56 protein-coding genes and 2 pseudogenes (2 of these 58 only partly in view) are annotated in these 55,107 nt (G+C 62.3%); 27 read left to right on the forward strand and 31 right to left on the reverse strand.

Annotated features, from left to right (window positions below; translation table 11 throughout):
* The 3 genes in view from ACYQ47_RS12220 to ACYQ47_RS12230 are tightly spaced (at most 18 nt apart) and all read left to right on the forward strand, a layout consistent with a single transcriptional unit that may run on beyond the window.
* Nucleotides 1-390, forward strand: partial view of a maleylacetate reductase gene (locus ACYQ47_RS12220; RefSeq protein ID WP_310390815.1) — the 3' portion only. It extends 690 nt beyond the left edge of the window; the window shows 390 of its 1,080 coding nt (coding positions 691-1,080); the start codon falls outside the window, past its left edge; its stop codon occupies nucleotides 388-390.
* 9 nt (nucleotides 391-399) lie between these two features.
* The gene (locus ACYQ47_RS12225; RefSeq protein ID WP_459905522.1) at nucleotides 400-1,266 is read left to right on the forward strand and encodes an intradiol ring-cleavage dioxygenase; all 867 of its coding nucleotides are present in this window, start codon (nucleotides 400-402) and stop codon (nucleotides 1,264-1,266) included.
* A gap of 18 nt (nucleotides 1,267-1,284) precedes the next feature.
* Entirely contained in the window at nucleotides 1,285-2,091 is an 807-nt protein-coding gene (locus tag ACYQ47_RS12230; protein WP_310390817.1) for a sugar phosphate isomerase/epimerase family protein, read from the forward strand.
* A gap of 2 nt (nucleotides 2,092-2,093) precedes the next feature.
* Here the strand turns inward: ACYQ47_RS12230 and ACYQ47_RS12235 are convergent, their stop codons facing one another.
* Nucleotides 2,094-2,873: an IclR family transcriptional regulator gene (locus ACYQ47_RS12235; RefSeq protein ID WP_250511321.1), complete on the reverse strand. Its 780-nt coding sequence runs from the start codon at nucleotides 2,871-2,873 to the stop codon at nucleotides 2,094-2,096.
* Between the two features lie 103 nt (nucleotides 2,874-2,976).
* On the reverse strand, nucleotides 2,977-3,885 hold the full coding sequence (locus ACYQ47_RS12240; RefSeq protein ID WP_459905523.1) for an alpha/beta fold hydrolase: 909 nt from the start codon (nucleotides 3,883-3,885) through the stop codon (nucleotides 2,977-2,979).
* An 87-nt stretch (nucleotides 3,886-3,972) separates the two neighbouring features.
* Between ACYQ47_RS12240 and ACYQ47_RS12245 the strand changes: the two genes are divergently transcribed.
* From ACYQ47_RS12245 to ACYQ47_RS12255, 3 genes are all read left to right on the forward strand, one after another.
* Complete coding sequence (locus tag ACYQ47_RS12245) at nucleotides 3,973-4,359, forward strand: MerR family transcriptional regulator (RefSeq protein ID WP_244831630.1); 387 nt, start codon at nucleotides 3,973-3,975, stop codon at nucleotides 4,357-4,359.
* A 65-nt stretch (nucleotides 4,360-4,424) separates the two neighbouring features.
* Entirely contained in the window at nucleotides 4,425-4,892 is a 468-nt protein-coding gene (gene cynS, locus ACYQ47_RS12250) for a cyanase (RefSeq protein ID WP_250511323.1), read from the forward strand.
* Nucleotides 4,893-5,129: 237 nt separating this feature from the next.
* Nucleotides 5,130-6,065 (forward strand): LysR family transcriptional regulator, encoded by a 936-nt coding sequence (locus ACYQ47_RS12255; protein ID WP_244831633.1) that lies wholly within the window; start codon nucleotides 5,130-5,132, stop codon nucleotides 6,063-6,065.
* 128 nt (nucleotides 6,066-6,193) lie between these two features.
* On the opposite strand, the gene ACYQ47_RS12260 is transcribed toward ACYQ47_RS12255, so the two are convergent.
* The 7 genes from ACYQ47_RS12260 to ACYQ47_RS12290 all read right to left on the reverse strand — a co-directional run bounded on the left by ACYQ47_RS12260 (nucleotide 6,194) and on the right by ACYQ47_RS12290 (nucleotide 12,855).
* Nucleotides 6,194-7,384: an NAD(P)/FAD-dependent oxidoreductase gene (locus tag ACYQ47_RS12260; protein WP_459905524.1), complete on the reverse strand. Its 1,191-nt coding sequence runs from the start codon at nucleotides 7,382-7,384 to the stop codon at nucleotides 6,194-6,196.
* Complete coding sequence (locus ACYQ47_RS12265) at nucleotides 7,381-7,551, reverse strand: rubredoxin (RefSeq protein WP_250494852.1); 171 nt, start codon at nucleotides 7,549-7,551, stop codon at nucleotides 7,381-7,383. The genes ACYQ47_RS12260 and ACYQ47_RS12265 overlap by 4 nt, the downstream gene beginning before the upstream one ends.
* Nucleotides 7,552-7,577: 26 nt before the next feature.
* Nucleotides 7,578-8,633 (reverse strand): Rieske 2Fe-2S domain-containing protein, encoded by a 1,056-nt coding sequence (locus ACYQ47_RS12270; protein WP_459905525.1) that lies wholly within the window; start codon nucleotides 8,631-8,633, stop codon nucleotides 7,578-7,580.
* A 153-nt stretch (nucleotides 8,634-8,786) separates the two neighbouring features.
* Nucleotides 8,787-9,806, reverse strand: coding sequence for an alcohol dehydrogenase (locus ACYQ47_RS12275; RefSeq protein WP_459905526.1), 1,020 nt, complete (start codon nucleotides 9,804-9,806; stop codon nucleotides 8,787-8,789).
* Nucleotides 9,807-9,942: 136 nt separating this feature from the next.
* Nucleotides 9,943-10,557: a 3-isopropylmalate dehydratase small subunit gene (gene leuD / locus ACYQ47_RS12280; RefSeq protein ID WP_459905527.1), complete on the reverse strand. Its 615-nt coding sequence runs from the start codon at nucleotides 10,555-10,557 to the stop codon at nucleotides 9,943-9,945.
* Entirely contained in the window at nucleotides 10,554-11,972 is a 1,419-nt protein-coding gene (leuC, locus tag ACYQ47_RS12285; protein WP_459905528.1) for a 3-isopropylmalate dehydratase large subunit, read from the reverse strand. The genes leuD and leuC overlap by 4 nt, the downstream gene beginning before the upstream one ends.
* A gap of 4 nt (nucleotides 11,973-11,976) precedes the next feature.
* Nucleotides 11,977-12,855, reverse strand: a complete 879-nt coding sequence (locus ACYQ47_RS12290) for an alpha/beta fold hydrolase (protein ID WP_250511331.1) — start codon at nucleotides 12,853-12,855, stop codon at nucleotides 11,977-11,979.
* Nucleotides 12,856-12,971: 116 nt separating this feature from the next.
* Here ACYQ47_RS12290 and ACYQ47_RS12295 point away from each other — a divergent pair, with 116 nt between their 5' ends.
* From ACYQ47_RS12295 to ACYQ47_RS12305, 3 genes are all read left to right on the forward strand, one after another.
* Nucleotides 12,972-13,862 (forward strand): LysR family transcriptional regulator, encoded by an 891-nt coding sequence (locus ACYQ47_RS12295; RefSeq protein ID WP_459905529.1) that lies wholly within the window; start codon nucleotides 12,972-12,974, stop codon nucleotides 13,860-13,862.
* 262 nt (nucleotides 13,863-14,124) lie between these two features.
* Nucleotides 14,125-14,496 (forward strand): YciI family protein, encoded by a 372-nt coding sequence (locus ACYQ47_RS12300; protein WP_244831651.1) that lies wholly within the window; start codon nucleotides 14,125-14,127, stop codon nucleotides 14,494-14,496.
* Between the two features lie 317 nt (nucleotides 14,497-14,813).
* Entirely contained in the window at nucleotides 14,814-16,295 is a 1,482-nt protein-coding gene (locus ACYQ47_RS12305; protein ID WP_459905530.1) for an FAD-dependent monooxygenase, read from the forward strand.
* Between the two features lie 231 nt (nucleotides 16,296-16,526).
* Here the strand turns inward: ACYQ47_RS12305 and ACYQ47_RS12310 are convergent, their stop codons facing one another.
* From ACYQ47_RS12310 to ACYQ47_RS12320, 3 genes are all read right to left on the reverse strand, one after another.
* The gene (locus tag ACYQ47_RS12310; protein WP_244831655.1) at nucleotides 16,527-16,856 is read right to left on the reverse strand and encodes a YciI family protein; all 330 of its coding nucleotides are present in this window, start codon (nucleotides 16,854-16,856) and stop codon (nucleotides 16,527-16,529) included.
* Nucleotides 16,857-17,117: 261 nt separating this feature from the next.
* On the reverse strand, nucleotides 17,118-18,005 hold the full coding sequence (locus tag ACYQ47_RS12315; RefSeq protein ID WP_459905531.1) for a LysR family transcriptional regulator: 888 nt from the start codon (nucleotides 18,003-18,005) through the stop codon (nucleotides 17,118-17,120).
* Nucleotides 18,006-18,102: 97 nt separating this feature from the next.
* Nucleotides 18,103-18,852 (reverse strand): SDR family NAD(P)-dependent oxidoreductase, encoded by a 750-nt coding sequence (locus tag ACYQ47_RS12320; protein ID WP_459905532.1) that lies wholly within the window; start codon nucleotides 18,850-18,852, stop codon nucleotides 18,103-18,105.
* Nucleotides 18,853-19,086: 234 nt separating this feature from the next.
* Here ACYQ47_RS12320 and ACYQ47_RS12325 point away from each other — a divergent pair, with 234 nt between their 5' ends.
* The 10 genes and pseudogenes from ACYQ47_RS12325 to ACYQ47_RS12370 all read left to right on the forward strand — a co-directional run bounded on the left by ACYQ47_RS12325 (nucleotide 19,087) and on the right by ACYQ47_RS12370 (nucleotide 28,464).
* A complete protein-coding gene (locus ACYQ47_RS12325) occupies nucleotides 19,087-19,407 on the forward strand; it encodes a hypothetical protein (RefSeq protein WP_459905935.1) in 321 nt (106 codons plus the stop codon).
* Between the two features lie 38 nt (nucleotides 19,408-19,445).
* Nucleotides 19,446-19,976, forward strand: coding sequence for a DUF1003 domain-containing protein (locus ACYQ47_RS12330; protein ID WP_244831662.1), 531 nt, complete (start codon nucleotides 19,446-19,448; stop codon nucleotides 19,974-19,976).
* A gap of 133 nt (nucleotides 19,977-20,109) precedes the next feature.
* Nucleotides 20,110-20,964: an ABC transporter ATP-binding protein gene (locus tag ACYQ47_RS12335; RefSeq protein WP_459905533.1), complete on the forward strand. Its 855-nt coding sequence runs from the start codon at nucleotides 20,110-20,112 to the stop codon at nucleotides 20,962-20,964.
* Nucleotides 20,957-21,769: an ABC transporter permease gene (locus ACYQ47_RS12340; protein ID WP_244831665.1), complete on the forward strand. Its 813-nt coding sequence runs from the start codon at nucleotides 20,957-20,959 to the stop codon at nucleotides 21,767-21,769. Before ACYQ47_RS12335 ends, ACYQ47_RS12340 begins: the two co-directional genes overlap by 8 nt.
* Nucleotides 21,766-22,746, forward strand: coding sequence for an ABC transporter substrate-binding protein (locus tag ACYQ47_RS12345; protein ID WP_250511337.1), 981 nt, complete (start codon nucleotides 21,766-21,768; stop codon nucleotides 22,744-22,746). The genes ACYQ47_RS12340 and ACYQ47_RS12345 overlap by 4 nt, the downstream gene beginning before the upstream one ends.
* A gap of 3 nt (nucleotides 22,747-22,749) precedes the next feature.
* Nucleotides 22,750-24,060 (forward strand): amidase, encoded by a 1,311-nt coding sequence (locus ACYQ47_RS12350; RefSeq protein WP_459905534.1) that lies wholly within the window; start codon nucleotides 22,750-22,752, stop codon nucleotides 24,058-24,060.
* 23 nt (nucleotides 24,061-24,083) lie between these two features.
* On the forward strand, nucleotides 24,084-24,746 hold the full coding sequence (locus tag ACYQ47_RS12355) for a GntR family transcriptional regulator (RefSeq protein WP_250469624.1): 663 nt from the start codon (nucleotides 24,084-24,086) through the stop codon (nucleotides 24,744-24,746).
* Between the two features lie 6 nt (nucleotides 24,747-24,752).
* Nucleotides 24,753-26,237 (forward strand): annotated as a pseudogene (locus tag ACYQ47_RS12360) (amidase).
* 71 nt (nucleotides 26,238-26,308) lie between these two features.
* A complete protein-coding gene (locus ACYQ47_RS12365; protein ID WP_250469626.1) occupies nucleotides 26,309-27,610 on the forward strand; it encodes an aspartate aminotransferase family protein in 1,302 nt (433 codons plus the stop codon).
* Nucleotides 27,611-27,639: 29 nt separating this feature from the next.
* A complete protein-coding gene (locus tag ACYQ47_RS12370) occupies nucleotides 27,640-28,464 on the forward strand; it encodes an amidohydrolase family protein (protein ID WP_250494868.1) in 825 nt (274 codons plus the stop codon).
* A 29-nt stretch (nucleotides 28,465-28,493) separates the two neighbouring features.
* On the opposite strand, the gene ACYQ47_RS12375 is transcribed toward ACYQ47_RS12370, so the two are convergent.
* Nucleotides 28,494-30,056 (reverse strand): FGGY-family carbohydrate kinase, encoded by a 1,563-nt coding sequence (locus tag ACYQ47_RS12375; protein WP_459905535.1) that lies wholly within the window; start codon nucleotides 30,054-30,056, stop codon nucleotides 28,494-28,496.
* A gap of 123 nt (nucleotides 30,057-30,179) precedes the next feature.
* Between ACYQ47_RS12375 and ACYQ47_RS12380 the strand changes: the two genes are divergently transcribed.
* Nucleotides 30,180-30,950 carry an SDR family NAD(P)-dependent oxidoreductase gene (locus ACYQ47_RS12380; protein ID WP_250494870.1) on the forward strand — a complete coding sequence of 257 codons (771 nt, stop codon included), beginning with the start codon at nucleotides 30,180-30,182 and terminating at the stop codon, nucleotides 30,948-30,950.
* 4 nt (nucleotides 30,951-30,954) lie between these two features.
* Here the strand turns inward: ACYQ47_RS12380 and ACYQ47_RS12385 are convergent, their stop codons facing one another.
* Complete coding sequence (locus ACYQ47_RS12385; RefSeq protein ID WP_310390835.1) at nucleotides 30,955-32,121, reverse strand: mandelate racemase/muconate lactonizing enzyme family protein; 1,167 nt, start codon at nucleotides 32,119-32,121, stop codon at nucleotides 30,955-30,957.
* Nucleotides 32,122-32,218: 97 nt separating this feature from the next.
* Between ACYQ47_RS12385 and ACYQ47_RS12390 the strand changes: the two genes are divergently transcribed.
* Together ACYQ47_RS12390 and ACYQ47_RS12395 are read left to right on the forward strand one after the other, a co-directional pair.
* Complete coding sequence (locus ACYQ47_RS12390) at nucleotides 32,219-33,175, forward strand: LysR substrate-binding domain-containing protein (protein WP_459905536.1); 957 nt, start codon at nucleotides 32,219-32,221, stop codon at nucleotides 33,173-33,175.
* Between the two features lie 113 nt (nucleotides 33,176-33,288).
* Nucleotides 33,289-34,812 (forward strand): glycosyltransferase family 39 protein, encoded by a 1,524-nt coding sequence (locus ACYQ47_RS12395; RefSeq protein WP_459905537.1) that lies wholly within the window; start codon nucleotides 33,289-33,291, stop codon nucleotides 34,810-34,812.
* Between the two features lie 9 nt (nucleotides 34,813-34,821).
* Here the strand turns inward: ACYQ47_RS12395 and ACYQ47_RS12400 are convergent, their stop codons facing one another.
* The 6 genes from ACYQ47_RS12400 to ACYQ47_RS12425 form a co-directional block, all read right to left on the reverse strand.
* Nucleotides 34,822-35,769, reverse strand: a complete 948-nt coding sequence (locus tag ACYQ47_RS12400; RefSeq protein WP_244831684.1) for an amino acid ABC transporter substrate-binding protein — start codon at nucleotides 35,767-35,769, stop codon at nucleotides 34,822-34,824.
* Between the two features lie 13 nt (nucleotides 35,770-35,782).
* Complete coding sequence (locus tag ACYQ47_RS12405) at nucleotides 35,783-37,090, reverse strand: dicarboxylate/amino acid:cation symporter (protein ID WP_244831685.1); 1,308 nt, start codon at nucleotides 37,088-37,090, stop codon at nucleotides 35,783-35,785.
* Nucleotides 37,091-37,368: 278 nt separating this feature from the next.
* The gene (locus tag ACYQ47_RS12410; protein ID WP_459905538.1) at nucleotides 37,369-38,439 is read right to left on the reverse strand and encodes an ABC transporter ATP-binding protein; all 1,071 of its coding nucleotides are present in this window, start codon (nucleotides 38,437-38,439) and stop codon (nucleotides 37,369-37,371) included.
* An 18-nt stretch (nucleotides 38,440-38,457) separates the two neighbouring features.
* Complete coding sequence (locus tag ACYQ47_RS12415) at nucleotides 38,458-39,249, reverse strand: ABC transporter permease (protein ID WP_244831687.1); 792 nt, start codon at nucleotides 39,247-39,249, stop codon at nucleotides 38,458-38,460.
* The gene (locus ACYQ47_RS12420) at nucleotides 39,246-40,181 is read right to left on the reverse strand and encodes an ABC transporter permease (protein ID WP_244831688.1); all 936 of its coding nucleotides are present in this window, start codon (nucleotides 40,179-40,181) and stop codon (nucleotides 39,246-39,248) included. Before ACYQ47_RS12420 ends, ACYQ47_RS12415 begins: the two co-directional genes overlap by 4 nt.
* 22 nt (nucleotides 40,182-40,203) lie before the next feature.
* Nucleotides 40,204-41,322, reverse strand: coding sequence for an ABC transporter substrate-binding protein (locus tag ACYQ47_RS12425; protein ID WP_250469634.1), 1,119 nt, complete (start codon nucleotides 41,320-41,322; stop codon nucleotides 40,204-40,206).
* A gap of 241 nt (nucleotides 41,323-41,563) precedes the next feature.
* Between ACYQ47_RS12425 and ACYQ47_RS12430 the strand changes: the two genes are divergently transcribed.
* The gene (locus ACYQ47_RS12430) at nucleotides 41,564-41,764 is read left to right on the forward strand and encodes a hypothetical protein (RefSeq protein WP_459905539.1); all 201 of its coding nucleotides are present in this window, start codon (nucleotides 41,564-41,566) and stop codon (nucleotides 41,762-41,764) included.
* Between the two features lie 150 nt (nucleotides 41,765-41,914).
* Nucleotides 41,915-43,378: a glucose-6-phosphate dehydrogenase gene (gene zwf, locus ACYQ47_RS12435; RefSeq protein WP_459905540.1), complete on the forward strand. Its 1,464-nt coding sequence runs from the start codon at nucleotides 41,915-41,917 to the stop codon at nucleotides 43,376-43,378.
* Nucleotides 43,379-43,381: 3 nt separating this feature from the next.
* On the opposite strand, the gene ACYQ47_RS12440 is transcribed toward zwf, so the two are convergent.
* From ACYQ47_RS12440 to ACYQ47_RS12490, 11 genes and pseudogenes are all read right to left on the reverse strand, one after another.
* Nucleotides 43,382-44,380, reverse strand: coding sequence for a GlxA family transcriptional regulator (locus tag ACYQ47_RS12440; protein ID WP_244831692.1), 999 nt, complete (start codon nucleotides 44,378-44,380; stop codon nucleotides 43,382-43,384).
* Nucleotides 44,381-44,474: 94 nt separating this feature from the next.
* Nucleotides 44,475-45,236, reverse strand: a complete 762-nt coding sequence (locus ACYQ47_RS12445; RefSeq protein ID WP_459905541.1) for a CbtA family protein — start codon at nucleotides 45,234-45,236, stop codon at nucleotides 44,475-44,477.
* A 13-nt stretch (nucleotides 45,237-45,249) separates the two neighbouring features.
* Nucleotides 45,250-45,459 carry a CbtB domain-containing protein gene (locus ACYQ47_RS12450; protein WP_244831694.1) on the reverse strand — a complete coding sequence of 70 codons (210 nt, stop codon included), beginning with the start codon at nucleotides 45,457-45,459 and terminating at the stop codon, nucleotides 45,250-45,252.
* A gap of 49 nt (nucleotides 45,460-45,508) precedes the next feature.
* Nucleotides 45,509-45,856 (reverse strand): nitrile hydratase accessory protein, encoded by a 348-nt coding sequence (locus tag ACYQ47_RS12455; RefSeq protein WP_244831695.1) that lies wholly within the window; start codon nucleotides 45,854-45,856, stop codon nucleotides 45,509-45,511.
* Nucleotides 45,857-45,864: 8 nt separating this feature from the next.
* Nucleotides 45,865-46,488, reverse strand: coding sequence for a nitrile hydratase subunit alpha (gene nthA, locus ACYQ47_RS12460; protein ID WP_244831696.1), 624 nt, complete (start codon nucleotides 46,486-46,488; stop codon nucleotides 45,865-45,867).
* Between the two features lie 17 nt (nucleotides 46,489-46,505).
* Nucleotides 46,506-47,249: a nitrile hydratase subunit beta gene (gene nthB / locus ACYQ47_RS12465; protein ID WP_250511346.1), complete on the reverse strand. Its 744-nt coding sequence runs from the start codon at nucleotides 47,247-47,249 to the stop codon at nucleotides 46,506-46,508.
* 28 nt (nucleotides 47,250-47,277) lie between these two features.
* Nucleotides 47,278-47,781, reverse strand: coding sequence for a DUF1097 domain-containing protein (locus ACYQ47_RS12470; RefSeq protein ID WP_244831698.1), 504 nt, complete (start codon nucleotides 47,779-47,781; stop codon nucleotides 47,278-47,280).
* Between the two features lie 34 nt (nucleotides 47,782-47,815).
* On the reverse strand, nucleotides 47,816-48,784 hold the full coding sequence (locus tag ACYQ47_RS12475; protein ID WP_459905542.1) for a CobW family GTP-binding protein: 969 nt from the start codon (nucleotides 48,782-48,784) through the stop codon (nucleotides 47,816-47,818).
* 290 nt (nucleotides 48,785-49,074) lie between these two features.
* On the reverse strand, nucleotides 49,075-49,719 hold the full coding sequence (locus ACYQ47_RS12480; RefSeq protein WP_250469642.1) for a hypothetical protein: 645 nt from the start codon (nucleotides 49,717-49,719) through the stop codon (nucleotides 49,075-49,077).
* Between the two features lie 127 nt (nucleotides 49,720-49,846).
* Nucleotides 49,847-50,515 (reverse strand): annotated as a pseudogene (locus tag ACYQ47_RS12485) (methyl-accepting chemotaxis protein); the annotation flags it as partial.
* 288 nt (nucleotides 50,516-50,803) lie between these two features.
* Nucleotides 50,804-51,601, reverse strand: coding sequence for an AraC family transcriptional regulator (locus ACYQ47_RS12490; protein ID WP_244831704.1), 798 nt, complete (start codon nucleotides 51,599-51,601; stop codon nucleotides 50,804-50,806).
* A gap of 237 nt (nucleotides 51,602-51,838) precedes the next feature.
* Here ACYQ47_RS12490 and ACYQ47_RS12495 point away from each other — a divergent pair, with 237 nt between their 5' ends.
* The 3 genes in view from ACYQ47_RS12495 to ACYQ47_RS12505 are tightly spaced (each overlapping or abutting the next) and all read left to right on the forward strand, a layout consistent with a single transcriptional unit that may run on beyond the window.
* Entirely contained in the window at nucleotides 51,839-53,455 is a 1,617-nt protein-coding gene (locus ACYQ47_RS12495) for a cyclic peptide export ABC transporter (RefSeq protein ID WP_459905543.1), read from the forward strand.
* Nucleotides 53,452-54,267, forward strand: a complete 816-nt coding sequence (locus ACYQ47_RS12500; protein ID WP_250469644.1) for an ABC transporter ATP-binding protein — start codon at nucleotides 53,452-53,454, stop codon at nucleotides 54,265-54,267. Before ACYQ47_RS12495 ends, ACYQ47_RS12500 begins: the two co-directional genes overlap by 4 nt.
* A protein-coding gene (locus ACYQ47_RS12505) for an ABC transporter substrate-binding protein (RefSeq protein ID WP_459905544.1) crosses the window boundary here: on the forward strand, nucleotides 54,264-55,107 show its 5' portion. The gene runs 65 nt beyond the window's last position; 844 of the gene's 909 nt are visible here — the first part of the coding sequence; its start codon is at nucleotides 54,264-54,266; its stop codon lies beyond the right edge, outside the window. The genes ACYQ47_RS12500 and ACYQ47_RS12505 overlap by 4 nt, the downstream gene beginning before the upstream one ends.

Consider the following 55,107-nt stretch of genomic DNA (forward strand, 5'->3'; position numbering starts at 1 on the left):
GGCACGTGTCTGGCTTCGGTCGGCATGGGTCTGCATCACAAGATCTGCCATGTGCTTGGCGGCGCATTCGATCTGCCGCACGCGCAGACCCATGCCATCATGATCGCGCATGTCGCCGCTTTCAACGCCGATGCCGCCGCGCCCGCAATGAAGCGCATTGCCCGCGCATTGAACGCGGAGCATGCGTGGACCGGTCTCCACGATCTCGCGGCATCGCTTGGCGTGCCGCGTTCGCTCGAAGCGATCGGCATGCCTGAAGCGGGCATCGATCACGCAATCGACCTCGTCACGCGCAACGCCTATGCAAATCCGCGCGCGCCCGAAAGCCGACCGCTTCGCGCCATGCTCGAACGCGCATGGAAAGGCCTACCGCCCGCGCTGGTCGAATAAGGACACTCGATGCGAAATTTCAACGAAGACAACATCACGCAAGCCGTGCTCGAACGCTTGAGCGGTTGCGAGAACGAACGGACACGGCAAATCAGCGAGGCACTCGTCCGGCATCTGCATGCGTTCGTGAAAGAGATCGAACCGACCGAAGCGGAATGGGCCGGCGCTATCGACTTTCTCACGCGCACGGGCCAAATGTGTTCGGAGACGCGCCAGGAATTCATCCTCCTCTCCGATACGCTTGGCGTGTCCATGCTCGTCGATGCGCTCAATCATCGCTTCACGGGCAACGCCACCGAGACCACCGTGCTCGGGCCGTTCTATGTCGAAGAGGCGCGCGATCTTCCGTTGGGCGCGAGCATTTCGCATGCATTGAAGGGGCCGGCGATGATCGTGGAAGGCAGTGTGTCGGATCAACATGGCGAGCCGATTGCGGGCGCGCTGATCGAGACATGGCACGCGGACGATCACGGCTTCTACGACGTACAACGCGAGGCGGGCCTGACCGCGCTCGACATGCGCGCCCGTTTTCACGCCGATGAAAATGGACGTTTCTGGTTCCGTTCGATCGTGCCCGCCTTCTATCCGATTCCGAACGATGGCCCTGTAGGCAAGATGCTCGATGCGCAAGGGCGGCATCCTTACCGGCCGGCACATGTGCATTTCAAGGTCAGCGCGCCGGGCTTCGAAACCATCGTCACGCACGTGTTTCTTGAAGGCGACCGCTATCTGGATTCGGATGTCGTGTTCGGCGTGAAGGATGGCCTGATCGCGCGACTCGACACGATAGAAGGCAGCATGAGCCCGGCCGGACATGAAGTCACGCCGGGCACGGCCCTCCTTGCTTACCCCTTTGTTCTGCCCGCAAAGCGCTAAAGACTCACGAATACGACAATGCATAAACTGTCCTTGCATCACCTCACCATGCTGGATGCGCATCCGCTGCAACTCGTCGATGCCGCGCACGCCGGTGGCTTCGACTATTACGGCTTGCGCGTCGTGGCGCCCACGGCTGCGGATAGCATCGTCGATGTCGCGGGCAATCCGGCGCTCATCCGCGAGCTCGCCGCGCGCATGGAGGCGACGGGTGTTCGCCTGCTCGATATCGAAGCCATTTGGCTGCAAGAGAGCACGAACATAGACCTTCTCTTGCCCGCGCTCGAAGCGGGGCATCGGCTTGGCGCGAAGCATGTGCTTACCGTTGGCTTCGATCAGGACCGCGAGCGTCTCATGCGCAACTTTCGGGCGCTGTGCGAAGCGGCAGCACGCTTCGAAATGACGGTTGGCCTGGAGCTGATCACGTATTGCGCCATCGGCACGCTGGACGATGCGCTCGCCACCATCCAGGCAAGCGGTCAGCCGAACGCGCGGCTTTTGATCGATGCCTTGCAGTACTTCCGCTCGGGCGCGAAGGTTGAGGACATCGATAGTATCGACCCCGCGCTTATCGAATACATGCAGATTTGCGATGGACCGCGTGCCTCGCCGGTTGCAGTGGCCGACCGGCGAACCGAAGCACGCACCGCGCGTTTGCTTCCCGGCGATGGCGAACTTCCGTTGCACGATGTGCTGGTTAAGCTGCCCGCCGACCTGACGCTCGCCGTCGAAGCGCCCACGCTCGCATTGCGCGGACAACCATTCGATGAGCAAGCACGCACGATCATGTCGAGAATGAAGCGCTTTCTTGCAAAAGCGCAGTAACTCTATTCCGCGAGATATTGACGCTGGATGCGCACTGCGGATGCCTTCAGTATTGCAATCGACCGCTCGCCTATTTCCGGCGAGTAACGCACGGCTGGTATCGCGAGATTGAGCGAACCGAGCGGGAACCCGGTGGACGACAAAATGGGCACGCCAAGACCCACGATGCCCGGCGTGAATTCTTCGAGCGAATGAGCGAAGCCGTTTGCACGCACGGATTCCAACTCGTTCAGCAAGGCTTTCTTGGTGCCGATGGTGTTCTTCGTGAAGCGCTCGAACGACACCGAGCGCATATATTCGGCGCGCATGACATCGGGCAGGAAGGCGAGTATTGCCTTGCCGCCCGATACCGCATACAAGGGGGCGAGATCGCCGAGCCGCATATGCGATTGCAGGCGCTGCTGACTCACGACCGTTGCAACGACTTCGACCTGCTCGCCCTTGAGCTGATTGAGCGCGCACGATTCCGCCGTTTGCTGCGTGATATCGCCGAGGACCGGCTCGGCGCATGCAATCAAACTGCGCAACTGATTTGACTGCTGCGCGAGTTTCAAAATGGCATCGCCCAGCCGATACCCCTTCGTTTCAGGCACGAAACGCAGATAGCCGCGATCCGTCAGATTGCGGATGAGCTTGGTGAGACTGCTCTTGGGAATGTCGAGCGCCTCGGCAATCTCTGCATGCGACATCTCGCGGCCCCAGCGCGCGAGCAACTCGAAGAGATCGAGTGTGCGGTCCGCCGATTTGACCGTGCTGCTGGCTTCGATTTCCTCACGACGCATGCGCTGCTCCTCGTTCATATATAGGAACAGTTTAACTGCGCCGTGCTTCGTGTCAAGAATCCGCACCGTAAAGTGCAGATTTTTATTCACGAGTGGGAACTTTTCATTTATTCGATACGGAATCGACGAACGCACCAAGATCGTTATCGAATCGCTTCGGCTCTTCGATGAAAGGTGCATGGCCCGACTTCGCATACAGCACGCTCCGGAGGTTCGGGTTGATCTGACGCGCCCGCGCGATAGCCGGTTGCGCCTTGACGAGCGCATCGCGCGCGCCGTAGATCAGCAGCACCGGAACATGCGCCTGACCGAGACCATCGGCGGCGGCTACGCTCATCGACTGAACGGCAGCCTGCATGTCCCACGAAGCCATCGCGGCATTGGCGAGCAGGCGCTCGAACGTGACCTTGTCCGGCTGCGTGTCGAAGCAAAGGCTCAGGAAGGTGCGCTCGCCGTCGAGATGCGTCTTGAGATCGGCCGATGTCATGTCGCGATAGACATCGGGATGCGCCACGATCTGCTCGGGCGTAAGCTCGATCACACCATCCACATACACGGCGCCCGCGATCTTGCCGTCACCATAGGCCGCCAGATAGTTCGAGATGACCGCGCCGCCGAGCGACCAGCCAACGAGCACCGGCTTCCTTGCATGCGACGTTTCGATGACTGTTGCAAGATCGTCGGCCCAGCGGCGGCCGTCGGTATAGGCATCGGCATTCGTGGGCTTGCCTGAGCGACCGTGGCCGCGCATGTCGTAAGTGATGAGACGGTAGCCCTTCAGTCGCGCGCTTTTCACCTGCGCATCCCAGTTCAGGCGGCTGCCCAGCAGTCCATGAATGAGCACGACGGCGGGGCCGTCCGGGTTGCCGGATTCCTGCACGGCGAGCGCGACGCCATCCGGTGCATTGACGGTATAACTTTTTTCTTCCGCGAACGCAGCGGACGATACGGCGCTCAACGCGCCCGTCGCGATCAACGTGGAAACAAGGTAACGAACCATGCGAAAAGACACGATGACACTCCTCATTCATTCGAAAGTCTTGAGTGTCGCGCCTCACACTAATGTCAGGGTCAAGCGAAAAAGTGCTAGTCTTTTTGCATGACACGATCCGCTGAACACACGCTACTGACTATAGGCGAGCTATCTCGCGAAACCGGCGCGAGCGTTCGTTCGATTCGCCACTACGACGAGCATGGGCTGCTTACTTCGGTTCGCGCAAGCAACGGCTATCGCGTGTTCCCGCACGCGGCCATCTCTCAGGTGAAGCAGATACAGCGCATGATCGCGACCGGCTTCAGCCTCGCCGATATCCTCGCGTTTCCCGACTGCATGCGCCTGATCGAAGGCGCGGTGACGTGTCCGGAGACCACCGCATTACAACGCGAACGCCTGGTGTCGATAGAGCGTCAGATCGCCGATCTGGAACGGCGCCGCGCGCGTCTGCTCAAAACCTTGAACGAAGGCGTCGTGCCGCCGCTGGATTGAGCTTTTTTGCCGTGGTCAACTGTCGGCTTGTTCAACCGACCGGCCATCCGGGCAAAGGAGTCGTCATGCAATCGCAGATTTCGCAGTTGTCGCGTTCCACGCTGACCGAACATATCGTCGATGCCAAGGCGCGCAAGGGACTCACGTACGCCGAACTCGCGGAAGGAACGAGCCTCAGCGTGCCCTACGTGACAGCCGCGCTTCTCGGCCAGCACCCGTTGCCGGAGCAAGCCGCAAAGAGCGTCGCGGACAAACTCGAACTCGGCGACGATGCCGCCGCGCTGCTCCAGACCATTCCCCTGCGCGGCAGCATTCCGGGCAACGTGCCGACGGACCCGACCATCTACCGCTTTTATGAAATGGTGCAGGTGTATGGCACGACGTTGAAGGCGCTCGTCCACGAGCAATTCGGCGACGGAATTATCAGTGCGATCAACTTTCGTATCGACATCAAGAAGGTGGAAGATCCCGAAGGCGGATCACGCGCCGTGATCACGCTCGACGGCAAGTTCCTGCCGTACAAGCCGTTCTGATCCTTCACGTCATGGCGCTGGCGCGTTGTGCACACAGCGGCGCGCCTTGCATAACCCTGCGACCATTCTCACCATAAACGCGGTGCCATGAGTCAGACGGCACAAGGCTTTCGCGGCGACATACGCGTTTGCCCCAGCGTTGACCTGCGCTATATCCGTCCGTATATTTTGCGCAGCCGGGCGCCATAACGAATCACAAGATCGCCCGCGCATCCCCCATGTCAAAGGTGACGCCGCATGATGTCCAGGGAAAGCATCGACTCCCATATGATCCGCGTTCTGCATACGCTCCTCACGGAGTCGAGCGTCTCGGGCGCCGCCAAGCTGCTCGGGCAATCGCAGCCGACTGTGAGCATTGCGCTGCGCAGGCTGCGTGAAATGACGGGTGATCCGCTTCTGGTGCGCAGCGGCAGCCGCATGGTGCCGACGAGTCATGCGCTCACGCTGATCGAGCCTGCCGCGCAGGCGCTCAGTCATATCGACGCGATCCTTCATCCCAACACCGAATTCGATCCGGCGTCGAGCAACTGCACGTTTCGAATCGGCTCGCCGGATTATCTCGATGTGTTCTTCGTGCCCGCCGTGATCGACGCGTTCCATCAAGCCGCGCCATCCGCGAAGCTCGAATTCAAGCACCTCATGATGGTCGATGGCGGCTACGAAAACGGCCTCGAAACAGGCTTGCTCGATCTCGTGATCGGCAACTGGCGCACGCCGCCCGCGCATCTGCATCTGCAACCGCTGTGTCAGGACGAACTGGTTTGCCTGATGCGCGCGGATCATCCGGTCAAGCCGGGCGAACTCACGAAGGACGCCTTCGAGAAAGCCGAGCATCTCGCTGTCACGACCTACAACACGACCGCGTGGGGCACCATCGATACGGAACTCGCGCGCAACGGTCTTACGCGCACGGTCACGACCACGCTGCCTTACTTCGGCATGGCGCCCTATGTGCTCGTGCGCTCGGACCTTATCTTCACGACGACGCGCGCGCTCGCTTCCCACTACGCGCGCCTCTTGCCTTTGAAGATGGAGCCGATTCCCGGCGCAACGCCCGCACTCACGTATTACCAGTTATGGCATGAGAGAACGCATCGCAGCGCGGCCACGCGATGGCTTCGCCGCCTCGTCACGAACGTTGCGCGCAAGCTCGCGGTCACGCCCGATGCATAGCACCATGAAAAACGACGCCGCAAGCTTTTGGCTGCGGCGTCGAAACGTCTACCGTGCGGCATCGAAGTGACAGGTTCTTCAAGCCACCGGCAAGCGCGACGCTGGTCGGTCAGAGGCAAGCTGCGTCGTTATCGTTGTAGAGCGGACTCGAAACTGCCCGATGTCATCGCCTTGAGAAGCGCGGCCTTGGCTTGCGTGGCCGAACCCAGCAAGGCGAATCCGAGTGGCCGGCCATCGGCGGCATGTTCGCAAAGCGCGTGCAGACCGTCGAGCGATTCGTCGGATACGTTGCTTGCATAGCGCCATGTTCCGGTTTCGTCGGGCAGCACGACTACCGTTGGAGATGCGGGCGCTTTAACCGTCACCGGCATGATCGGAAACGCGACGCGCGTTGCCTCGCCCGCGAGCGTGCGGGCAAGCGCGCGTGCTGCGTGCATGATCGGCAACACATACGGCTGCACTTTTCCTTCGATAGCCGCGCAATCGCCGAGTGCGTAAATATCGGCCGCACTCGTGCGGCAATAGGCGTCCGTACGTATGCCGCCTTCTATCGCGATGCCCGCTTGTTCCGCGAGCTGCGTGCGCGGCGCGAGACCTATCGCCGATAACACGACGTCGGCATCGATTGCCTCGCCATCGGAAAGCGTGAGCGCGTAGCCGCGTTCTGCGCGATTCACCGTTGCCACCGAACGCCCGAGACGCAGCCGTACGCCATGTCGTTCGAGCGCTTGTGCAAACGCATGACCCGCGCGTTCGGGCAGCAGCCGTGACAGCGGCGTGGCCGCGGGATCGATCAGCGTGACCTTGTAATTCGCGAGCGCGAGATCGTTGGCGAACTCGCAGCCGATCAGGCCCGCGCCGAGCAGCGCGACCGACTGCGCGCCTTCGAGCCGCTTTCTGAAGCGCACGTAGTCGTCGAGCGAGTTCACCGACAGCACGTCGCCTGCGCTATCGCCCGCGAGCGGAATGCGCCGCGCATCCGCGCCCAATGCGAGCACGAGCTTGCCGTAACGAAAAGATTGTCCATCGACGATGAGTTCGTGCGTATCCGCGAGAATGCGCTCCACCTTGCTGTGCGACAAAATGCTCGCGTTCAGCTGCGTGCCCATGGCGCGCGCATCGAAAGTGACGAGCGCGTGCGGCGCCTTGTTCATGGCAAGCGCGTTGGAAAGCGTCGGCTTCGAATAAAAGCTGCCGTCGTCCTCGCTGATGAGCGTGATGGGCACTTGCGAGTCGAGCTTGCGCAACTCCCGCGCCACCGTATAACCGGCGAGCCCCGTTCCCACGATAATGACCGGTAGATCCATATCGTGACTCATGCCGACACCTCCTGCATCTCGAAGTCCTGCTTGCCCGTTCCGCAATCGGGACAGAGCCAGTCGTCCGGCACGTCTTCCCAGCGCGTGCCGGCGGCAAGACCCGCTTCCGGCAAGCCCAGCGTTTCGTCATAGCGAAAGCCGCAGATCACGCATTCCCAGATTTTCATGATGCTCTCCGTATTCGCCATGGCGATCAGCGGACGTACGCCTGACCGAGACCGATCTCGGCTAGCGCGCGGCGATATGCGCCCGAGGAACGATCCGCGAGAATCGGCGCTTCGGCGGCGCGGTCTATCGGCAGATCTTCGGGACATTGCAATTCGACGATCGCGCGATCTTCCTCGAACACCTGGCGATTGAACTCGTAGACGTCATCGAGCGGCAGATCCTTGTCGAAGTTGCGCGCAATCGGCACGAACAGACGCGTCAGACGCGCGGATACCGGGCTCGCGGCGTTGAGAATCGAGAGCCGGCCGCCTTCGGGAAAGAGCACAGTGAGACGTGCAAAGAACGGCACATCCACTTCGAAGATACGGCGCCACAAGAAGCCTTCGGGCGCACGATGCTGCATCGACTTCGGAAAGTTGCTGACGGTGCTGACATACTCCGCGCGCATGCCGTTGCCGCGCCGCTGGACCGTGTAGCTCGGCACCACGGGATTGCGCCGGTCCGCGAAGCTGCGATGATGAATCCACGCGAAATGCGCGACATCGATGAAGCCTTCCGTCTGACGTCCCGCGGATGCCTTGATGTCGATCGAAGGCGGCAAGATCTGCTGGAATCCTTCGCTGTTCCATGCGGGGAAATCGGGCAGCGCTTGCTCTCCACCGCCGAGCGACACCCAGATCAGGCCATAGGCTTCCTGCACCGCGTAAGTGGTCAGGCGCAGACGGTCGGGAATGGTGCCGCCTTCCTGCGACGGAATATGCTTGCACTTGCCGTCCGCACCGTATTCGAGGCCGTGATAAGGACACACGAGATGGCCGTTCTCGACCCAGCCTTGACTCAGCGGCGCGCCGCGATGCGGACACACATCGCGCGCGGCGACGAGTGCATCGTTCGCACGAAACACGACGAGCGGCTCATCGAGCAGCGTGACGCTCAACGGTTTGTCCGCGACCTGCGAAGCAAACGCGACCGGATGCCAGTACTGGCTGAGGATTTGCCAGTCGTGCGGATCGAAAGTGCAATTGCGTGGAAGATTGGGCGCGCGCTGAAACGTCAGCGGCGCGACGGTGGGGGTCGCCATTTTCGTGTCTCCAAGGAACTGGATCGTGTTGAAGCGGCCGGGATGGATTCGACCGCATGAACACTACGATAGCGACGCGCTACATGTCGCCCAATGGTTCGGGCGACATTGACTCTATGTTCGTTGGTCAATGAAACGATGCTTCGGCGGAGGTCACTTGCCTGGAATGAGCACTACTCTGAAGCGCGCCTTGCCGCTCATCATGCGGTCGTAGGCTTCGGCCGCGCGCGAGAGCGGGTACTCTTCGGTCATCGGCTTCACGCCCGACAAGGCGCTGAACGCGAGCGTTTCCTGCGAGTCCGCCGCCGTGCCGGACGGCCAGCCTTGCACCGAGTTGCGACCCATGATGAACTGCGCGACGGGCACTTCCACGGGCTCTTGCGAGATGCCGACCATGATCAGCTTGCCGTTGATGCCGAGCCCGCCGATAGCCGCGCTCATCGCCTTGCCGCTCGTGGCGGTGGCGAGAATTACGCGTGCGCCGCCGAGTGCTTGCAGCGCTTCGCCGACGTTTTGCGATTCGCTGTCGATATAGTGATGCGCGCCGAGTTGCTTCGCGAGCGGTTCCTTGTCCTTGCCGCGCGCGATGGCGACCGTGACGAAGCCCATCTTGCGCGCGAACTGCACGCCGAGATGCCCGAGTCCGCCGATGCCGAGGATCGCCGCGACATCGCCCGCGCGGGTGCCGCTATTGCGCAGCGCGTTGAACGTCGTAATGCCGGCGCAGAGAAGCGGCGCGGCGTCGATATCGGAGAGATCGTCGGGCATGCGCGCGAGTGCTTCCTGCGGCGCCACCATGTATTCCGCGTAACCGCCGTCGTAGCTGATACCGGGAACGAGCGCGTTCTTGCAAAGCACGAAGTCGCCGTGACGGCAATTTTCGCAATGCCCGCAATGCCCGCCATGCCAACCGACGCCGACCCGCTGCCCGGCCTGCCATCCCTCGACGTTCGCACCGAGTTTCTCGATGACGCCTGCAATTTCGTGACCGGGTACGCGCGGAAACTCGAGACCCGGCCATTGGCCTTCTTTCGTGAGGGAATCGCTGTGGCAGATGCCACAGGCTTGCACTTTGATGAGCACGTGTCCTTCGGGCGGATCGGGTATGTCGCGCTCCACGAGTTCGAGCGGACCGCCGGCTTTCGCTACTTGCACTGCGTGCATCGTTGGCATCGTTTGCTCCTTGGTGTGAGAGGAACTTCGCGGCGTTGGGCGAGCCGCGTGCATGCTGTTCGGCACTGCAATGGGGATGCTATACGTAGTTGGGGGAAAGTTCAGGAAAGAGGTTGCTAAAGCGCGCTTCATGAATTCACATCACCCGCGCCCATCCCCGTCGTCCAAAATGCGCCGTCTCGAACGCTTCGATCTGCGCCAGCGACTGAAGCGTCAAATCGACCGTATCCATTCCCTCCATCACCATGCGTTTATGACGCGCGCCGATGGAATACGCATATCGCTTACCCGATGCCGACACCACCGTCTGCCCTTCCAGATCGATGGAAATAACAGCACCCGGCGTCTCGGTCACTTCACGCGCAAGCATATCGACGACATCGCGTTCCAGTTGCACGAGCAGCAAGCGGTTATTCATCGCGTTCGAATAGAAAATCTCCGCGAAACTCGGCGCAATCACCGCAGCAAAACCATATTGCTGCAAACCCCACACCGCATGCTCCCGGCTGGAACCACATCCGAAATTCGCGCCGCCAATCAGAATGCGCGGCTTTGCAAACTCCACCCGATTGAGCACGCAATCCCCACGCGGCGCGCCGTTTTCATCGAAACGCAAGTCGTACAGCAAACCATCCGCTAGACCCGCCTTGTCGATAATGCGCAGAAACTGCTTCGGCATGATCTGGTCGGTATCCAGGTTGTCGATGGACAACGGCGCCGCGCTGCCTGCAATCTTCGTCAGTCGCGTCATGATGCCTCTCCCATGAGCGTTCGAACGTCGGTGATACAGCCGGTCATCGCGGCCGCGGCCGCCATTGCCGGGCTCATCAGATGCGTGCGGCCGCCACGTCCCTGTCGACCTTCGAAGTTGCGGTTGGTGGTCGATGCGCAACGCTCGCCCGCGTCCAGCACATCGTCGTTCATGGCAAGGCACATCGAGCAGCCAGGCTCGCGCCATTCGAAACCCGCATCGATCAGCGTCTTCGCCAGACCTTCGCGCTCCGCCGCGCGTCGCACGCTGCCCGAACCCGGCACGATCATCGCGCGCACGCCGGGCGCCACGCGCTTGCCGCGCACGATGTTCGCCACCACGCGCAGGTCTTCGATACGCCCATTCGTGCACGAGCCGATAAACACACGGTCGATCCGCGTTCCCGCCAACGAACGGCTCGCCGTGAGCCCCATGTAATCGAGCGCACGTCGCAACGATGCCGCCGCTTCGGGGGTGGCCTGCGCGGCTTCGTCGGGAATGGGCTCGTCTATCGCGACGGCCTGATCCGGACTCGTGCCCCATGTGACAAAAGGTGCGATGGCATGCGCGTCGAAGCGATATTCGGCATCGAAGGTCGCATCTGCGTCGGAGTAGAGTTCGCGCCAGTCCGCGAGTGCGGCTTGCCAGGCGGCGTCATCGAGTGATTTTGCATGGGCGCGCACATAGTCGAACGTGGTCCGATCCGGCGCGATGAGCGCGGCGCGCGCGCCCGCCTCGACGGTCATGTTGCACAAGGTCATGCGCGCCTCGGCCGACAGCGACGCAATGGTCGATCCACCGAACTCGACAGCATAGCCACGCGCGCCTTGTGCGCCGATCTGGCTGATGATCCAGATCACCACGTCCTTGGACGACGTGCCGTAAGGCAGCGCGCCATCGATATCGATGCGCATGGTTTTCGCCAGCCGATAGACGAGCGTCTGCGTGGCGAGCACATGCTCCACTTCCGATGTGCCAATTCCAAAGCCCAACGCGCCAAGCGCGCCGTATGTCGTGGTGTGACTGTCACCGCACAACACGACCATGCCCGGACGAATGAGCCCGAGTTCCGGCGCCACGATGTGTTCGATACCCTGCAAGGGATCATTGGCCGCGAGAAGCCGGATGCCCGCGCGCTCGCAATTGCGCGCGAGATTTTGCGCCTGCAAATACGACGCTTCATCGCGAATCACGCGCGGCGACTCGGCGTGCGTCGGAATGATGTGGCTCACGACCGCAAGCTGCTGATGCGGGCGTCGCACCGCGCGGCCACGCGCATCGAGCGCGCTGAACGCTTGCGGACTGGTGTACTCGTTCATCAGATGCAGATCGACATAGAGCAGCACGTTCTGTTCGTCGATACGCGAGACGAGGTGAGATTCGACGAGCTTTTGGTACAGGGTTCGGTTCGACATGGCGTTAGTTCGTCAGAAAGGGCAGGACGTGCTCGAGCAAGATCGCCGGCGCTTCCTCGGGAATGTAGTGACCGCAAGGCAGCGCCTCGCCCTCGACTTGCGGCGCATAAGCACGCCATTCGCGCAGCGGATCGAAGCATTGTTCGATGACACCCTCCTCACCCCATAGCGCCATGAATGGGCATTCAATTCGCTCGTTCGAAGCCAGCGTCGCGCGATCATGTTCGAGGTCGATGCTCACGCTCGCGCGATAGTCCTCGCAAATGCCATGCGCCGTGGCGGGATCGGACAAGCAGCGCAGATACTCGGCGTAAGCCTCTGCCGTGAACGGCGCGAGACCCGCGCTGCGCGCGCCGATGGTCTGCCTGAGATAAAGGTCCGGGTCCGCGCGAATGAGCGTTTCCGGAAATGGCGCGGGTCGCACGAGCATGAACCAGTGCCAGTAGGCACGCGCGAAATCGAACGAGGTCTGTTCGTACATGGCGAGCGTCGGCGCCACGTCGAGCGTGACCAGACGCGTCACGACAGCCGGATGATCCAGCGCCATGCGAGCCGCGACACGCCCGCCACGGTCATGTCCGATGACCGCGAACGACGCATGGCCCAATGCGCGCATCAGCCCGACCTGATCGAGCGCCATGCGGCGCTTCGAATAATTCGAGTGATCGGGCGCGCCTGCGGGTTTGTCGCTGTCGCCATAGCCGCGCAAGTCGGCGGCGATCACCGTGAAATGCTCGGCGAGTGCCGGCGCCACTTCGTGCCAAATCGCGTGCGTCTGCGGATGCCCGTGCAGTAGCAGCAACGCGGGGCCTTGGCCGCCCCTGATCGCGTGAATCCTGATGCCATCGATGGAAATCGATAGCTCATTGAAGCCTTCGAACATGGTTGTCTCCCAACGTTGATTCGAGTCTAATTGATGCCTTAAGAGATTGGGTTTCCTCGAAAGCATTTCGGTCGTAACCGGCAGGAACGAATCAGGCAGATTTGGAGCGACGCGAGATGGATGGCTTTTCTGACCTCAACCTGTTTGCGCTTGTGGCGCGGCATCGCAATCTGGCTGCGGCGGCGCGCGAGTTGGGTGTGACGCCGCCAGCCGTGAGCAAGCGGCTCGCGCAACTGGAGCGGCGTCTGGGCGTGCGCCTGATGAATCGCACGACGCGGCGTCTGAGCCTCACGCCCGAGGGCGAGTTGTACCTGTCGAACGGCTCGCGCATTCTCGATGAGCTCTCGGAACTCGAACAGCTCGTCACGCAAAGTCGCGGCGAACCGACTGGTCTTCTGCGTGTGAACGCGTCGTTCGGATTCGGGCGGGCGCGTATAGCGCCTGCGGTGTCGGAGTTCATTGCGCGCTATCCGGCGATGAAGATCGTCCTGCATCTGACGGACCGTCCGGTGAGTCTTCAGGAAGAAGGTTTCGATGTCGGCATCCGCTTCGGCGAAGTGCCGGACGCGCGCATCAACGCGCGTCTGCTGCTGGCGAATCGGCGCATCTTGTGTGCATCGCCGGCTTACGTCGCGCGGCATGGCCGACCATCGGCGCCGCATGACCTCGCGCGTCACGTGTGCATCGTGTTGCGCGAAAACGAGTCGGCTTACGGCACGTGGCATTTCTCGCGCGGCAAGCGCACGGAGACGGTCAAGGTCGATGGCTCGTTATCAAGCAACGACGGCAGCGCGGTGTTGCAGTGGGCGCTGGACGGTCGCGGCATCGCGACGCGCTCGCAATGGGAGATAGACGAACATCTTGCGCGCCGTGAGCTCGTTTCCCTGCTCGATGAATGGGCTTTGCCGGACGCGAACATTCACGCCATTTATCTCGAACGCAATCAGCTTTCGGTCAAGCTCAGGACGTTCGTGGAATTTTTGGGGGAGTATTTGCGCGGGGCGTGATAGTCGTTTGAGCTTACCGTAGCGGCACATCTTCCGGCCAAATGATTTAGAGCGGCTTGGAATTTGGGTCCCGAATTCGTATCGGCCCGCTGGCCAGGGCCGGTTGCCCCGTCATTCGATCGATGCGAACCTTGGCTTTGTTGACCGCATCTGGACTTGCTCATCGGTAAAGCGGGTTTGACTGAGCGCAATTGGCACACCGCCGTTGTCGATTTCCGCTCAACAAATTCGTCGTCAGTGAACCTCATCAAAAGGATTTGCCATGAAATACCTCGGCCTCGCCTACTTCACCCCCGAAAAGTTCGCCGCAATGACACCAGACGAAATCAAGGCGCTAGTGAGTCAATGCCCGGCATTGGACGAGAAGATGCGTGCCACCGGCAAGGTCGTGGTTTCCGCCTCACTCGGCGATCTGGAAAACTGGAAGACGCTTCGCCCACTTGGTGGCACGACACGCGTTACCGACGGGCCTTACACCGAAGCGAAGGAAGTCGTGGGCGGCATGTTCATCATCGAGGCAGATAGTCCTGACGAGGCGGTGCGCATCGCGTCCATGCATCCGGCCGCGACATTGGGCGAAGAAGGCGGATGGGCCGTCGAGCTTATTCCCCTGGATTTTTATCTGGCACCATGAGTTGAACTGCTGCGCGGCGCTATTGCTCCGCAATGCCGTGACCCTTACCGCAGACAAAGACCGGGAAAAAACGTTTTCCATATAAGTCAAACTTTCGTTCATCTTCAGGTTTTCTCGAGGCTGCCGTAAGCGTTGCAATGACTGCTCTTTCGTCACCGCACTCTTGGTCTCAGCGCGCGGAGCCTGCCGTTGCTCCCCGACCGATAGCGGACGATCGACAAGGCGCGGACATGGACGTCATGCTTGTACTCGCGCCACGGCGCCTTTCTTGAAGACTGCGACTGAATCGCTCAATTCTTTGCTTTGAGAGGACGTATATGACTGCTTCCGTTCTGATCGTTGGCGCCGGTCCAGTCGGCATGACGCTCGCCTCCGAACTCGCCCGCTACGGTGTCCACGCGCGCATCGTAGACAAGGCGCCGCACCGTACCGATAAATCCAAAGCCATGGTGCTTTGGAGCAGGACGCTCGAACTGCTCGACCGGGGCGACGGCGGCGCCGCGCCGTTCGTGAACGCAGGATTCAAGATCGACGGCGTCGTCTTCATGGCGCGGGACGAGGTGGTCGGTCGGGTTGCAATGGACATGATCCCCAGCACGCACAACTATGCGCTGGCACTGCCGCAATCCGAGACCGAGCGTTTGCTGGAGGAGCGTCTGGCGAGCCAAGGCGTATTTATCGAGCGCGGCGTCGAAGTAACGATGATCACGCCCGATGCCTGCGGCGCGGATGCGGTGTTGCGCCATCCGGACGGCCGCGAAGAGGCCGTGCGTGCTGACTGGCTGCTTGGTTGCGATGGCGCGCACAGCATCGTAAGACACGCCTTGAACGTGCCTTTCGAGGGGGAAACGCTGCTGAGCGATTGGTTCCTTGCTGACGTTCACATGACGGGGTATCCGCGCCCTGACACGGACGCTTCTGTCCACTGGCATAAGGATGGCGTCTTGCTGATTTTTCCCATCCAGGCTAGCCGTTACCGCGTCATCGGCGACTTGCCGGCGACGGCGGATAAGGTTTCACCGACGCCAACGCTCGCACAGGTGCAGCAGCTCGTAGACCGGCGCGGCCCGGCCGGTACCAAACTCCACGATCCCGTATGGTTGTCCGGCTTTCGCATCAACGGTCGCAAGGTGACGGGCTATCGACACGGCCACACGTTCCTTGCGGGGGACGCAGCGCATATTCACAGTCCCGCTGGCGGTCAAGGCATGAACACCGGCATGCAGGATGCGATCAACCTTGCCTGGAAACTTGCACTCGTGCTGCGCAACGAAGCGGATGAGTCGCTCCTCGACACCTACAGCCCGGAGCGCAGCGCGGTTGGCGACGAGGTACTGAAAGCCGCGGAACGACTGACATCGGTCGCCACGCTTCGCAACCCGATTGCACAGCGTTTGCGTAACCTTGCCGGGCACTTTGCCTTGGGCTTCTCGCATTTCACCCGTGGCGTTGCTCAAACCATGTCGGAAGTGACGGTCCACTATCCGCATAGCCCGCTCAACGGCCCATCCGTGCATGGGATGAAGCCTGGCGAACGCGTTGCGCCGACGTCCGACCACGCACCAGCAGGATCAGGCGTGCGGCCGGTGTTCGCGCTGTTCGCGGCGCCGACTGCGGCAGTGAAGCAGTTGATCAACGCCTATCCGGGCCTGCTCGACGACAACGTCCGACCACCATTGCAAGCCGACACGATCTCGCTCGTGCGGCCCGATGGATATCTCGCCTGCTCGGCTAGTGAAGCAGATACGATAGCCGCGTATCTCGATCGTTTGACGGCACGGCATGGCGTTCCTGCCTGATCCATTCGTCGCTTGATCGGGGGAGAAGCATTCTCCAGCATTGAACGGCTTGCCGCGAGTGGTGGCGGCAAGCTGGCTGCATGTTGCTTGACAGCCGTTCGCTGAACACTGCACGAAAACGCCGGCTTCTCGCAAAGGCTGCGAATCAGTCATTCACCGCCTCATACCGTGTTACTGCTCACCAAGCACGCCGAATCAACGCTCGCCCGGCAGCATCGCTAAATGCGTTGGCTAATCGTGGAACGGAACCCAGAGCATTTTTACATCGACGTTGAGCATGCCCGACTGTACTGTCGGATCATCGGTTGCTATTTTTCGGGCATCCGCAAGATCAGCAGCCTTGAAAATCGTCATGCCGCCGTCCGCCAAAACACCGGAAAGACCACCGGCTTTCTCCATGAACGGACCGCTCATCACGGTCAGCCCTTTGTCCTGCATCTCGGCCATATAAGCCACGTGTTTCATGAAGTCCGGTTGCTCGTTGTACTTCACGCTTTGAATCCACTTCGGACCCGGCGTTTGAAACGCCACGAAATAATGAGGACCATTTTCATCGACCATTTTCTACTCCTGGGAAGGCTATTCGAAAGAGCACTTGTCACTAAGACGTGATGCGTTGCCGGAGCAAGTCATCGAAAAGTGCCTGAAGGGGAGGAGTTCGGCGAATGACGCCTCGACTCCGACTTCTGCCTGTCGCCGTATATTCTTTCGCGGCGGCTTGAAATCAAAGATAGTCTCGCGCGGACGCTTTCGGTAGAGGGCGTGTTGGCATAGGACGTATTCAGTCTCCGAATAGCGTCGCTTGCGCTATCCACACGAGAGTTATCGAACCTTCAACCGGGGATCGGCGGCGAACAGGTCCGCTAAAAATTCGATGAAAACGCGGGTCCTGCCAGGCAACTGCCTGCTTCCGGGCCACACTGCGTTGATCGGAAAAGGCGCGGGCCGAAATGCCTTGAGAAGCGGTACGAGCCTGCCCTCCTCGACGTCCCGCGAATAAAGCCAGCCCGCGTTATGCCCAATGCCCAAGCCCGCAATTACCGCCGCTCGGACATATTCGGCGTCGTTGCTTCTTACTGGACCTTGCGGCACGTGTTCCTTCGTGCCGTCGGGGCCGGCAAACGGCCAGACTCGCGGAGAGTCGCGAGACATCAGAGCAATGCATTCGTGATTGACGAGATCATCTACCGTCTTTGGCACGCCCATGCGTTCGGTATAAGCCGGCGAAGCGACAGTAAGGTACTCGGTGCTGCCAATTCGACGCGCAATTTGAGTCGAGTCGCTCAGCGGACCAATTCGTATGGCGACGTCGATGCCTTCTTCAATCAGATTGATGTAGCGCTGCGCAACCGTGAACTCGACGCGGACGTCCGGGAACTGAGCGCAAAAGCGCGGCAGGTGCGGAACAATGCACATACGCCCAAAGGCTGGAGACAGGGCAACCCGCACCATGCCGGACGGCGACGCTTCGCCACTGCCGACGCGAGCCTCGACATCGTCCACGCTCTCGACGATCGCAACCGCACCTTCGTAGAAGCTTTGGCCCGCCTCTGTCAGGCCCAGGCCTCGCGAGCTTCGGCGCAACAGTTGCGCGCCGAGCCGTGCTTCGAGACCCGCAATCGTCTTGCTTGCCGTTGGCTGACTGATCCCGGCCGCACGCGCCGCCTTCGAGAAGTTGCCAGTGTCGGCAACACGGATGAAGAGCCGCATGACATCGATTCGATCCACTGGAACTTTCCTCCTACGATACGAGCGCGGCGGGACGAACGGGAAACGCAAGGCATCAGCACGGCTTATGGCATGCAGTTTATAGCTGGGTGATTCCTCCGTCCGCGATCAGATCGATGCCTGTGCTGTAGCTGCTTTCGTCCGAGGCGAGGAACAGCGCCGCCGCGGCCATCTCGTCAGCGCGGCCGATTCGGCCCAGTGGCGTGATCTGCTTGAACATTGCTCGTGCGCCGTCCGCCTCTTCCTTCGAACTGAACAGGCCGTCTACGATCGGCGTTTCGATCATTCCCGGACTCAGCGTGTTGACACGAATGCCGCGGCCTTTGAATTCCGATGCCCAAGTCCGCGTGAACGAGCGGATCGCCGCCTTCGTTGCGGCATATACGCCGAAGTCCGGGAATCCCTTGATGTGCATCCCGGAAGAAACGATGACGATGGAGCTGTTATCGCGCAGCAGCGGCAGCGCCTTTTGCACCGTGAAGAACGTGCCCCGTGCGTTGATGCCGAAGGTCTTGTCGAAGTGTTCGGGTGTCACGGACTCTGTTGGCAACACCTCGACAAACCCCGCACTCGCGACGACGATGTCCAAGCCGCCTTTCGCGCGTCGCACCGTCTCGTAGAGGCGGTCGAGATCTTCAAGACTCGAGATGTCGCCTTGAACAGCCGTTACGTTCGAGCCGATGACAGCCTTCGCCTTGTCGAGTTCAGTTTGACGACGCCCCGTAATGAAGACATACGCGCCTTCCGCGACGAACCGCTTTGCGGTTGCGAGTCCAATCCCGCTACTTCCGCCCGTGATGACCGCAATCTTGCCTTGAAGCTTACCCATGATGATTCTCCGCATGACGTGGATGGTGCTCGACGCAAAGCTAGCTTCGCGACAAGCCGAGGCAAGAGAATGGAGTTGGCGGGCATGGATGAACAGAGGGGGCGGCGGCATAGCACGTATGCCGCGCAGGCATGAGGTTCAGGAAGACTCGAAGGACGGCAAGGGCCTATGTTTTGAGTTGGACGAATCTCGACGGTTTCCGCCCGCGCATCGGGGCCGATCGAACACGAGCGCATGGAAAGCAGCCGACCGCCGCTCACAAAAACCTCCAACGCGCGACCACCGTGCGAATCGGCAACGACCGTGCGCCTTACGGAAATTGCCGCCTTCGAAAGCCCTAAGCTCCATTCAACCCAACCGCACGCCGGCGCGCCAGTGCGTCACTCGAAACCATTGGAAACCGTCATGCGGATCGTCCGACTCGCCTTGAAAAGACCGCACACTTACATCGTGCTCGCCGTGCTGCTTGTCATTCTCGGCTCGGTCGCGATCGTCCGTACGCCGACGGATATTTTCCCCATCGTCAGCATCGGCTGGTCGGATAACGGCAGTTGATACGGCAAGCGCCTGCACCAACCCATTTGCAAGGAAACATGGCTCACGCAACCGAACCCGCGCCCGAGGAAGCAAGGCATCCTCTGCGCTTTCACGCACCCCACGCGCATCTGTCGAGCGTGTTCGGCAACGACTGGTTCGCATTGAAGGCCGAAGCCTTCGCGCGCTTCTTCGGCACGCCCACGTTTCTCATCGCGCAGACGCTGATCGTGGGCGGCTGGATCGTGGCGAACATGCTCGGCATATCGCGCTTCGATCCGTATCCGTTCATTCTCCTGAACCTCGCGTTCAGCTTGCAGGCCGCTTATGCCGCGCCGCTCATCTTGCTTGCGCAAACGCGTCAGGCCGATCGCGACAAGGCGCTCGCTGAAGCCGACGCGCATCATCGCGAAGATATCGCGCTCGCGTGCCAGCAACGTGAAACCGAGCTTGCGCGCGAGACGTCGCAGATGGCCGAACTCCTTCGACGCAACACCGAACTCACCGAGCTTACGCGCCAGTTGGCCGAGCGCATCGAAACGTTGACGCGCGAGCTTCACGAGCATCTGACACCAACCCGGCACTTCTGAAGCAACCCGATTCCCGCGCGTTCGTCTGCCTGCTTTTCACACGCTCGTCAATTTTGACAAACCCCTACCGTCATTTTTGATTGTGCATTATGTGTTGTGCATCGCAATAACCGACGACTCGCGAGGATTGAAGATGAACCCCACCGAAGCACCCGCGCGTGCGGCGTCGCCCGACGCGAACCGGCTGCACGTGCGCCAGTTGAGTCACGCATTCCAGACCGCCGACGGCGTGAGCACCACCATCTTCGACCGCCTGGACTTCGCCGTGCGCGAAGGCGAGATCGTGTCTATCGTCGGGCGCAGCGGCGCGGGCAAGAGCACGCTCTTCAACCTGGTTTCCGGCCTGCTGACGCCGCAATCCGGCCACGTAACGATAGGCGCGCGCGCCGACGGCTCGCCCGGACGCATCGCTTATATGCTGCAAAAAGACCTGATGATGCCGTGGCGCACCGTGCTGCAAAACGCGCTGCTCGGCGTCGAACTGTATCGCAAGGTGCGGCCCGACGACGTGACTCGCGCTCGCGACATGCTCGCGCGCTACGGTCTTGCAAGCGTCGCCGACGCATATCCGCATTCGCTGTCGGGCGGCATGCGTCAACGCGTGGCGCGCACTCGCACGCTGCTCGTCGAGCCGACGCTCGTATTGCTCGACGAGCCCTTCTCCGCGCTCGACTACGAGACGCGCCTCGCGCTCGAAGACGACATCATCGCGCTGCGCGAGCAAACCGGCACGAGCGTGGTGCTCGTCACGCACGACATCGAGGAAGCCATTGCCATGAGCGACCGCGTGATCCTGCTCGGCGGGCGCCCCGCACGCGTGCAGGACGAAATCGACATCACGCTGAGCACGCACGGCCCGCGCACCGCCGTCTCCGCGCGCGAAGCGCCCGAGTTCCGCGCCTATCACGCGCGCGTCTGGAACGGCTTGCGCAGCGGCGCCACCGTGCAATCCGACTCACGTACACCACAAGGAGCCGCACATGAGTGAAGCCGTGCTGTCCACCACCGTCACGCCCGGAAAGACCACGCGCCGCGCGCCGCGCAAGCTCGGCACGACTGGCGCCGTGATCGGCATCGTCGTGTTGCTGGTGGCGTTGTGGCAATTCGCCGTCGCCTCGGGCTGGATCAACGGCAAGCTGCTCGGCTCACCCGCCGGCATCTACGACGCCGCCGTGTTCGGGCTGTCGCAAGGCACGCTCGCATCCGATACCTGGGTCACGCTCTACGAGACGCTCGCGGGTCTTGCCATAGGCAGTGCGCTTGGCATCGGGCTCGGTTTGCTGCTGTGGTTCCTGCCCGCGATCTCCGGCGTCGCCGAAGGCCTCTCGGTCATCCTCAACAGCATTCCGAAGATCGCGCTCGGGCCGCTCATCGTCATCTGGTTCGGCTCGGACGCGTCGTCGAAAATCTGGCTCGCGGCGATCTCCACTTTCGCCGTCGCGATGATCTCTTCATGCGCCGCCGCGCGCGAAGTCGATCGCGATTTGCTCAACCTCTTCCGCTCGTTCAAGGCGCGGCGCTCGATGATCTTCATGAAGCTCATCGTGCCGAGCGCGTTGCCGTGGATCTTCTCGACACTGCGCGTGAACATCGGCTTCGCGCTGATCGGCGCCGTGGTCGGCGAGTACATCGCGTCGCAGGCGGGGCTCGGGCACGCCGTGTTCGTCGCGGGCTCGCTCTTCGATCTGAACACCGTCTGGCTCGGCATCATCGTGCTGACCTTGATGGCATCGGTTCTTAGCTGGATCGTTCAATTTGCTGAAGCAAAGATCATTTCATGGAAGAGAAAATGAAGAAAAACGTTCTGCTCACGGGTGTCGCGGCTGCCTGCATGGCCGTCTTTGGATTGCAAGGCGCACAGGCGCAATCGTCCGAACCGGTCGTCGTCTATCAGGCATTCCAGTCGATTCAATACTTGCCGCTCTATGTCGCCATCGACAAGGGCATCTTCACGAAGAACGGCCTCACCGTGCAGAAAATCACGGCGGGTAGCGGTGCAGCGGGCGTGGCGGCGGTGATCGGCGGTCACGCGGACTTCTCGTTGCAAGACCCGATGACCGCGATGCTTGCAAACCTAAAGGGCGCGTCGCTCATCAACGTGGCCAACGTCGTGGCCGGCGTGCCGGTGTGGGTGATCGCGCCGCAGGATTCGCCGGTCAGGAATCTGAAGGACTTGAACGGCAAGAGCGTCGCCACGGCCTTGCCGCCTTCTACGAGCACGTACCTGCTGCAACGGCTCATCAACGACGAAAAGCTTGCCGACGTGAAGATGAATACCGTGCAGATCGGCACGGAACTCGCGCCTGTCACGGCGGGACGTTCGGAAGCGGCCGCGCTGTACATGCCGCAAGCGGAAACCGGCATCTCGCAAGGCTATCGCATCGTGTATGCGTTTCCGAAGGCTTATCCGGGCGGCTATGCGTTCTCGACCATCGACACGCTTACGTCCACGATCAAGAACAAGCCGAAGATGGTGGAGGCCTTCGTGAAGTCGATAGGCGAAGCCGAAGCGCTGATTCAGCAATCGCACGATACGGCCAAGGCCGTGGCGCGCACGGAGTTCCCGTCGCTCGACCCGAAGATCGTGGATTCGGCGGTACAGCGTCTGATCGATCAGAACATCTACGCACCCACGCCTGAAATATCGGAACAGGCGTTCAAGAACGCGCTCGCGTTGCAGGAATCCATCGGCAACATCAAGCCCGGCGCGATTACCTATGCGGGCGGCGTCGACAACTCGTTCGCGGCTGCTTCGGTAAAGGCCAAGTAAGCGATGACCGATCAGCCTCGCTCATTGCTCGCGACTCTCTTCGCCAATCGCCACGACGAAGCGGCGGTGCGCGCCACCTTGCAAGAGGCGCAGGCGCGCGCCGACTTGCTCGATCCGTGGCTGCGCGCCTTCGTGCATCGTCCGGATGTCTACAGCGTGCGCGATGCCGTAACGGCCCCGCTTGCGGGCGTGCCAATCGGCGTGAAGGATCTCGCCGATACGCACGACATGCCCACGTCCTATGGTTCGGCGATTTACAGCGGCCATCGGCCGGTTCATGACGCGCGCATCGTCGCTTCCATTCGCGCGCTCGGCGGCATCGTCTTCGGCAAGACCGCGACGACGGAGTTCGCCTGGCGCGGTCCCGCCGCGACGGTCAATCCGTGGAACCGCGCGCATACGCCGGGCGGTTCGTCGAGCGGCTCGGCGGCGGCGGTGGCAGCGGGCATCGTGCCGCTTGCCATCGGCACGCAGACGGTCGGCTCGGTCATTCGTCCGGCTGCTTATTGCGGCGTGGTCGGCTACAAGCCCACGTATCGCAAGATCGCGACCGAAGGCGTGCATCCGCTTGCTGCTTCGCTCGATCACATCGGCTTCTTCGCGCGCTCGGCGGAAGATGTCGCGGTAGCCCATGCCCTTTTCGTCGATGCCGCGCCCGAGACCATCGCCGATAAAGCCTCCTGGCGCGCCTATTTCGATGGCGGCAACGGAGCGCCCCGGCTTGGCGTCGTACGCACGCCATTCTGGGACCAACTGATCGCGCCGCATCAACGCGCGAGCTTCGAGGCATCGCTGCAACGTCTGCGCGAAGGCGGCGCGCGTATCGTCGAACTGGACTACGGCGCGGACCTGCAACAGATGCGCGAAGCCACGCTGACGATACTCGCGATCGAAGCGCATCGCGCTATTGGCGACGCGGCCGCGCGCAAGCCCGAACTGATCAGCGAGCACATGCGCGCATTGCTTGCCGAGGGTGCCGCCATGTCGCTCACACGCTATCAGGACGCGTTGCTGTTGCAAGCCGGACTGCGCGTGCGTTCGCAGCAATTGCTCGAAGGTTGCGACGCGCTCGTGACCTTGCCATCGAGCGGCGCGGCGCCCGAAGGTCTGGGCGATACGGGCGACGCACGCTTCTGCGCGCCGTGGAGTTTGATGGGTGCGCCCGCCGTCACGGTGCCGTCCGGTTGGACCGACGCTGGCTTGCCGCTCGGCTTGCAACTCGTCGGCGGATATGGCGACGATCTGAAGCTGCTCCGCATCGCTGCATGGGTCGAAGGCATGCTCGGGTTCGAGCGACGCGCGCTGCCCGACTGAACACACAAATCAAGGAGACGACGTTGAGCCAGCCATTTCGCACCATCGCGCAATATGTTCTCGGCACGCTGCGCGCGGAAATCTTGCAGGGTATTTATCCGCCGAACACGCGGCTTCGCCAGGAAGAAGTGGCCAAGCGGCTCAACGTCAGCACGACGCCTGTGCGCGAGGCGTTTCGCGACTTGCGCGCCGAAGGGCTCGTCGCTATCGATCCGAACAAGGGTGTCGTCACGCGTGAACTCACTGCCGCCGATGTCACCGAGATCTACGAACTGCGCATGGTGCTCGAACCGATGCTCGCCGAACGTGCCTGCGCCAACGCAAGCGAAACGAGTCTTGCCGCCGCCGAAGCCGTGCATCAGACGATGTGCGCGACGACCTCTTCCGAGACCTGGGCCATTCTCAACGAAGAGTTCCATCAGCATCTGATGGCGAGCGAAACCGGCACGCGCCTTTTCGATCTGGTCGAAGGGTTGTCGCTCGTCGCACGGCCTTATGTGTCGCTGTCGATGTACGTCAAGGGCGATATCATGGACAGCAACAATCACGAGCATGCGGGCTTGCTGCATGCCTACCGCGCGCGCGATGGCCGCGCCGTGCACGAACAGACACGCGCGCACCTCGAAAACACGCGCAATGCCATAGCCGCGTGCGTCGAACAATCTTTCGCCCAAGCGGCGGCCTGATCGATCATGGATGACACGCTCGCTTCTCTTTCCGCTGTCGATGCACGCAGGCTCATCGCCACTCGCGAAATCTCGCCGGTGGAATTACTCGATGCGAGCATTGCGCGTATCGAGGCCCTCAACCCTTCGGTCAATGCGATGGCCGCGACATGCTTCGAGCGCGCACGCATCGAGGCACGGCACGCGGAACACGCGCTCATGCGCGGCGAAGCGCCGGGCTTGCTGCATGGTCTGCCCATCGGCGTGAAAGACCTCGAAGAGACCGCGGGCGTGCTCACGACATATGGCTCGGCGATGTATCGCGACCACGTGCCCGAGGCCGACAACGCCATGGTCGCGCGCATTCGCGCGGCAGGCGCCATCGTCACGGCCAAGACCAATACGCCGGAAATGGGCGCGGGCGCGAACACGCGCAACGTCGTGTGAGGCGCAACCGGCAACCCCTTCGCGCCGTTGCTCAACGCGGGAGGATCGTCGGGCGGGTCGGCAGTTGCGCTTGCCACCGGCATGTTGCCGCTGTGCACGGGCTCGGACACCGGCGGCTCGTTGCGCATTCCGGCCGCGTATTGCGGCGTCGTGGGCTTTCGGCCATCGCCGGGGCTCGTGCCTGGCGATCGCAAGGACCTGGGCTGGGCGCCCATCACCGTCAGTGGACCAATGGCGCGTACCGTCGCCGACACGCGTCTGTTGCTCGCCGCGCAAGCGGGCTTCGATGCGCGCGATCCGCTTTCCTACGAAGTCGATGCCGATACCTTCACGAAGCATCGTCCAATCGATGCCGCTACGTTGCGCATCGGCTTCACGGAGGACTTCGGCACCTGCGCGCTCGACGACGCCACGCGCGCCACCTTTCGCAAGAAAATGGCAGCCGTCGCGCGGCATGTCGCGGTGTGCGAGCCGGTCGATATCGACATGCGTGACAGCGACCGCTGCTTCGACGTGATCCGCGCGCAGAACTTCGTCGCGCAGTTTCGCGAAGCCTATGAGCGCGATCGGTCGCTGCTCGGCCCGAACACGCGCGCGAACTACGAAATGGGCGTGAAGATGACGCTCGCCGATGTCGTGGGCGCGCACGTCACGCAGACCCGTTTGTACCGGCGCTTTCAGGAACATGTGCAACGGTATGACGTGATCGTGTCGCCGACCACTTCCATTACGCCATTTCCATGGTCGCAATGGCATCTGGAAGCGATCAACGGCCGGCCGCTCGACACGTACTATCGCTGGCTCGGACTCACATACGTCATCTCGATGATGACCAATCCCGCGCTCTCGTTGCCTTGCGGAATGGATCACGCGGGCATGCCCTTCGGTCTGCAACTGGTCGGCGCGCTGCGTGGCGACGCGCGCGTGCTCGATATCGCCGAAGCACTCGAAACCGCGTTTGCCGGGGACGAATCGCTTGAGCGCCCGACGCCCGACTTGAGCGCCTTGCGCGCGCCGGTGCCGCAACTGAAGTCGATCGTGACGCATCCGCCTGTCATCGTCTGAAGGGAAGGTGTGGGCGATTCGCGAAGCGTCGTCTAGACTGCAGGTTCTTCCCATTCGCGAGGAGATGCACGGTGTCCCGGAATAACGACGCAACGTTTTGGCGCAACGCGAAGCAGCATCTGATCCGCTACGGCGGCACGTTCGAACCCATGATCATCGAACGTGCGAAGGGCAGCTTCGTCTACGACGCGGATGATCGTCCCATTCTCGACTTCACCTCGGGACAGATGAGCGCGGTGCTCGGCCACAGCCATCCCGAGATCGTCGCGGTCATCAGCGAATACGCCGGCAAGCTCGACCATCTCTTTAGCGGGATGCTTTCGCGGCCTGTCGTCGATCTGGCGACGCGCCTCGCCGACATCACGCCCGAAGGCCTCGACCGCGCGCTGTTGCTCAGCACGGGCGCCGAGTCGAACGAAGCAGCCATCCGCATGGCGAAGCTCGTCACCGGCGGTTATGAGGTCGTCGGCTTCGCGCAGTCGTGGCACGGCATGACCGGGCACGCGGCCGCCGCGACCTACAGCGCGGGCCGCAAGGGCGTGGGCCCGGCTGCGGTCGGCTCGTTCGCGATTCCGGCTCCGTTCACTTACCGGCCGCAGTTCGAGCGCAACGGCGCCTACGATTACCTCGCGGAACTGGACTACGCGTTCGCGCTCATCGACCGCCAGTCGAGCGGCAATCTCGCCGCGTTCATCGCGGAGCCGATCCTGAGTTCGGGCGGCATCATCGAATTGCCCGAAGGTTACATGGCAGCGCTCAAGCGCAAGTGCGAGGAGCGCGGCATGCTGCTGATTCTCGACGAAGCGCAAACGGGCATCGGCCGCACGGGCAACATGTTCGCGTGCCAGCGCGACGGCGTCACGCCCGACATTCTCACCTTGTCGAAGACACTCGGCGCGGGGCTGCCGCTCGCGGCCATCGTCACGTCGGCGGCCATCGAGGAGCGCGCGCACGAACTCGGCTATCTCTTCTATACGACGCACGTGTCCGACCCGCTCCCCGCCGCCGTCGGTCTGCGCGTGCTGGACGTCGTCGAGCGCGAAGGACTCGTCGCGCGTGCGAACATCATGGGCGAAAGACTCAGGCGCGGCTTGCAAAATCTGATGGAACGCTTCGACTGTATCGGCGATGTTCGCGGACGCGGTCTTCTGCTCGGCGTGGAGATCGTCAAGGATCGCCGCACCAAGCAGCCCGACGACGGCCTCGGCGCGAAGATCACGCGCGAGTGCATGAATCTCGGCCTCAGCATGAATATCGTGCAGTTGCCGGGCATGGGCGGCGTGTTCCGCATTGCGCCGCCGCTGACCGTGCGCGAGGAAGAGATCGACCTCGGTCTCGATTTGCTCGGACAAGCCATTCAGCGCTCGCTCTGAGCGGGTCAATCTTCCAACCGGATCAACCCATGAGCCTTTTCGATGAAGACAGGATCGACTGTCATTGCCATATCTTCGATCCTGCGCGCTTTCCGTATCGCGACGACACGCCGTATCGCCCTGAAGGTCAGGAACTCGGCACCGCCGCGCAACTGATTCGCGTAATGGATGCCTACGGCGTGCGTCATGCGCTGCTGGTTGGCCCGACGAGCGGCTACCGGACCGACAACCGTTGTCTCGTCGACGCGTTGCAGACTTACCCGGCGCGGTTTCGCGGTATTGCGGTGGTGGATAACGACATCGGCCGAAGCGAACTGACTGCGCTGCGCAATGCGGGTGTGGTCGGCGTCGCGTTCAACCCGGCGATGGAAGGTGTCGAACTCGTGCTGAATGCAGGCGAGCTTTTCGCGTCGCTCGCGGACCTCGAGATGTTCGCGCAGATTCAGGTGGTTGGCGATCAGATGGCGACGCTCGAGCCCTGGCTCGCGCGGCAACCGGTGAATGTCTTGATCGATCATGCCGGCCGGCCCGATAGCGCGGATGGCATCGATCAGAAAGGCTTTCAGGCGGTGCTTCGGCTCGCAGAGACCGGGCGCGCGACGGTCAAATTGTCGGGCTGGCAAAAGTATGCGCACGAAGCCTATCCGTATGAGGACGTGTGGCCCTACGCTCACGCGTTGTTGCGCGCATTCGGACCGGAGCATTGCATTTGGGGCTCCGACTGGCCGTTCTTGCGCGCGTCAGAGCGGATGGATTATGGGCCGCTGCTTGCGCTCTTCGAGAAGATCGTCCCGGACGCGCAGGTCCGGCGGCAGATTCAGTGGGAGACGCCGCGTCGGCTATTTGGCTTTTGAAAGCGTGCGCCCGAACGCATTGATTCGAATCACCGAGGCAACGCAAGCCGCGAAACCGCGTGCATGGCCTCCCGCAATTCCGCACGCGAGGCAAGCATCCGATACTGCTCGAACAACGCTTCATAAACATCCGCCGACGCGGCGTCCGGTTCGAAATGCTGAAACGCCCGCGCGCCGAAGCGAGCCGCACCGTCCGTGAAATCCCGCACCACGCCCGCCGCCACGGCGCCATGAATCGCGGCGCCGACCGCCGTTGCGTTGTGCATGTCGGGCACCGAGACCGGCTTGCCGAGCACGTCCGCCATCAACTGGAGCAGGAAGCGATTGTTCTCGCTCAAGCCGCTCGCGAGGATGGTCCGCGTGACCGGCGCGCCCTCGCTCTGCATCAGCTCGATGATCGTGCGTGCGCCGAAGCACAGCGATTCCATCATCGCCCGATAAATCTCCGCGCGTGTCGTGGTCGTGCGCAAGCCAAGCAGCATGCCGCTCACCTGCGGGTCGGAAAGCGGCACGCGGCAGCCGTTCCACCAGTCGAGCGCGAGGAGCCCCGACCCACCCGGCCGCAAACGCGCCGCGCTCGCGTTGTATGCCGAGAAGTTCGCCGGCAAGTCCTCCGCCCGCGGCGCGGTTTTGACGAACCACGCGAGCGCATCGCCGAAACCGGCCTGCCCTGCTTCATAGCACCATAGACCGGGAAGCGCCGCATCCTTCGCCACGCCTTCGATACCGTCGGGCAAGGGACGCTCGGTGTCATCGAGCAACATGTACACCGCCGATGTCCCCAGCGCGCCGACGAGCGTGCCCGCTTGCGTCGCGCCGAGCGCGGGAAGAATCACGTGCGAATCGATAGCCGCGACCGCCACGGCCGGTTCGCCGAGCATGCCTGTGCGCTCGATCCACTCGCGCCGCACCGTTCCCGCCGACGATCCAATATGCTTCGGCGCGCTCGATCGCGTGGCGAGTCCATCGACGCCGAGGGGTGGATAACCCGCATCCGAATAGTGGGCCTTGTAGCGCGCCATATCGGAGCTTCGCGACTCCGTTCCGGTGAGCTGCCACACGAGCCAGTCGCCCGCCTCGATGAATCGCTCCGTCTGCGCCCAAAGTGTGGGCGCTTCCGCGGCAAGCTGCGCCGCCTTCGCGGGCAACCATTCGCCGGAAGTCTTGCCTCCCGACTTAGTCAGATGCACGCCGCGTTCACGGCTGATCTCGTCGGCCCAGGGCTGCGCCGAGTGATGCTTCCAGAGCTTGACGTAAGCGTGCGGATCGTCGGGGAATCGCCTGGAAAGCGGCGTGCCGTCCGCCGACGCGGGCAATGGCGAACTCGCCGTGAACCCGATGCCGATAGCCTCGATACGCTTCCCACGCCCGAGCGCCGCGAGAATGACCTCGGCGCATTCGAGATAATCCGGCGCGTTTTGCAAAGCCCAGCCCGCCTTCAGCGGGAACCCGCCCGGAAGCGCGTCTATGAGCGTGCCATGCCGATACCGATGCGCATGCGTCGCGCACACCTCGCCGCTTTCGATATCCACCAGCACGCCTCTTGCCGAATCCGTTCCGTAGTCCAGGCCGATCAGGTAGCCACCGCTCATCGTCGCGATCCATGAGTTGAAGAAATTGAAATATAGTGCAGCGAGGGTTCGCGCGTCATCGAAACGACGCGCATGAGGCCGAACCCGTTTCCCTATCTCAACACAACCCGTGGAACGATTCGCATGAAAGTGGACAAGCAAAGCTTCGCAGGGCGGCACGCGTTCATCACCGGCGGCAGCCGGGGCATTGGCTTTCAGACCGCCATCGCGTTAGGCGAAGCGGGCGCGGCGGTGACCGTATCGGACCTGACGGATCATGCGGTGAGCGAAGCCGTCGACAAGCTGCGCGCGGCCGGCGTCGATGCCAGCGGCGTGGTGCTCGACGTCACCGACCCGGATCAATGCGACCGCGTCGCGCTCGAACTGAATGGCGGCGCAGCGGTCGATGTACTCGTCGCCAACGCAGGCATTGCGTGGCCCGACACGCCCGCCGAGGAGATGAGCAACGAAGCGTGGCTCAAGGTGATCGACACCAATCTCAACGGCACGTTCTGGACGTGCCGCGCGTTCGGGCGTCATATGCTCGCCAAGGGCAAAGGCTCGATCGTGACCGTGGGTTCCATGTCCGGCGTCATCTCCAACAAACCGCAACGGCAGGTGCAATACAACGCGTCAAAAGCGGCGGTGCATCATCTGACGAAGTCGCTCGCGGGCGAATGGGCGGAGCGCAACGTGCGCGTCAATTGCGTCGCGCCGACCTATGTCAACACGGTCATGTCGAACGTGACGGCAAAGGACGAGCGCTTCTTCAAGCCGTGGATGGACAACACGCCGATGCGCCGCATGGTCGAACCGGAGGAAGTGGCATCGGCGATTGCGTTTCTGGCGTCGGATGCGGCGAGCGCAATCACCGGCACCATCCTGCTCACCGATGCGGGCTACACCATCTGGTGACGCGTCACGCCGACAGCTTCGTCATCTCGGCGTAAAGGTCGGCCTTGCCCTCGAAACCGATGCCGGGCAAGTCGGGCATGGTGATATAGCCGTTTTCGACCTTCACGCCATCCGGGAAACCGCCGTAGGGCTGGAACAGATCGGGATACGACTCGTTGCCGCCAAGCCCCAGCCCCGCCGCGATATTCAACGACATCTGGTGCCCGCCGTGCGGAACGCAGCGGCTCGGCGACCAGCCGTGCTGATGCAGCATGTCGAGCGTGCGCAGATATTCGACGAGGCCGTAACTCAGTGCGCAATCGAACTGCAGCCAGTCGCGGTCGGCACGCATGCCGCCGTAGCGAATCAGGTTGCGCGCGTCCTGCATCGAAAAGAGGTTTTCGCCGGTGGCCATCGGCTTGTCGTAGTAGTTGCGCAGCGTGGCTTGCAACTCGAAGTCGAGCGGATCGCCCGGCTCTTCGTACCAGAAGAGATCGTATTGCGAGAGCGCCTTGGCGTACTGAATGGCCGTGTCGAGATCGAAGCGGCCGTTGGCGTCCACCGCGAGCTTCTGGCCGTCCTGCAGAATGCTCAGGATCGAATCGATACGGCGCAGGTCTTCATCGAGCGAAGCGCCGCCAATCTTCTTTTTGACGACCGTATAGCCCCGGTCGATGTAGCTGCGCATCTCGTCCTTGAGCTTGCCGTGGTCCTGGCCCGGATAGTAGTAGCCGCCTGCCGCATACACGAACACCTTGCGGTCCGGCTGGCCATTGCCATGACGGTCCGCGAGCAACTGAAAAAGCGGCTTGCCTTCTATCTTCGCGACCGCGTCCCAGATCGCCATGTCGATGGTCCCGATAGCCACCGAACGCTCGCCGTGACCGCCCGGCTTCTCGTTCATGAACATGGTCGCCCACACCTTGTGGGGATCGATGTTGTTGCCGGTATCGTCGAGGAGCGTGCCCGGGTCTGCTTCGAGGATGCGCGGAATGAAGCGCTCGCGCATGAGTTTGCCCTGACCGTAGCGGCCGTTCGAGTTGAAGCCGTAACCGACGACAGGCTTGCCGTCGCGGATCACGTCGGTCACGACCGCGACGAGACTCAGCGTCATCTTACTGAAGTCGATATATGCATTACGGATGGGCGAACTGATCGGAACGGTCTTTTCGCGGATTTCGACGATCTTCATGAATGTCTCCTGACGGCACTCGCTCATTGAAGACGTTAGGTTAGCCGCGAAATGCCGGGTTAAGATTCACCCACATTCATTTCATTTTTTACTTAAAGTGAATACCGATTCGGCATCGGACTTCGAGTTCTTCATCTTGCTCGCGAAACTGAAGAGCATGTCCGGCGCGGCGCGCGCACTCGATCTCACGCCGCCCGCAGCGACCAAGCGGCTCGGCATCATGGAAAAGCGGCTGGGCGCGCAGCTCGTCAACCGCACCACGCGCAGCATCAGCCTCACGCCGGAAGGCGAAACCTATCTGCGCTATGCAACGCAGATTGTGGAACAAGTGCGCGAAATGGAAGAAGCGATCACGGGCGCGCGCACCGATCCGCAAGGGCTGCTGCGCATCAACGCGACGCTCGGCTTTGGCCGCACGACCATTGCGCCGCTCGTGTCCGAGTTTGCAAAGCGCTTTCCTCAGGTCGAGGTTCAGTTCGAAGTGACGGATCGGCCCGTCGATCTGATCGAAGGTGCGTTCGATATGGCGATACGCTTCGGCGAACTGCCCGACAGCCGCTTGAGCGCGCGACGCATCATGAGCAACCGGCGCTTTCTTTGCGCATCGCCGAAATATCTCGAACGCTTCGGCACGCCCGAAAAGATCGAAGACTTGCTGCAGCACCGCTGCATCATTCATCGGCAGAACGACGATGCCCATGGCGTATGGCGATTCATCGACGAAGACCACACGGAAGCGCTGAAAGTGCGCGGCGCGTTATCCAGCAACGATGGCGATATCGTCCTGCGCTGGGCGCTCGACGGACACGGCATTCTTATCCGCTCGGAATGGGACCTGGCGAAGTATGTACAGAGCGGACGGCTCGAAATCGTGCTGCCGAACGCCGTGCTGCCATCGGCCGATCTCTTCGTCTATTACCCGCGGCAACGCAACCAGACCGCACGCGCCCGTGCGTTCATCGACTTCCTGGTTGAGCGCTTTCAGGCGCCGTTCATTCCCGTCGATGCCGGCAAGCTCGTGCGCGAGCGCAAAAAACGCGGCGCCCGCCGTTGATCCGCTTGTGTACAGGCACGAACGTTCGCATCACGCGCGCCACGCGACTTGCCTCGTGCGTCGGACGATGCGAGACTCGGCACGCTGAAGTCGCCCGCAAAACGGAGGAGAACATGCGGCCAGCCGATAGCCTGAAAACGCATTCACTCGCCGACACCGCGCCACTGCTTCCATGGGCTGCGGCGCTGGTGATTTTGCATATCGCGACCAATGGCGAATACGGCTTTCATCGCGATGAGCTCTCCACGTTGGAAGACGCGCGCTCGCTCGCGTGGGGTTACGTCGGCGTCCCGCCGTTCATTCCGTTTTTTGCGCGAGGCGCGTTCGCGCTGTTCGGGCCGTCGCTGACCGGCTTGCGCTTTTTCTCGTCGCTGGCAATGGGCATCGCCTTCGTGCTCACGGGCCTGATTGCGCGCGAGCTCGGAGGAAGCAGACGGGCGCAGATCGTCGCCGCATTGGCCGCCGCTATTAGCAGTGTCGCGTTGAGCGCGGGCGCGCTTTATCAGTACGTCAGTTTCGACTATCTATGGTGGGTCGCGGCCGCATACTGCGCGGTGCGCCTGCTGTCCACGGACGATGCACGATGGTGTCTCGGCGTTGGCGCGGCCATCGGCATCGGCTTGTTGACGAAGTACACAATCGCGTTTCTGGCAGCGGGTATCGCCGCGGGCTTGCTCTTCACACCCGCCCGTCGATACTTCCGCAGCGCGTGGCTATGGCTCGGCGTCGCGCTCGTCGGCGTGATCGCGCTGCCTCACTTGATCTGGCAGTTTCAGCACGACTTCATCACACTGGATTTCCTGCAGAGCATTCACGCTCGCGACGTCCGCATGGGACGCGGCAACGGGTTCCTGCTCGGTCAGTTCTGGATCACGACAAGCCCGTTCACAGTTCCCTTGTGGCTCGCGGGACTCTACTATCTTTTCGCCGTCGGGGAAGGCAAGCGGTTTCGCGTGCTTGGCTGGATGTTCGTCGTGCCGCTCGTGTTGTTCGTCGTGGCGAAGGGCCGCGACTACTATATGGCGCCTGCTTATCCGATGTTGCTCGCGGCGGGCGCGGTGTGGGCGGAGCAACGGATGGCATCGCTCAACATGCGCCACGCAGCGGCGATTCGCTGGTCCGTGTGCGTCGTGCTCGCAATCGGCGCGGTGCTGGGCGCCGCACCCGTACTGCCGATTGCTCCGGTCGGATCGACATGGTGGCGCTTTGCGGATCGCGTCAATGGCGGCAACTTCAACGAAGAGCTCGGGTGGCCCGACATGGCGGAAAGCGTCGCGCGCATTCGCGACACACTTCCGGAGGGGCAACGTGCGAGCGTCGGCATTCTCGTCGCCGATACGGGCCAGGCCGGCGCCATCGATCTATTCGGCGCGCGCTTGAAGCTGCCGAGCCCGATCTCCGGCACCAACTCACACTGGTTTCGCGGATACGGCGACCCGCCGCCGAAGCCGCTGATCGTCGTGGGTTTTCCGAGCGATATCGTGCAGCGTGAGTTGGCGTCGTGCCGTATGGCCGCGCGTCTCACGAACCGCTTCGGGATTGCAAACAGCACGGTAAGTGGCCGCGATATCTTCGTATGCGAAGCACCGCGCCAACCGTGGCCGCAATTCTGGCGCGGCATACAGGTCTATGGATAGCGCGCATCTTCATTGCGCGTCCGTGCCCGCAGTCGTCTGAATGATGGTCTCGAGTTGCGCGCTCATCGGCAGATTGATGCTCGTGCCCGATGGCAGGCGGCGCAAAAACCAGCGCTTGTATTGCCGGTCCATTTCGCCATCCGCCGCGAGTTCCTGGAACGTGTCCTTCACCACTTGCGCCAACTGCGGATCGTCCTTGCGAAACATGATGCCGTACGGCTCATACGAAAGGTAATCGCCGACCACCCGGTACGACCCGCCCGCGCCCGCGTGCTCGGCAATCAGCCCGTAGAGCAAGACGTCGTCGGTGGCGAATGCGTCGGCATGGCCGTCGGCCACTTGCGCGAAGCCTTGCGCGTGGTCTGGCACGATCTGCAACTGAATGCCGAGCCGGAACTTGCTGTCCAGATCGCGCAGCGCCTTCTCGTTCGTGGTGCCGGCGGTCAACGTGACCTTCTTGCCCGCGAGATCGCGAAACGAGCCGATAGGCGAGCCGCTCTTGACCATCACCTTCGTGCCCGCGACGAAGATGATCGGCGAAAACGCCACGCGTTTCTGGCGTTCGATATTGCTGGTCGTCGAGCCGCATTCGAGATCGACACGGCCGCTCGTCACGGCGTCGATACGATTATCAGGCGTAACCGGCACCCACAGGATGGTCGGCGTCAGGTTGATTGCATCGCCGATGGCCGTCACCAGCGACTTGCATAACTCGATGGAATAACCGATAGGTTCATGGCGCGCGTTCAGATACGAAAACGGCACCGATGCCTCGCGATAACCAATCGCGACGACACCGCTCTTTCGCACCTTCGCGAGCGTTCCCGTGAGCGCGACGGGCGCGAAGCTATCGGGAATAGCGCGTGACGTTTGCGGATCGTCCTGCGCTCGCGCTCCGGCACAGGCGATCAACGTCCCCGCAAGCGCGAGCATCGAGCAGAATCGCTGCATCTTCATGGCGCGGCTCCGCTTAACCTTCTGCCGGATGGGCGATGGTCGCTTCGAGCTCGGTTTCGATGCGCGCCGCGTTGGCGTCGGCTTCCGCTTCCGTCATCAGTTCGCCCTCCCACTTGGCGACCACCGCGCTCGCAATCGAATTGCCCACCGCGTTCGTGGCGGAACGGCCCATGTCGAGGAACGTGTCCACGCCGAGAATCAACAACAAACCCGCTTCGGGAATGCCGAACTGGTTGAGCGTCGCCGCGATCACGACGAGCGACGCGCGCGGCACGCCGGCCATTCCCTTGGATGTCAGCATGAGCACCAGCAACATGGTCAGTTGCGTGCCGATGGAAAGCGGAATGTTGTAGGCCTGCGCGATAAACAACGTCGCGAAGGTGCAGTACATCATCGAGCCGTCGAGGTTGAACGAATAGCCCATCGGCATCACGAACGCGGAGATCTTGCGCTTCACGCCGAAGCGGTCGAGCGCATCGAGAATCTTCGGATACGCGGCTTCCGAACTCGCGGTCGCGAACGAGAGCATGAACGCTTCTCTTATCAGTCCCAGCAGCTTGAGCACGCGTGGTCCGAGAAACAGGAAACCCGCGAGCGCCAGCAACGCCCACAATATGAACAGGCTCAAGTAGAAGTCGCCCATGAAGACCGCGAACTTGAGCAGAATGGTCAGGCCATTGACGGCGACAGTGGACGCCATTGCGGCCAGCACGGCGAGCGGTGCGAGCTTCATCACGTAGCCGGTGATCTTCAGCATGACGTGCGAGAGCTGGTCGATGGCGGCGACGAGAATCTTGCCCTTGTCGCCCAGCGCGGCGAGCGCCACACCGAAGAACATGGAGAACACGACGATCTGCAGCACTTCGTTATTGGTCATCGCTTCGGCGAACGACCTCGGCACCATGTGACTCACGAAGTCCTTGAGCGTGAACTTGGAAGTCGCCAGATTCGCCGACGCGCCGATATCCGGCAAAGGCAGCCCGAGATTCTCGCCCGGCCTGAGCAGGTTCGACATCATGAGACCGAGCAGCAACGACACGAGCGACGCGGTGACGAACCAGCCGAGCGCCTTGGCAAACACGCGCCCGACCGAGGCTGCATCGCCCATATGCGCAATACCCACGACGAGCGTGGAGAACACGAGCGGACCGATCACCATTTTGATCAGTCGCAGAAACACGTCCGATATGAGCGAGATGTAGCCCGCGATTTCAGTAGCAGTCTTCTTGTCCGGAAAGCTCGAGTAGATCATGTAGCCGATCCCGATGCCCAACAGCATGGCGACCAGGATCCAGATGGCCGCATTATTTTTTCGGTTCATCTCGAAGCCTCCATTCACTGCCTTGATGGTTTGCGGGATGCAAAGCTCGAAACCGGATGCTGCCGCTTAGTGTGCCTTAACAAAAAGGGAATTGCATTGGCGTAATCCGCCATGCAAGGTGTCTGAATTGCCGGAATCGAAATGCGCGGCGATGACATCGATGCATCGCATATATATCCGCTACGCGTGCCGCAATGCAGCGACAGGATCGAGTCTCGCGCCTGCCGAACGGCGCCGCGACGCTGGTGCGCTGCGCAACGGCACGTTTGGCGCGTTGCCTAACGCGCGTCCTCGTCGAGCACCAAGAGATTCTCGTGCGAAAAGCCGAGCGCGACCGGCTGGCCGCGTTCGGGCAGCAACCGGTTCGGGTCGTTGAAGACATCGAGCGAGACTACCGCGTTTTTCACGCGCGCGCGGATACGCACCACCGCGCCGAGGAAGCTGATTTCCTCGACGGTTGCCGCCAGCGAATTGCGGCCGCTCGCGGGCGGTTCCAGCACGATCGCTTCGGGACGCAAGGCGAGAAGCCGCTCCCGGCCGGCATCGTCCGATGGCAACTGGCGCGACGTCACGAGTTCCTGACCGTCCACGGCCATGCGTCCGGTCGCGGGATCGATCACGCGGCCCGCAAGAATGTTGAGCGTGCCGACGAAGGAGGCGACAAAGCGCGTGCGCGGAAAGTTATAGATGTTGAGCGGCGGCCCGACCTGTTCGACGCGTCCCTCGTTCATCACGACGATGCGATCCGAAATGGATAGCGCCTCTTCCTGATCGTGCGTGACGAAGATCGACGTGATCCCAAGTTCGCGCTGTAACGCGCGAATGTCTTCGCGCAACGAGACGCGGATCTTCGCATCGAGCGCGGACAGCGGTTCATCGAGCAGCAACACTTGCGGCTTGCTCGCAAGCGCGCGCGCCAGCGCCACGCGCTGTTGCTGGCCACCCGACAGTTGCCACGGATAACGCTCGGCAAGATGCGGCAGCTTGATCAGTTCGAGCATTTGCGCCACGCGCTCGTCCATCTCCTTCTGCGGACGCTTCGCCACTCGCAGCGCGAAGCCTATGTTCTGCGCCACCGTCATGTTCGGAAAGAGCGCATACGATTGAAACACCATGCCGACGGCTCGTTCGCGCGTACGCAGATGCGTGACGTCGCGGCCATCGAGACGAATGGTGCCGCGCGTGGGCGTCTCGAAGCCCGCGATCATGCGCAGCACGGTCGTCTTGCCGCATCCAGAAGGACCGAGGAACGTGATGAACTCGCCGCGCTCGATCTTCATGTCGAACTGATGCAGCGCGATGTTCGGCCCGAACGCCTTGTGAAGATTGTCGATTTCGAGAAATGCCATGCGTCGCGTACCTCAGGCTCAAGTTTTCTGGCCGGCCAGCGCGCGCGCCGAACCGAATACCTGGATCAGTCCCATCGAGGCCCAGGTGACGACGAACGCGATGATCGCGAGCGCCGACGGCTCGTAGGCACGGTTCGCACCGATCAACTGCAGATACGGGCCGAACGCCGGACGATCCAGCAGACTCGCGAGCGTGAACTCGCCGATGACGACCGCAAAGGTAAGGAACGCGCCCGACAGAATGCCCGAGCGCACATTCGGGAAGATCACTTTGAAAAGTATGGTCGCGCGGCCCGCGCCCAGACATTCGGCGGCTTCGGTGAGCGAGCGGATATCGACGGCGCGCATGCCGGCATCGACCGCGCGATACATATACGGCAGCGACAGCGTGACATAGCCGAAAACGAGCAAAAGGTCGGTCGCGCGTTCGTTGCCGGTGAGCGGCAGGATCGAACTGCTGTTGTAGATGCGCAGATAGCCGAACACGATGACGATGGCCGGAATCACGAGCGGCAGCAACGTGATGAACTCGACCACGGGCCGCAGCTTCGGCAAGCGCAGCTGCACCCAGTAAGCGGTCGGCACCACGAGCAGCACGCCGATCACGATGGTGAGAAAGCCCATCAGCACCGAATAGCCGAACGACGCCTGAAAATGCGGATCGCCGAGTACGACGCGATACGCGTCGAAGCTGTATTCGCCACGACGCATGCGCAGACTGAACTCGAATGTGGCGATCAGCGGAATCAAAAAATATAGCGAGCCGACGATCATCGCGATGGCGGCGCCCGCGCGCGACTGCGATTTCATCGGCGTCCCCTTTCGGCGCGCGCACGCAACCAGATATAGCCGCCGTTCGAAAGCCCCGTCACCACGATCATGCCGAGCGCGAGCGCGTAACCCAGGTTCTGGTTATGCAGCACGTCGCCGCGAATCTGCGCGTACAGCAGAATGGTCACGATATTGAGCGAGCTGCCGGTCAACGCATAAGCCGTGGCGACCGCGCCGAACGCGTTGGCGAACAAGAGCAGCGCCGCGCCCAGCAAGCTCGGCCACAGCACCGGCAAGCCGACATAACGCCAGTACTGCGCCGATGTCCCGCCGAGGCAATCGCAGGCTTCGCGCCATTCGCGCTTCAGACCGTCGAGCGCGGGCGTGATGATGAGCACCATCAACGGAATCTGGAAATACAGGTATGTGATGGTCAGTCCGGCGAAGCTCAGAATGCTGAAGCCGGTGGAATAGAGATTGAAGCCGAGGTACTTGCGCGCCAGCACAGTGACGAGACCCACGCGCCCCAATGTGCAAATGAAAGCGAACGCGAGCGGCACGCCCGCGAAGTTCGACGCCACGCCGGAGAAGGTCATGAGCGTCGGGCGAATCCATGCGGGTAACTGGCCTTTCACCGCCGCCCACGCGAGCAGCGAGCCGAGTATCGCGCCGCCCGCGGCCGACGCCGCGCTGACTTTCATGCTGATCCAGTAGGCATCGAGCACGCCCGGCTGGAACAACTCGCGGAAATTGACGAGCGTGAAGTGTCCCTGCGGGTCCTGGAACGCGCCCACCATCAAGAAGCCCGTGGGCAGCAGAAGGAATAGCAGCGCGAACACGAAGAACGGCAGCACGCCGATATACGTGAGCCAACTCGCGCCGCCGCTTGCGCGCGCGGCACCGGCCGGCGGCACGGGCGCGGCCGGCGCCAGCAGATCCGGCCCGGCGCCTTGCGGAGGAGAGACGCTCATTGCAGGATCTCGTGCGTCACGCTTACTTCACGTTCGCGCCGACGATCTGATCCCAGCCCTTGGTGACGACGTCCTTGGTGGCGTCCTGTTGCGGCAGCGTCGGGAACACGACGCCTTTATACGCCGATGCGGGCGGCAGCTTGTCGAGCAGCGCCTGCGGCACCTTCTTCTGCGCCACGAGTTCGTTGTAGCGCATTGGATGGCAATAGCCCGCGAGCCAGCCGAGTTGGCCTTCGTCGGAATAGAGGTATTCCATCCACAGCTTCGCGGCGTTCGGATGCGGCGCAAACGCGCTGATCGCCTGAACATAAACGCCCGCCACGACACCCGTCTTCGGCACGATCACCTGCACCTTCGGGTTGCCCTTGAGCGTGTCGCGGTCGGCGAGCGCGTTGTAGTCCCAGCGCACGATGATCGGCGTCGTGCCTTGCGCCAGCGACGCCGCCTTGCCGATCACCGGCACGAAGTTGCCGCTCTTGTTCAAATCGGCGAAAAATTTGAGTCCTGCCTGATCCGCCTTGCTTGCGTCGCCCTTGGTCTGCGACAAGCCCGCCGCATAGACGCCCTGAATGGCCTGATTCGCCGAGCGTGGATCGCCCGCGAGCGAAACCGCGTTGCGATAGTCGGCCTTCTGCAAGTCGCTCCAGTCGGCCGGCGGCTTGTCGATCATGTCGGTGTTGACTTCGAATGAAAGCACGCCGTAATAATCGCCGTACCAGTAGCCTTCGGCGTCCTTGGATTCGGCGGGAATCGCGCTCCACGTCGACACCTTGTACGGCTGCAACAGGCCTTCTTTCTTCGCCGTCGGGCCGAACGAAAGACCGACGTCGATCACGTCCGGTGCCTGCGGTCCCTTGTTGCCTTTGTTGGCCTTGATCGCTTCGATCTCGTCGCCCGAGCCTGCGTCGGGGTTGAGTTCGTTGACGTGAATGCCGTACTTCTTCTGGAACCCGGCGATGACCGCGCCGTAACCGCACCAGTCATGCGGCAGTGCGATGGTGGTCAACTGCCCTTCCTGCTTCGCGGCTGCGATGAGCGCATCCGTTGGCGCCGCCACAGCCTGACCGATGCTGCCCGCGGCCAATCCAGCCGTGGCGCAGATGCACAAAACACGGCCTGTCCCGATACGCTTCATCGTCATTCTTGTCCTATACCGGAAGGTATTGCGTTGATGAGTTCCGCCGATTGCCGATGCAGGCTAAAGTCAATCAGCGCGTTTGGCAAGCCGCCAAAAAAGCCGGCTCCATGCGCGGCATCGGCGGCACCCTTCAGTTCCTCGAAGGCTCGCTGGGCGGCGCGCGGCCCGTGCCGAACGTCGCGACCACGATCGGGCTCAGCGCCGCAGGGATCGCGCTGAAGTGCATCGTCGAAGCAATGCCGAGATGTTCGACGACCGCGCCGCCACCGAGCGAACCGAGCGCGATCGCGCTCGCGCCGCTGCGTGCCGGCTTGGCGCCGAGGGCGTGCCCATTAGCGCGGTGTCTCCCACGCGACGGCATCCGAGTCCGAAGGTGCGGCTCTTTATCGGCCGACTCGTCGATGCATGGCAGCCCAAACCGCCGAGGGAACGCGAGCTGCGTTGAAGCACGATCCCGCAATGTGGACCACGCGCGAACGCGCTTCGAATGCGCTTTATTGAATCGCGCACGCCTGAGCGATACTGACACTGTCGGAACGCATGAGACGCGACGCTGTTGCTGACGAGCCGTGACAACCCACCGAGGATTCGCACGATGGCCAAGATCTCCGCAGGCGTAGGTCCGAAGTTTCCGCAAGTGGTCGTGCTGTTCGGCGCCACGGGCGATCTCGCACGACGCAAGCTGTTGCCTGGCCTCTTCCATCTGTCGAATGCGGGGTTCATCCCCGGCTGCAAGATCATTGCCGTCGCGCTCGACGACATTCACGTGGACGACTTCCGCGTCACGGCGAAAGGCGCGCTCGACGAGTTTTCGAGTCGTAAGGTGACGGCGCAAGAGTGGGACACGTTCGCCGCCAATCTCGATTACGTGCCCCTGACAGCCGGCGCCGCAACGTTGAAGGCGGCGGTCCTGAACGCCGAGAAAAGCTTCGGCGGCGAATGCCGGCGCCTGCATTATCTGAGCGTTCCGCCCAACGCCGCGCTTTCGGCGGTCGGCATGCTTCATGAAGCGGGACTCGTGGAACGCTCGCGCATCATCATGGAAAAGCCTTTCGGCACCGATCTGGCAAGTTCCGTGTCGCTCAACGCGCACTTGCACGAGGTCTTCGAAGAGGCGCAGATTTTTCGCATCGATCACTTTCTCGGCAAGGAACCGGCGCAGAACATCCTCGCATTCCGCTTCGCCAACGGCTTGTTCGAACCGATATGGAATCGCAATTTCATCGATCACGTGCAGATCGACGTGCCGGAAACGCTCGGCCTCGGCAAGCGCGCGGGCTTCTACGAGCAGACGGGCGCGTTTCGCGACATGGTCGTCACGCACCTGTTCCAGATTCTCGCGTTCATGGCAATGGAGCCGCCCACATCGCTGGAACCTTCGCCTATCAGCGAGGAAAAGAACAAGGTTTTTCGCAGCATGTTGCCGATTCAACCTAACGATGTCGTGCGCGGTCAGTACACGGGTTATCGGACCGAGGAAGGCGTGAGCGCCGAGTCGGAAACAGAGACCTTCATTGCGCTGAAATGCTCGATCGACAACTGGCGCTGGGCGGGTGTGCCCTTCTATCTGCGCACCGGCAAGCGGCTCGCGGAAGGCCAGCGAATCATTTCCATTGCGTTTCGCGAGCCGCCGAAGAGCATGTTTCCGGCCGGTTCGGGCGTGGGTTCGCAGGGACCGGACCATCTGACCTTCGATCTCGCCGATGCCTCGAAGATGTCGCTCTCGTTCTACGGCAAGCGGCCCGGCCCCGGCATGCGTCTCGACAAACTGAGCCTGCAGTTCGCCATGCGCGACACGGGCTTGATCGGCGAAGTGCTGGAAGCCTACGAGCGCCTGATTCTCGACGCCATGCGCGGGGATCGCACGCTGTTCACGACTGCGGAAGGCATCGAGCGGCTGTGGGAAGTATCCACGGCGCTGCTCGAATCGCCGCCGCCCGTGCGGTTTTACGCGCCGGGTTCGTGGGGGCCGAATGCGATTCATCAGCTCGTCGCGCCGCGTGCCTGGCGGCTGCCGTTCGAGCGTGCGTGGCGCGATCCGAACGCGCTCGGAAGCTGATCCTCAGGCGCGTCCGTTGGCTGCCTGAACCGTGTCGGCTTTCGATCTGAACCGGTCGCGATAATCCACCGGATTGATACTGAGCCGCCGAAAGAAGGTTCTGCGAAAGCCGTCGGTATCCTCGAAGCCGCAGCGGCGCGCGATTTCCCTCATCGGCAATTCCGTGGCTTCGAGATAGTGCCGCGCCGCGTCGATGCGCGCATTGGCGAGGAAGGTCATCGGCGTCGTGCCGCAGTCCTTGGCGAAGATGCGCGAGAGATTGCGCGCGCTCATATGCGCGCGGTCCGCAAGCGACGCCACCGTATGCGCGACATGCAGGTTGTCGAGCATGAACTCCTGCAGCGCCATGGTCTGCGAGCCGGGCGCGGCCTGCGTTTCAAGGAGCGGGCTGAACTGCGACTGACCGCCCGCGCGCCGCAGATAAACGACCAGATACTTGGCGACATCCAGCGCCATCTGACGGCCGAAGTCGTCTTCGATCATTGCGAGCGACAAGTCGATACCCGCCGTGACGCCCGCCGTCGTGAAGATGTTGCCGTCACGAACGAAGATGTGGTCCGGCTCGATCCGCGCGCGCGGAAACGTCGCGGCGAGCCGCGGCACGTCCATCCAGTGCGTGGTCACGACTTTGTTGTCGAGCAGTCCCGCCGAACCGAGCGCGAAGAGACCATTGCAGATCGCCGATACGCGGCGGCACTGCTTGTGCTGCGCGCGCAGCCATTCGCTGAGCGCGGGATCGTCGAAGGCGTCGAAGATACCGAGCCCGCCCGGAACGATGATGGTGTCGAACTCCGGGCAGCGGTCGAAGATGGTGCGGTCCGGTACGGTCGTGAGGCCGCTCGACGACTGCACGCTGCCGCGCGTGGTGCCGACCGTCATCATTTCGTACTCGCATTCGCCCTTGCTCAACACGCGGACTTCGGCAAAGGCGTCCTTCGGCCCGGCGATATCGAGCAACTGGAACCCGGGAAAGACGAGCATGCCGACCTTGATGCGTTTCATCGGAGTTTTGGTGTCCGTCTGAAAGCGGGCGGCGGCGGAACACCGTCGCCCTGAACGATTAGTCTAACCGCCCAAAAACACGCGGTCGCGCATGTCATCGATTGCGCACCGCCGGCGCGAAAGCCGGTGCCGTGCGAGGCTGGCGAGCGCCGGCGAGTTCGCTACGCTCGGCGAGCACACCGAACAGCGCGCCAATGGTCGTCCAGACGATCGCCTGCATGCCGACGGACGCCATCCTGAACTTCCACAGCAGCGTGGCGGGAAAGCCGGCCGGCACTTCGTCGATCCCGGGCAGCACGACGATCATCACGGCAAGCATGACGCCGAACGCGAGAATACCGACGAGCGTTCCGTTCCACTGCCCGAACTTCCTCGCCGCGACACTGCGCACGTTGAGCGACAACAGCATGATCGCAAGCGAGATGGCGATGGTCAGAAAGAACAGCGCCGTGCGATAACCGATGGTTTCCGGGTCCCCGACCGATGGCGGATTCGCCGGATAGACGAGGCTCGGCACCACGACGAGCGATACGAACGCCGCAAGCGCCATCCACGCGGCAAGCGGCCGTGCGCCGAGCTTGCCCACCCTGCCCCACGCATATGCGAAGGCAAGCGCGAAGAGCCCGCCGAAAGCCGCACCATAGGCCACGACACCCGTCAGCAAGCCCATGCCCGCCTGCGTCTCGCGACTGACGAGTTCGGGCTCAAGCGCATCGCCGTGAGCGGCGTGCGCGTGCTCTTCAATTGCAATCGCGCGTTCGACTTGCGGTTCGCCCACCACTCTCGCGAAACCGAACGCAAGCAGTCCCGCGACCACGCCCGCGAGCATGCCGCGCATCAACAGTTTGCCGACCATGATCGTCTCCGCGTCAATGACAGGGAAAGCCGAGCAGATGGCGTCCATCGTGCACGAACTCGTGAACGTACATGCCGGACACGATCGAGGTCGCGCCCTCTTCCGCGCCGACGAAATACAGCGCGAGCAACATCAAGAGACCGCCGAACACGATCCAGGGTAGTAGCTCGCGCAACGGGATTGGCGTGACCGGTTCGGTAGGAAAAGCAATAGCGTCGTTCATTGAAGACCTCGTTTGAATCGATGATGATGATTGGATGGATGCGCAAGACTCAGGCGTCAACGTTGACGCGCCGCGCCGTCACGACCTTCAGGAGTTCATCGCGCGACAACACGCCGCTCGTTTCGACCACGTTCAAAAGCGCTTCGAGAAAGCGTTCGTAGTAGTCCCAGCGCGGCTGGTCGATGCAACCGATAGCTTCCCACTGTGCAATCGATGCAATCAAGCTCTGCCGGAAGTCCTCCCACTCGAAGCAGCCCGCTTTCGATAACGACAGCGCAAGCCCGAACACATCGCGCTCCCAGCGGTTGGTGAAGAACAGCTTGCCGTCGAGACGCGGCGGCGAATCGGGCGCGCCGAGCATCGACGTCGCCGCGTATTCCTCGAATCGAGTGAACATGACGGGCCTCAGGTCGTGGGCGCTTCGATGAGGGCGACACCCATCATCGATTCCGGCGTCACGAGCGCGGCGAGTTCCGCTTCGCTCATGTGCTCCGTGTTGGCGGGACGCTCGGGCACGACGAACCAGCGGATTTGCGCGCTGCTGTCCCACACTTTCACTTCCTTGTCTGCAAGCACGTTCACGCCGAATTCCGCCAGCACGGCACGGGGCTCGCGCACGCCGCGTGCACGAAACACGGGGTCCTTGTACCAGTACGGCGGCAAGCCGAGAACCGGCCACGGATAGCACGAACACAACGTGCAGATGATGAGGTTATGCACGTTCTCGTCGTTGGCGACGGCGGCCATGTGCTCGCCTTCCGCACCCGTCATGCCGAGCGGCAGTGCAAGCTCCGCGATGGCCTTCGGTGTGTCGTCGACGAGGCGCTTCTTGTACTCCGGATCGGTCCATGCGCGCGCCACGATCTTCGCGCCATTGAACGGCCCGGCCATGGTTTCGAAGTGCTTGAGCACGGCATCGACGGAATCGCTCGCGATCACGCCCTTCTCGATCAACAATGCTTCCAGCGCGCGCACCTTTGCCGCGCTCGACGCTTCGCGGTCGTCGGGAAATTCAAAAAGTTGGCTCATGCTGCGGTGGCTCCGGATCAGTTGGCCGCTTGTACGTAGGCTTCGTACAAGTCGGCATAAAGGGTGGTGTTCGCTTCGCTCTTGTCGGCGCCCCAGATGTCGGCGGTATCGAACGCAATGCGATACACGGGCATGGGCGCGCCTATACCGTCCGGTCCCGTCGATACGAAATACGAGAACGCGCCCGGATACACGAGATCGACGACGCCGGTCTTGTTGCGCAGATAGCCGGGCAGACGCGTGTGATCGACCGCTTCGGGGTCGGCTATGCGTACCGCGTCGCCCTTCGCAAAACGCGCGGCGCTTTCGAGCGCGTGATAACCGGAGTCGCCGTTCGTCAGATACGCGTCGATCTGCGCGGTGAGCGCGGCGTCGGGTTTCCCAGGCAGCGCGGCATCGGGGTTCGCGCGGTAGTGCGCGGTCTTTTGCGCGAGTTCGTCGGCCGAGATGTAGCCTTGATCGACGAAGAACTGCGAGATGCCGCCGAGCCACTTCTCGTAGTACCGATACTTGAAATACTCGAACGGCTGCATGTCTTCCGCGCCCGTGCGCAGCGAGGCCCACGTCCAGTCGTTCTTGAATGTCGTCGACAGCGTGTCGACAGGATAGCGATGCAGCGCGTTGGAGAGATGCGCGCTTTCCGCCATCATCACGGTATGAATACCGAAGATGCGCGTCTCCCACGGTTCCACGAACACGCGCCGTTCGGTGCTGACGGGGCCGAGATTTTCGATGCCGCCAAGATGATGCTGTAGTTTCACAATGTGCTCCGTGCGTAAAGAAACGAGTTCAGCTCAGCCGATGCTCGCGTTTGAACAACAGCGCTTCGCCGACCACTTCCGACACGAAGCCGAAGACCGCGCCCGTCACGAGCGCCGCTGCGGCCACGAGTGCAGGATTGCCGATGCCAGCGGTCGTGATCGCCTTGCCTGTTGCCACCGTCGTGCCGACCGTCGATGCAAAGCCCCACACGATGGCCGGCAAGACATCGAGTAATCTGATCTTTGCTGCCTGCACCATCGCCGCGCTGCCGATGCCGACGAACACCGCCGCCGCAAACGCGCCACCGCTCGTCGTCGCAATGCAGAGCAACGTGAGCGATGCGATGACCAGCCCCGTGAGATTGGACGCAACGCTCTTCACGAAGCCCGCGCGACCGCCGCCAAGCACGAAGAACGACGCCCATGCAATGAACGTCACCCAGACGGGTACGGGAAATACGGTCCCGGTGAGCCATGTATCCGCGACGGCCAGTACGCCAATGCTCAATGTGTATGCTTCGGGCTTTTTCATGCGCGTGCTCCTCGATAAGAAATGAATGAATGGGTCAATGCATGCAGGAAAGAAGTCCATCGCGCATGTGCCGTGAGTCGATGTTTCTGCCGATCATCACGAAGCGGTTCTCACGCGCTTCGTCGCGCTTCCATGCGCGGCCGAAGCTCGCATCGAGCAGCATGTGGACGCTATGGAAATGCAGACGCCTTGCTTCCTCGTGCACGTTGAGCACGCCTTTCATGCGCAGCAGTTGTTGCCCCTGCGTCTGCACAAGCTGGTTGATCCACTGATTGAAGCGGCTTGCGTCAATGGCGCCTGGAACGACGATCGCGCAAGAAGCGATGCTGTCGTCGTGTTCGTGATCGTGGCCTTCTTCATCGAGCAAGCCGGGTTCGACGGCGAGCAGGTTATCGAGCGAGAAACTCCGCACGCCGAGCAACGCATCGACGTCGACGGCTGAATGGTTCGCGAAGTCGATCTGCGCGGTGGGATTGATTTGCCGGAGTTCTTCGACGAGCGCGGCCACTTTCGCGGGCACGGCCACATCCGTCTTGTTGATGATGATGCGGTCCGCAAACACGATTTGTTCGCGCGCGATGTCATCGTGAAGCTGGGCGGATGCGTGCATTGCATCGACAACGGCTACGACGGCTTCGAGTTCGAGACGTTCGCGCACGTCGGGGTCTGCGAGAAAGGTCTGTAGCACGGGCGCGGGATCGGCGAGCCCGGACGTTTCGATAATCAGCCGTTCGAGCCGGTCGCCGAAGCGCGCGAGCAGATCGCGCACGCTTGCGACGAGATCCGTGCGGACCGTGCAGCACACGCAACCGTTATTGATCTCGATGACGGCTTCTTCGTCGGCGACGATCAACTGACCGTCTATGCCGACTTCGCCGAACTCGTTGACCACGATGCCGATCTGCATCGGCCGCGTTGCATCGAGAATGTGATTGACGAGCGTGGTCTTGCCCGCGCCAAGAAAGCCGGTGACGACGGTAGTGGGAATTCTGCGGATTTGCATGGCGGAGTCATCCTTGGCGCGTGCTTCGCAGCGATGCGCAGTTTGTGAACGGATGACTCTTTAGCGACTTCCACGCCGTGTTTGGCGAGGTGGCTGTGTGCTGTCGATTGTTGGCGGGGTTGGGAAGGGTTTGTGGCCGTTTCGGTTGCTAGCGGCTGAGACGGACACAAGTGGCCGTTTGGTGGCGTGCTCGAGTTAGCGCCGCGTTGCGCGATGGCGGCGCATGGTGGAGCGGGAATGGTGCGGGACGTGCTGCTTGGGTGTGCACTTGAAGCGGCCAAACGCTTTGACTAAGAGGGATTCGACGACACCAACGGCGCAGCGCCGACCGCAGGGTCAGGTGTCATCACATGTGCTGCGCGCAAGCGAGCGCCAATAGCGTTTCCCGTTTCCGCTGCACTTTTGTCGATGCCACCAAGAAGAAAGTCCATGTGCTCCGAGACACTGGCGCTGATCTTTTGCTGATAGAACGTGTTCATCTCGACACGCGTATTGAAGCGCGAAGGGTCCTGCTCGGTGGGAACCAGCGACGCTTTCACGTCAGAAAGCGTGACTTGCCATACGGCCTCGGTGTCGCCGCGCGAGCGCGACGTGACGCGTACGGCTTTGACCTGCATCAACTGCGTCGCATGCGACGACATGATGATCTTCGGCAGAGCGCGTGAATCGGCTTCGGAGTCCAGGCGCAGCAGCGTCACAGGAATCGAACCGGCCGTTTCTCTTAACGTGTCGCCGAGCGTGTGCGCAAAATGTCTACCGGCCCCTGCGTTCCATGAATCGCCGAACAGCGAACTGTCCACCACGATCAGCAAGCTGCGTACTTTTGTGGGCTGCTGTCGCGCATTCACGGTCGAAAGCACTTCGGGGCCGCTTGCGCAGCCCGACAGTATCGATGCGGCGCAAAGCAGCGTGGCGAGTCCGGCTCTTCTCATCATGGAAGTTCCAGTTGTAGTTTTAGATGTTTACCGTGCAGGCGTTGGCGATGTTTACGGCTTGAACGATGCGAACTTGAGGTTGTGCCGCCTTTTATATGACGGACAACCTCTGTACGCGCTCGCGCTCTCAGAACGTCTGCCAGTCCCCTTCCGCGCTCGCAGTCGCTGCATGCGTCGGCGCAGGTTTTGCCGCTGTCTTCGCTGAGGCGCGAGGCTTGGTCGGCGCTGGAGCGCGAGGTTTGAGAGCGACGCGAGACGCGCTCGTTGGCTTCGCCGCCGTGGATACCGGAACCGCGCGCGCAGCCGCTGCATCCACCTTGAATACAGCGACGAGATCACGCAACGAAGCCGACTGCGACGCCATGGACTGCGCGGCCGCCGATGCTTCCTCGACGAGCGCCGCGTTCTGCTGCGTCATTTCATCCATCTGCATGACTGCGGTGTTGACCTGTTCGATGCCATGATGCTGCTCGCCCGATGCCGAGCTGATCTCGCCCATCAGATCGGCCACGCGCTTCACGGCCTGCACGATCTCCGTCATCGTGCGGCCCGCGTTGTCCACGAGCGCCGAACCATTGTTCACGCGTTCCACGGACTCGGTGATCAGATCCTTGATCTCCTTTGCGGCCGTCGCGCTGCGCTGTGCAAGCGTGCGCACTTCGCCCGCCACCACCGCGAAACCGCGACCTTGTTCGCCTGCGCGCGCGGCTTCCACGGCCGCATTCAATGCGAGGATGTTGGTCTGGAACGCGATACCTTCGATGACCGAGATGATCTGCGCGACTTGCTCCGAGCTGCCGGCCCGGTTACGAACCGTGTGGCTGCAGTCCGTCCGTCTGCGGTTATTCGCCGGCTTGCACCGCTGAATCGAACGTCCGCAGGCGCGCATGAGTCTTCACGACCCTCAACCGCCCTTCTCCCCCACGTACCGACGACGACGGCTTTCAACGCTACAACGGCCATTCGACATTCAGCTATCGAGGCCCGAACGAAGACCGCAGCTATACGAACGTCATTCGAGCAACGATGCGATCCACATCTAAGTTTCCAACTCGAAGTCTGCATAAGACGCCCCGCTCTCCGTTTATCTGCTCGACGAGCGCGAAGCCAGGTAACGTTGTGGCGCCTCTCCCGTGACCTGACGAAACATGACGATGAAAGCACTGGCACTGCGATAGCCAAGCTTCTTCGAAACTTGCGTCACAGGCTGTCCCAGCGTAAGGAGCGTGATTGCCTCCGCGACTCGTATCTGCTGACGCCATGCGCCAAAGGTCAATCCAGTCTCGGCATTCAGATAGCGCGCCAATGTTCGCCCGCTGGTGTGAAACTGCTCGCCCCAGAAATCGAGCGTCAGTTCGCTCGCCGGGTCGTTCATCATGTGCTCGCAGATCTGCAGCAGCCGTGCATCGCGCGGCAATGGCACGCCGGGCTCGGCGAGCGCGGGCGTCTCTCTCAACACCTTCAGCAACAGCGGCGCGCTGAGCGAGGCATGGCTTCCCTCGGCGTATCGCTCGCCCGCGGCGCCCAGCACGATGGCCAGCTCTCTCATCAACGGCGACACTGCAATCACGGCCGGTTGATGCCACGACCACGGAAACACACGCGGTTCGAAATACACACTGCATAGTTGCGTGTCGCCGACCGCGTGCAGTTCGTGATCGACATCGGATGGCAGCCAAACTGCGCGCGACTGCGGCAGCGTCCAGGTGCGCGAGGGCGTGAGCACGCGCACGACGCCGCGCACGGCGAACACCAGTTGTCCGTGCTTGTGTTGATGCCAGGTTATACGCTCGCCATGACGATAGTCGACGAGGGTCGCCATCACGTCTCGCGACAGCGGGACGCGTTCGATCGGATAGCGTTTGAGCAGGAACTCTTTCATGGTCGCGAAAAAGTGGTACGCAAAAAACTATCGATAAAACACCAATAGTTGTCAGAAATTCGATATTCGGTGTCGGCCTGATTTTTCGACGAAACGCTAAACTCGTCGTCACTCAACACTTTGCGCCGACCCATCGGTTGAAATGTTAATGGTTCGCATTCTCGCATTTTTGTTACCGCCCAATGCGCTTTGCGGGCAGCCGCGTGCCTTGGCTGCTTTCAACGAGGGTGTGCGCACGTGTCTCTGATAGCCTCGTCGATCCGCAGCGCGCGCGGGTTGTTGCCTGTCGCGCTGGTCGTCAGTCTCGTCAGCGGCGCGGCGAACGCGGCGCTCGTCGCGCTGATCAATCAGGCGCTGCGCGCAACCGGCGACGAACTACTCACGCTCGGCGTGCGCTTCGCGGCGCTGGGCGTCGTGGTCATTCTCACGCGGGTCGTTTCGCAGATGCTGTTCATGTATCTCGGACAGCACGCCAAGGCGAGGTTGCGCTTGCAGACGATCGGCCGCATCGCGGGCGCGTCGTACCGCGATCTCGAACGATGCGGCGCGTCGCGCGCCATCAACGCGCTCACGCAGGACCTCGACACCATCGTCGTGTTCTTCATCAGTCTGCCGTCGATCGTCATGCAGGGCGCGGTGATCGCGGGTTGTCTCGTCTATCTCGGCATGCTGTCCCTGCCGATTCTGCTGTTCGCGCTCGTCGCGATTGGCGCGGGATCGCTCGGCACGCATCTGATCGGCTCGCGGGCGCTTCTCCATCTGCGCGATTCGCGGCAGCGTGAAGACGGCCTGTTGCAACGCTTTCGCTCGCTCTTCGACGGCGCGAAGGAACTGAAGCTGCATCGCGCGCGTGCCGAAGCGTTCGTCGCGCGTGATCTCGCCCCGCATGTCGAAGCGGTGCGCGCGCAGCGCACGCGCGGCTACATGCTGCACGCGTTGGCCGCGAGCTGGGGCAATCTGCTGCTGTTCGGCTTCGTCGGCCTGACCCTCTTCGTGCTCGCGCGTCTCTTCGATGCCGACGCGCACGTGATGTCCGGTTACGCGCTCGTCTTCCTTTACCTCATCATGCCGGTCGAAGGATTGCTGGCGGCCCTACCCGCCATCGGCAGCGCGCGGATCGCGTTCGAGCGCATCGATCAGCTCGAGCAAGCCCTGCCGCCCGAGCCCGCAAGCGCCTCGCTCGACGCCGATGCGTTCGCGAGCATTACGCTCGAAGGCGTCGAACATCGCTACGTGCGCGAAGCCGAGGACGGTTTTTTCACGCTCGGACCTATCGATCTGACGTTCCGGGCGGGCGAACTCGTCTATCTCGTGGGCGGCAACGGTAGCGGCAAGACCACGCTCGCGAAGGTGCTGGTCGGGCTGTATGCGCCGGAGTCGGGACGCATCGTCATCGACGAAACGGTGGTGGACGACGGCAATCGCGCCGCTTACCGGCAGCTCTTCTCCGTCGTCTTCAGCGATTTCCATTTGTTCGATTCGCTGCTCGGCCTGCCCGCGCACAGCGAGGCCACGGCGCGCGCGCTGCTCGTGGCATTGCAACTAGAGCACAAGGTGCGCATCGACAACGGCCGTTTTTCGACGCTCGATCTGTCGCAAGGCCAGAGGAAGCGTCTTGCCTTGCTGGTGGCGTTTCTGGAAGACCGCCCGTTCTATCTCTTCGACGAATGGGCCGCCGACCAGGACCCCGCGTTCAAGGACATCTTCTATCGCGTGCTGCTGCCGCAACTGAAGGCACGCGCCAAGACGGTGCTCGTCATCACCCACGACGACCGTTATTTCGATCTCGCCGATCGTATCGTCAAGCTCGACAGCGGTCAGGTGAGTTCCACGAAAAAGGCGGCGCTCGCATGAACGGCCACGTCTACCAGACGGCGTACGCGACCGCGACGCCGCCCGCCTTCTCGCTCGAAGGCGTGTCGCGCTCGGCGGGCGGGCGCACGCTCTTGCATCCGCTGGATCTGCATATCGAACCGGGCCGCGTGACGGGGCTTGTCGGGCACAACGGCTCCGGCAAATCCACGCTCGTCAAGCTGCTCGCAGGACAGATTGCGCCGGATACGGGCGTCGTCCGATGCGCGGGCCGGCCGCTCGCCGACTGGAGCACGCGCGAGTTCGCGCGTGAAGTCGCCTGGCTTCCGCAGCAGACGCCATCGACCGATGGCATGACGGTGCGCGAGCTCGTCGCGCTCGGCCGCTATCCGTGGCACGGCGCGCTCGGGCGCTTCACGGCCGGCGACGCCGCGCACGTCGACCGGGCGATGCAAGCCGCCGATGTTCATTGTTACGCCGACCGCACCGTGGACAGCCTGTCGGGCGGCGAGCGCCAGCGCGCGTGGATCGCGATGCTGGTCGCGCAGAACGGGCGCTGCATGCTGCTTGACGAACCGACGTCGGCGCTCGATGTCGGCCATCAGCTGACCGTGCTCGAACTCGTCAGGACGCTGTGCGCCGAGCGCGCGATGACCGCTGTCATCGTCATGCACGACATCAACATGGCGACGCGCTTCTGCGACCGGATCGTCGCGTTGCGCGAGGGGCGTCTGCTGATGCGCGAGGACGCGGCGGTAATCGTCGATCCGGCGCGGCTCGAAGCCATCTACGGCGTGCCGATGTCGGTTACGACCGATGCGTCCACCGGCCGCCGCATGTGTTTTCCGTCATGAAGTCGCCACCGAGACGCACGCTGCTGCAAGGCGCCGCCGCGCTGCTCGCGTTCCCGCGCGCCGCGCGCGTCGCGGCCGGACCGGCGCCGCGACGTATCGTCGTATTGAACTGGGAGCTGACCGAGACGCTGCTCGCGCTCGGGCGCGCGCCGGTCGGCATTCCGCTGCCCGCGTGGTATGCGAACACGATCGCGGTGCCGCCGCTGCCGTCCGATGTCGCGGATATCGGCCTTCTCTATCAACCCAATTTCGATGCGCTGCTCGCGCTCGCGCCGGACCTGCTGATCGTCACGCCCGCGCATGCGGGACTGCTCGCGCCGCTGCGGCGTATCGCCCCGACGCTCACGCTCGGCGCGTATATGACCGACGGGCATCCCTACGCGAGCCTGTGCGCCGAAACGCGCGTGATGGCCGATGCCTTCGACGCCCGCGCCCGGGCCGACGCGCTGTTCGCTTCAACCGAGCGCGTCATGAGCGACATCGCGGCGCGCGTGCCGCGCGGCCGGCCGGTGATCGTCGCGGACGTGATCGACGAGCGGCATCTGCGCGTGTACGGCGGAGGCAGTCTCTTCAACGACGTGCTCGCGAAGATCGGGCTGTCGAACGCCGCGACTGCGCGCGTGCGCTGGACGACGAACGCGATGGGTTCCACCGTCGTGCCGTTGCCCCGTCTCCTCGAAGCCGCCGGCGCCGATATCGCGTTGACTCGGCCGCTCGCGCCCGACATCCGCGCGGCGCTGACGGCGAGCCCGCTCTGGCGCGCGCTGCCAGCGGTCCGCGAGAAGCGCGTGGCCGTGTTGCCGGTGATCGCCCCGTACGGCGGCCTGATTTCGATGCAAC

This window comes from Caballeronia sp. HLA56, from assembly GCF_054655155.1.

What these genes read in the sequence shown, in the direction of transcription:
- ACYQ47_RS12225 (WP_459905522.1), top strand. Translation starts at nt 400, where the DNA reads ATGCGAAATTTCAACGAAGACAACATCACGCAAGCCGTGCTCGAACGC.
- ACYQ47_RS12325 (WP_459905935.1), top strand. Translation starts at nt 19,087, where the DNA reads ATGGAAAGCAGCCGACCGCCGCTCACAAAAACCTCCAACGCGCGACCA.
- ACYQ47_RS12310 (WP_244831655.1), bottom strand. Translation starts at nt 16,856, where the DNA reads ATGGTCGATGAAAATGGTCCTCATTATTTCGTGGCGTTTCAAACGCCG.
- ACYQ47_RS12265 (WP_250494852.1), bottom strand. Translation starts at nt 7,551, where the DNA reads ATGAAAATCTGGGAATGCGTGATCTGCGGCTTTCGCTATGACGAAACG.
- ACYQ47_RS12295 (WP_459905529.1), top strand. Translation starts at nt 12,972, where the DNA reads ATGGATGGCTTTTCTGACCTCAACCTGTTTGCGCTTGTGGCGCGGCAT.
- ACYQ47_RS12410 (WP_459905538.1), bottom strand. Translation starts at nt 38,439, where the DNA reads ATGGCATTTCTCGAAATCGACAATCTTCACAAGGCGTTCGGGCCGAAC.
- ACYQ47_RS12475 (WP_459905542.1), bottom strand. Translation starts at nt 48,784, where the DNA reads ATGCAAATCCGCAGAATTCCCACTACCGTCGTCACCGGCTTTCTTGGC.
- ACYQ47_RS12305 (WP_459905530.1), top strand. Translation starts at nt 14,814, where the DNA reads ATGACTGCTTCCGTTCTGATCGTTGGCGCCGGTCCAGTCGGCATGACG.
- ACYQ47_RS12400 (WP_244831684.1), bottom strand. Translation starts at nt 35,769, where the DNA reads ATGAAGATGCAGCGATTCTGCTCGATGCTCGCGCTTGCGGGGACGTTG.
- ACYQ47_RS12320 (WP_459905532.1), bottom strand. Translation starts at nt 18,852, where the DNA reads ATGGGTAAGCTTCAAGGCAAGATTGCGGTCATCACGGGCGGAAGTAGC.
- ACYQ47_RS12230 (WP_310390817.1), top strand. Translation starts at nt 1,285, where the DNA reads ATGCATAAACTGTCCTTGCATCACCTCACCATGCTGGATGCGCATCCG.
- ACYQ47_RS12440 (WP_244831692.1), bottom strand. Translation starts at nt 44,380, where the DNA reads ATGAAACGCATCAAGGTCGGCATGCTCGTCTTTCCCGGGTTCCAGTTG.
- ACYQ47_RS12430 (WP_459905539.1), top strand. Translation starts at nt 41,564, where the DNA reads ATGTTCGACGACCGCGCCGCCACCGAGCGAACCGAGCGCGATCGCGCT.
- ACYQ47_RS12270 (WP_459905525.1), bottom strand. Translation starts at nt 8,633, where the DNA reads ATGGCGACCCCCACCGTCGCGCCGCTGACGTTTCAGCGCGCGCCCAAT.
- ACYQ47_RS12315 (WP_459905531.1), bottom strand. Translation starts at nt 18,005, where the DNA reads ATGCGGCTCTTCATCCGTGTTGCCGACACTGGCAACTTCTCGAAGGCG.
- leuD (WP_459905527.1), bottom strand. Translation starts at nt 10,557, where the DNA reads ATGACGCGACTGACGAAGATTGCAGGCAGCGCGGCGCCGTTGTCCATC.
- ACYQ47_RS12235 (WP_250511321.1), bottom strand. Translation starts at nt 2,873, where the DNA reads ATGCGTCGTGAGGAAATCGAAGCCAGCAGCACGGTCAAATCGGCGGAC.
- ACYQ47_RS12375 (WP_459905535.1), bottom strand. Translation starts at nt 30,056, where the DNA reads ATGAGCGGTGGCTACCTGATCGGCCTGGACTACGGAACGGATTCGGCA.
- ACYQ47_RS12260 (WP_459905524.1), bottom strand. Translation starts at nt 7,384, where the DNA reads ATGAGTCACGATATGGATCTACCGGTCATTATCGTGGGAACGGGGCTC.
- ACYQ47_RS12420 (WP_244831688.1), bottom strand. Translation starts at nt 40,181, where the DNA reads ATGAGCGTCTCTCCTCCGCAAGGCGCCGGGCCGGATCTGCTGGCGCCG.
- ACYQ47_RS12275 (WP_459905526.1), bottom strand. Translation starts at nt 9,806, where the DNA reads ATGCCAACGATGCACGCAGTGCAAGTAGCGAAAGCCGGCGGTCCGCTC.
- ACYQ47_RS12300 (WP_244831651.1), top strand. Translation starts at nt 14,125, where the DNA reads ATGAAATACCTCGGCCTCGCCTACTTCACCCCCGAAAAGTTCGCCGCA.
- nthA (WP_244831696.1), bottom strand. Translation starts at nt 46,488, where the DNA reads ATGAGCCAACTTTTTGAATTTCCCGACGACCGCGAAGCGTCGAGCGCG.
- ACYQ47_RS12290 (WP_250511331.1), bottom strand. Translation starts at nt 12,855, where the DNA reads ATGTTCGAAGGCTTCAATGAGCTATCGATTTCCATCGATGGCATCAGG.
- ACYQ47_RS12335 (WP_459905533.1), top strand. Translation starts at nt 20,110, where the DNA reads ATGAACCCCACCGAAGCACCCGCGCGTGCGGCGTCGCCCGACGCGAAC.
- ACYQ47_RS12500 (WP_250469644.1), top strand. Translation starts at nt 53,452, where the DNA reads ATGAACGGCCACGTCTACCAGACGGCGTACGCGACCGCGACGCCGCCC.
- cynS (WP_250511323.1), top strand. Translation starts at nt 4,425, where the DNA reads ATGCAATCGCAGATTTCGCAGTTGTCGCGTTCCACGCTGACCGAACAT.
- leuC (WP_459905528.1), bottom strand. Translation starts at nt 11,972, where the DNA reads ATGTCGAACCGAACCCTGTACCAAAAGCTCGTCGAATCTCACCTCGTC.
- ACYQ47_RS12445 (WP_459905541.1), bottom strand. Translation starts at nt 45,236, where the DNA reads ATGGTCGGCAAACTGTTGATGCGCGGCATGCTCGCGGGCGTGGTCGCG.
- ACYQ47_RS12480 (WP_250469642.1), bottom strand. Translation starts at nt 49,719, where the DNA reads ATGATGAGAAGAGCCGGACTCGCCACGCTGCTTTGCGCCGCATCGATA.
- ACYQ47_RS12385 (WP_310390835.1), bottom strand. Translation starts at nt 32,121, where the DNA reads ATGAAGATCGTCGAAATCCGCGAAAAGACCGTTCCGATCAGTTCGCCC.
- ACYQ47_RS12345 (WP_250511337.1), top strand. Translation starts at nt 21,766, where the DNA reads ATGAAGAAAAACGTTCTGCTCACGGGTGTCGCGGCTGCCTGCATGGCC.
- ACYQ47_RS12455 (WP_244831695.1), bottom strand. Translation starts at nt 45,856, where the DNA reads ATGTTCACTCGATTCGAGGAATACGCGGCGACGTCGATGCTCGGCGCG.
- ACYQ47_RS12415 (WP_244831687.1), bottom strand. Translation starts at nt 39,249, where the DNA reads ATGAAATCGCAGTCGCGCGCGGGCGCCGCCATCGCGATGATCGTCGGC.
- ACYQ47_RS12450 (WP_244831694.1), bottom strand. Translation starts at nt 45,459, where the DNA reads ATGAACGACGCTATTGCTTTTCCTACCGAACCGGTCACGCCAATCCCG.
- ACYQ47_RS12370 (WP_250494868.1), top strand. Translation starts at nt 27,640, where the DNA reads ATGAGCCTTTTCGATGAAGACAGGATCGACTGTCATTGCCATATCTTC.
- ACYQ47_RS12425 (WP_250469634.1), bottom strand. Translation starts at nt 41,322, where the DNA reads ATGACGATGAAGCGTATCGGGACAGGCCGTGTTTTGTGCATCTGCGCC.
- ACYQ47_RS12350 (WP_459905534.1), top strand. Translation starts at nt 22,750, where the DNA reads ATGACCGATCAGCCTCGCTCATTGCTCGCGACTCTCTTCGCCAATCGC.
- ACYQ47_RS12330 (WP_244831662.1), top strand. Translation starts at nt 19,446, where the DNA reads ATGGCTCACGCAACCGAACCCGCGCCCGAGGAAGCAAGGCATCCTCTG.
- ACYQ47_RS12395 (WP_459905537.1), top strand. Translation starts at nt 33,289, where the DNA reads ATGCGGCCAGCCGATAGCCTGAAAACGCATTCACTCGCCGACACCGCG.
- ACYQ47_RS12380 (WP_250494870.1), top strand. Translation starts at nt 30,180, where the DNA reads ATGAAAGTGGACAAGCAAAGCTTCGCAGGGCGGCACGCGTTCATCACC.
- ACYQ47_RS12245 (WP_244831630.1), top strand. Translation starts at nt 3,973, where the DNA reads ATGACACGATCCGCTGAACACACGCTACTGACTATAGGCGAGCTATCT.
- ACYQ47_RS12340 (WP_244831665.1), top strand. Translation starts at nt 20,957, where the DNA reads ATGAGTGAAGCCGTGCTGTCCACCACCGTCACGCCCGGAAAGACCACG.
- ACYQ47_RS12255 (WP_244831633.1), top strand. Translation starts at nt 5,130, where the DNA reads ATGATGTCCAGGGAAAGCATCGACTCCCATATGATCCGCGTTCTGCAT.
- ACYQ47_RS12490 (WP_244831704.1), bottom strand. Translation starts at nt 51,601, where the DNA reads ATGAAAGAGTTCCTGCTCAAACGCTATCCGATCGAACGCGTCCCGCTG.
- ACYQ47_RS12470 (WP_244831698.1), bottom strand. Translation starts at nt 47,781, where the DNA reads ATGAAAAAGCCCGAAGCATACACATTGAGCATTGGCGTACTGGCCGTC.
- ACYQ47_RS12405 (WP_244831685.1), bottom strand. Translation starts at nt 37,090, where the DNA reads ATGAACCGAAAAAATAATGCGGCCATCTGGATCCTGGTCGCCATGCTG.
- zwf (WP_459905540.1), top strand. Translation starts at nt 41,915, where the DNA reads ATGGCCAAGATCTCCGCAGGCGTAGGTCCGAAGTTTCCGCAAGTGGTC.